Here is a 54,573-nt window from a genome sequence, read left to right on the forward strand (position 1 = left end):
CAGCCGGATGTCTGCGGCGGGTCGGGCCAGTTGGTAGCCCCCCTTGGGGCCACGGCTGCTGTTGAGCAGGCCCCCCTTGCGCAGGCTGGTCATCATCTGCTCGAGGTAGCGCTCGGGAATGCCCTGGCGCTGCGCGATGACCGAGACCTGTAGCCGTCCTCCTTGGGCCTGGATGCCAGCGAGTTCGATCAGGGCGAGCAGTCCGTAGCTGGTTTTGGCGTTGAAGGGCAACGGACGTGCTCGGGTTGATTCCACGGTAAAGCACTTGGGAATTGGTGTCGCCAAGTTCCCCCTTGGAACCTCAGCTCTGACTGAACTTTTCTCGCTGTGCTGTGATTCCCGATCCGTGTGCCGTGTTTTGCGAGCTGTAGGCTGAGGGCCTTGCCCGATCGCCCCTCCCTTGGCTGATCTTGTTGCTGCCGCTCTGCAGCCCGGAGCCCTGATCACGCTGGTGGTGTTGCTGGGCTCCGTGGTCCTCTTCATCTCCGGTTGGCTGGCGCCCGATCTCACGGGGTTGCTCGCCGCCGGCCTGCTGGTCAGCTTCCACGTGATCGAGCCGCGCGAAGCCCTGGAGGGTTTTGGCAGCCCTGCCCTGATCACCCTGGCTGGTCTGTTCGCCATCTCCGCTGGGCTGTTCCGCAGCGGGGGACTCGATCGTCTGCGCGCCTTGATCGGCTCCGACGCCATTCGCAGCCCGAAGCGAATGATTGCCTTGATGGTGGCGGTGGTGGGTCCCGTTTCGGCGGTCGTCCCCAATACCCCGATCGTCGCCAGCCTGCTTCCGGTGGTGGAGGGCTGGTGCAAACGCCGCCGGATCTCCCCGTCGAAGGTGCTGCTCCCGTTGTCCTTTGCCACGGTGCTCGGGGGGACGATCACCCTGCTGGGCAGCTCGGTGAACCTGCTGGCCAGCGAGGTCAGTAGCCGTCTGGGCTACGGCAGCTTTGGCTTATTCAGCTTTACCCCGATCGGTCTGGGGGTCTGGCTGCTGGGCGGTTCGCTGATGGTGCTGCTCGCCGATCGCTTTCTGCCGGATCGGGGCCGCGATGACGACGACCTGATCGCTGACCTCTCCAGCAGTGGATACCTGACCGAGGTCAAGATTCCATTGGGTTCTGAGCTCATTGGCCAGTCGCTCCACGCCACGCGGCTGCAACGGCGCTTTGACCTCGACGTTCTGGAGCTGCACCGCGGCACGGAGCGCTTTATGCCTCCCTTGGCCGACCGCACCTTGATGCTCGGGGATCGTCTGCTGCTGCGCTGCAGCCGCGAGGACCTGCTGCGCCTCCAGCAGGACCACACAGTGGTCTTGGCCCCCACGCCGGAGCAACCGCTCAGCCTGGAGCAGGACAACAGCCAGCGGATGGTGGAGGTGCTGTTGCCCTCCGGCTCCACCCTCGCCGGTGACTGCCTGCGCGATCTGCGTTTCCGGCAGCGCTACAACGCCACGGTGTTGGCCCTGCGGCGCGGCAATGCCGTGCTGCGGGAACGGCTCGGGCGCGCCCAACTCCGTGAGGGGGATGTGCTGCTGCTGCAGGGCCCCAAGGACGCCATCCGCGGCCTGGCGGCCAGTAATGACCTGGTGGTCCTGGAGCAGTTGGAGAAGGACCTGCCCACGGTCAGCCGCAAGCGCGTGGCGCTGCTCATTGCTGCCCTGGTGCTGCTGTTGCCCAGCTTTGAGGTCATCCCCCTGGTGGCGTCCGTGCTGCTGGGCACGGTGGCCATGGTGGTGACCGGTTGCCTGCGCGCCGGTGAACTGCAACGGGTGGTCCGCCTGGATGTACTGGTGCTCCTGGGCTCGCTGGCGAGCTTCAGCGTTGCCCTGGAAAAAACGGGTCTGGCCTCTGCCCTGGCCCAGGCCCTGTTGCTCGGCTTGAGCAGCTGGCCGGTCTATGGCGCCATGCTCGTGGTGTTCCTGTTCACCGTCGCGTTGACCGAAGTCATGAGCAACGCGGCGACGGTGGCGATGTTGATTCCCATCGCGGGTCAGTTGGCCCAGGGGCTTGGCCTACCGCCGATGGCCTTGATTTATGTGGTGCTCTTCGGCGCCAGCCAGAGCTTTCTCAGTCCGATTGGCTACCAAACCAACCTGATGGTCTATGGCCCGGGTCGCTATCGCTTCTTGGATGTCTCCCGCTATGGCTTCCCCTTGACGATTGCGATGGCCATCGCCGTTCCTTGGATGGTCTGCCGCTGGTTCGGCCTGTAGAACGTGAGCTCGCAAGGCCCGCGGGGTTGGATGAAGCGCCTCAAACAGTGGTTGCTCTGGCTGTGGCATCACGAGGCCAGCCGCGGCCAGAAAGCCCGGGGCTTGGCGGCTGGGGTGTTCATGGGCTGCTTCCCGATCTTCGGTCTGCAGACCTTGCTGGGCATCGCCCTGGCCAGCCTGGTGCGCGGGAACCACATCCTGGCTGCGGCGGGTACTTGGATTAGCAACCCCCTGACCTACATCCCCCTCTATTGGTTCAACTACAGCGTCGGTTGCTGGTTGCTGGGCCCTGGCCCTGCCTTGCCCACCCTTGAGGCAATCCAGCAGGGGGGCATCTGGGAGCTCGGGCTGGCGATCTCCAGCCGTCTGTTGCTGGGCTCCACCCTGGTGGGATCCCTCAGCGCAGCGCTGTTTGGTGGGATCTACTGGTGGTTGCTCAAGCGCAGCCAGCAGGGCCGCGCCCATACCTAGCCCTCGGGGACCCGCTTCCAACCGGCCAGCACCCCAAGGATGTCGGCGGCGCTGACCAGGCCGACGAAGGCCCCGAACTCGTCGACAACAACCCGCACGGAGCTGCGGTCGCCGCGCCGGAAGCTGGTGAGCAGCCGATCGGCACGGATCATCTCGGGGACGAATTGCGGCGCATCACAGAGCTGGCTGATCAGGCGGTAGCCCCCACCGCTGAGCAGCTCAGCCATGGCTCGCTCGCGGCTTTGAACCCCCAGCACCTCATCCACCTCTTCCCCCAGGACAACCCACCAGGCGTCATCGGCGGCCTCAAGGATCTCCTGGCGAACCGAGTCCAGGCTGGCGCCGCCTGAAAGGGACGGGGTCGCCACCCGTGAAACCATCAGATCCCTGGCGGTGAGGTCGTTGAGGGCAAAGACCTTGCCGATCATCGCGGCCTCGTCGGCTTCGATCTGGCCCTGCTGGGAGCCCAGGCGCGCCATCAGGTGGATCTCACGTTCGTTGGTGGTGAGTTCACTCGTGGCTGTGATGGCCGGCATCAGCTTCTCCAGCACCAGCAGCAGCGGCAGGGTCAGCCGCTCGAGCATCAGCAGAATGCGGGCCGAGACCAAGGAGATCGGCATGGCGAAGCTGTTGCCGATCGTTTTGGGCAGGATTTCAGCGAAGAGGATCACGGCCACCGTGAACCCGACGTTGAAGAGCAGCAGGGCCCAGCGGCCCCCGACGCTTTCGAACACCTGGTTGGCCTGGCTACCGAGCAGGATTGAACCGGAGATGTTGAACAGGTTGTTGATCACCACCAGCAGCACCAGGGCCCGCCCGGGCCTGGCCTTGATGCGCTCCAGTGCCCGTGATCCCGGCACCTTTTGCTGCTTGAGGGTGTGGACCTGAATCGGATTCACCGTCAGCATGGCGGCTTCCGTACTGGAGGCCAAAGCCGAGCCCACCAGGATCAGCACCGCCATCACCAGCAGCACAACGATCGGATTCATCGACTGGCGCAGGCTGCGAGATCGATCGGACCTTACCTACGGTTTGCGGGATGAACCCGTCTTCGAGCAATCCAGTCCGGGCGCTACAGCGTTGGCGCCATCAGCTCACGGTGCCGCAGTTCACCGTGGTGACGGGCCTGCTGGTGATCGTTTTGGCGACACTGCTGCTCTCGACGCCGCTCTGCTCCAACTCCAACGTTGGTTTGTGGCAGGCCCTGTTCACGGCTACCTCGGCGATCACTGTGACCGGTCTTTCGGTGATCGATATCGGAGAGGATCTGACCTTCGCAGGCCAGGTGGTGCTCGCGGGCTTGATCATCACCGGTGGTCTCGGACTGATGGCGATCACGACCTTCCTGCAGGGGTTTGTGCAGGGCCGATCCGGCTTGCGTAATCGTTTGGACAAGGGCCGTGCCCTTGATGAATTCGGGGTCGGCGGCATCGGACCCACCTTCCACAGCATCCTGCTGGTGGCCCTCTGTGTGATGGGCTTGGGCACGGTGGTGCTCTACAGCTTTGGTTTTACCGACATCGAGGACCCTGGCAGACGGCTTTGGGCTGCGATGTTCCATGCCATCAGCGCTTACAACAACGCCGGATTTGGCCTCTGGTCCAACAGCCTGGAGAGCTATCGCGATAACCCCGTGGTGACTGGGGTCATCGCCTTCATGATCGTCATCGGTGGCATTGGTTGGCGGGTGGCCAATGACATCTGGAACAACCGCTTTCGGTTGGGTCGCCTGCGTCGCCTGAGCCTGCACACCCGCCTGGTCATTCGCAGTACGGCGCTGTTGATCGTCATCGGCGCGGTGGGTCTGTTGATTACCGAGCACATCGGCTACGGCGCCTCGGCGATGGAGCCCTATGGCTGGCTTGAGGATCTGCAGATCGTGCTCTTTCAGTCGATCACCACCCGCACCGCCGGCTTCAACACGATTCCCCTCTCCGCCCACCAGATCACCGACGCCGGGCTGCTGCTGATCATCCTGTTGATGTTCATTGGCGCCAGCCCCGGCGGCACCGGTGGCGGGGTGAAAACAACCACCTTCGCCATCCTGATGGGGGCCACCCGCTCGACCCTCCAGGGCCGCAGCCATGTGCTGCTGCACCGCCGGCAGATTCCCGATGCCACGGTGCTGCGGGCCGTGGGGGTCACCTTGGCTTCGGCCCTGTTTGTGGTGCTGATGGCCTTGACCTTGGGCCTGGGGAATTCCCTTGGGCAGCAGCAGGTGCAGTCCTTCAGTTTCCTGGAGAAGCTCTTCACCTGCGTCTCCGCCTTTGGCACGGTCGGCCTGGACCTGGGGGTCACGGCCCATCTCAACCGCTGGGGCCAACTGGTCTTGATGGTGGGGATGTTCGTGGGGCGGGTTGGAATCCTGTTGCTGCTCTCGGCGCTCTATGGCACCCGGCCCCAGAGCCGGGTGGGTTATCCCAAGGAAGATTTGTATGTCTAGTGGCTTCAGCACTTAGAACAGGGGCGACGAGCACCGGGCTGTGAATCAGTGGCTGTGAATCAGTGGTGGCAGTGGAGCGCTGAAGCCGGGGTACGCCGCGGCAGTTTTGCCGTCATCGGGGTCGGACGTTTTGGCTCCTCGGTCTGCTCGGAGTTGCTTCAGTCCGGGGCGGAGGTGTTGGCCATTGATTCCAACCAGCGCGCCATCGATGAGCTGCGCCAGATCGATCCCGCCATCGAAGCGCGGGTGGTGGACTGCACCGATGAAGAGGCCCTGCGGGCGGCAGGGGTGCTGGACATGGAGACGGTGGTCGTGGCCATGAGTGAACCGCTGGAGGCCAGTGTCACCGCGACCTTGATCTGCAAGGACTCCGAAGGCAGTCGGGTGAAGCAGGTGATCGCCCGGGCCACGAGCGACATCCACATGAAGATGCTCAAGCGCGTCGGCGCGGACCGCGTGGTCTTCCCCTCAAAAATGATGGGTCAGCGGCTCGGGATGGAGCTGGTCCGCCCGAATCTGCTGGAGCAGTTGCGTTTGGACGACCGCAGCAGCATTGAAGAAATCAAGGTCCCCGCAGCTTTCATCGGCCATTCGCTGCGGGATCTCAACCTCCGCAAGCACTACAACGTCAATGTCCTGGCGGCAGGACCGGCGGGCGAGCTGCATGTGAACCCCCCGGCCTCCCATGTCCTGGCCGAGGGCGAGCTGCTGGTGGTGATGGGCTCTGAGGATTCCCTGCGGGCGTTGCCCGCCAGTTGAGGGATGGGCTTTGTGCGCTTTCCCTCACCCCGTTAATGACAGCTTGTGCCCAAAGCCCCCCTAACCCCCCAAGCCGGAGCTAGCCCGGGTCGATAGCGCTCACCAAAGGGGGCTGGCTGTGATGGTCAGTAGCTCAGTTGCTTCGACGGCTTTACCACCACCGCTGAAGGAAAGCGGTCAGCGGGAGGTGTTTTGCGGCCTGACCTCGATCGTCTGGTTGCATCGGCGCATGCCGGATGCCTTTTTCCTGGTGGTGGGCTCCCGCACCTGCGCCCACCTGATCCAGAGCGCCGCCGGGGTGATGATTTTTGCCGAACCCCGCTTCGGCACCGCGATCCTTGGCGAGCGCGATCTGGCCGGCTTGGCGGATGCCAACGAGGAGTTGGATCGACTCGTCGCGCAACTGCTGGAGCGCCGCCCCGAGATCCGCACCCTGTTCCTGGTGGGGAGTTGCCCCAGTGAGGTGATCAAGCTCGACCTGGCGAAGGCCTCGGAGCGGCTGAATCAGCAGCACGCCGGGCGCGTGACGGTGATCAACTACACCGGCAGTGGCATCGAGACCACCTTCACCCAGGGGGAGGACAGCGCCCTGCAGGCGCTGGTTCCCCTGATGCCTAAAACGGACCAGCCCCAGCTGTTGATCGCAGGGACCCTGGCGGATGCGGTCGAAGACCGTTTGGTCGGCCTGTTCCAGAAACTCGGCATTGAGCGGGTGGTGAGCCTGCCGCCACGGCGTTCCACTGAGCTTCCCCCGGTGGGCCCGGGGACCCAGCTGCTCCTGGCGCAGCCCTTCCTCTCCGGTACGGCTCGGGCCTTGGTGGACCGCGGAGCCACGTTGGTGCCTGCGCCCTATCCCTTTGGTGTTGAAGGCAGCCGGGACTGGATGGCCGCGGCGGCCAGGGCCTGTGGCATTGCGCAGGACCGTATTGATGCCGTGCTGGATCCCCTGGTGGAGCGCGGCCGGCGGGCCTTGGCTCCCCACCGGGAGGTGTTGGCGGGCAAACGTCTCTTTCTGCTTCCCGATTCCCAGCTGGAGCCGGCCCTGGCGCGCTTTCTCTCGCGGGAGTGCGGCATGGAGCTGGTGGAGGTGGGAACCCCCTACCTCGACCGTCAGTTGATGGCCGAAGAGCTGGCGCGCCTGCCCGAGGGCACGCAGCTCAGCGAGGGGCAACATGTCGAAAACCAGCTGCAGCGGGTGCGCGAGGGGCGTCCCGATCTGGTGGTTTGTGGTTTGGGCCTGGCCAATCCCCTGGAGGCAGAGGGGATGGCCACGAAGTGGTCCATCGAGTTGGTCTTTAGCCCCATCCATGGCATTGATCAGGCCGGAGATCTGGCTGAACTCTTTGCCCGTCCCCTGCGTCGCCGCGGCGCGCTGCAGTTCTCCTGATTTACCGCCGATGGAACTCACGCTCTGGACCTACGAAGGCCCCCCGCACGTTGGGGCCATGCGCATCGCCGCCTCCATGGAAGGGGTGCACTACGTCCTGCATGCACCGCAGGGCGACACCTACGCCGACCTTCTGTTCACGATGATTGAACGGCGGGACCGCCGCCCGCCTGTCACCTACACCACCTTTCAGGCCCGGGATCTGGGGGGTGACACCGCCGAACTGGTGAAGCGCTCCATCACCGATGCGGTCGAGCGCTTCAAGCCCGAGGCCCTGCTGGTGGGCGAGAGCTGCACGGCAGAGTTGATCCAGGACCAGCCAGGAGCCCTGGCGGCGGGCATGGATCTGGGCGGGATCCCGATGGTCAATCTGGAGCTGCCGGCCTATTCGAAAAAGGAAAACTGGGGGGCGGCTGAGACCTTCTACCAATTGGTCCGCAGCCTGCTGAAACCGCAGCTTCCGCCGCCCGGACAGCCGAAGCTCGATCCAACCCGCTGGCGCGCAGAAAACCGACGCCCGCGGGTGAACCTGCTGGGTCCGTCCCTCTTGGGTTTCCGCTGCCGCGATGACGTGCGGGAGCTCACCCAGCTGCTGGCGAGCTACGGCATCGATGTGGCTGTCGTTGCCCCCCTCGGTGCTCGGCCGGCTGACCTGCTGCGCATCCCGACGGCTGACGCGAACCTCAACCTCTACCCCGAGGTCTCCGGTTCGGTCTGCAGCTGGCTGGAGCGTCAGTTCGGCTTGCCCACGGTGAAAACGGTTCCGATCGGCATCGGAGCCACGGTGGAGTTCCTGCGGGAACTGCATGGCGTCCTTGGCCTGGAGCCGCCCCAGGATCTGCAGCCCGGCGCCGATGGCCTGTGTGCAGCGGAGCGTCGCTCGCGTCTGCCCTGGTACTCCCGCTCGGTGGATTCCACCTATCTGACGGGGAAGCGGGTTTTCGTGTTCGCCGATGGCACCCACGCCCTGGCCGCGGCGCGGATCGCCAGCCGCGAGCTGGGCTTTGAAGTGGTGGGCCTGGGCACCTACAGCCGTGAGATGGCCCGGGAGGTCCGGGCGCTGGCGGCGGAGTTAGGGCTGGAGGCCCTGATCAGCGACGACTACCTCGCCGTTGAGGCGGCCATGGCCGCCGCGGCTCCGGAGTTGGTGCTCGGCACCCAGATGGAGCGCCACAGCGCCAAGCGCCTGGGCATTCCCTGCGCCGTGATCAGCGCCCCCTTGCACGTTCAGGACGTCCCCGCCCGCTATGCCCCCCAGATGGGCTGGGAGGGGGCCAACGTCATCTTTGACAGCTGGGTGCACCCCTTGATGATGGGTCTGGAGGAGCACCTGATCGGCATGTTCCGCCATGACTTTGAGTTCGTGGATGGTCACCGCAGTCACCTGGGCGATGGCGCCCCGGCCTCGCCCGTGGCACCTGCCGAGGAGATCACGCTGCCCCCAGTGGATGGGTCGCAGTTGTCCTGGAGTGCCGACGGTGAGGCTGAACTGGCCAAGATTCCCTTCTTCGTGCGGGGCAAGGTGCGTAAAAACACCGAGGCCTATGCCCGCGATCAGGGTCTGGCGGTGATTGATAGCGAGGCCCTCTACGAAGCCAAGGCCCACTACAGCCGCTAAGCGCAGTAGTGGGCTGGGTATTACTACCTACAAATGTGTGTTTAAACCCTCAATTTTCTCCTTAACTGTTTCGCTTTGCATGGCCCCTCGGGTCAACGGGCACGGCCAGGTCTTGGATGGGAAAGAGCTTTAAAACCAGGGTTCCTGTGTTCCTGGTTTTCCTTGTTTTATGACCACCACGCTCAAGCGCCCCGATGGTGAGGGCAGCGTTCAGGTTCATCAGGATTCCTCGATGCAAATCGAGGAGGGAGCGTTGGTGATTGCCGTCTACGGCAAAGGTGGGATCGGTAAAAGCACCACCAGCTCAAACCTCTCTGCGGCCTTCTCCAAGCTCGGCAAACGGGTGCTCCAAATCGGCTGCGACCCTAAGCACGACAGCACCTTCACCCTGACCAAGCAAATGGTCCCGACGGTGATCGACATCCTCGAGGGGGTGGACTTTCACACCGAGGAGTTGCGCCCAGAGGACTTCGTCTTTGATGGCTTCAATGGGGTGCAATGCGTCGAGTCCGGTGGCCCTCCGGCGGGTACCGGCTGCGGCGGCTATGTCACCGGACAGACGGTCAAGTTACTCAAAGAGCACCATCTCTTGGAAGACACCGATGTGGTGATCTTTGATGTGCTCGGCGACGTGGTTTGTGGTGGATTTGCGGCCCCTCTGCAGCACGCCCACTACTGCCTGATTGTCACGGCGAATGACTTCGATTCGATCTTTGCGATGAATCGGATCATTGCGGCCATTCAAGCCAAGGCCAAGAACTACAAGGTGCGCCTCGGTGGGGTCGTGGCCAACCGCAGCCGCGACACCGACCAGATCGATCGCTTTAACGACCGGGTGGGCATGAAGACCATGGCCCACTTCCCCGATCTCGATGCGATCCGCCGCTCGCGCCTGAAGAAGTGCACGATTTTCGAGATGGAATCCACCCCCGAGGTGGAGGCCGTCCAGAACGAATATCTACGCCTCGCTCAGTCGATGTTGGAGAGCGTGAAGCCCCTGGAGGCTGAACCGCTCAAGGATCGCGAGATCTTTGACCTGCTCGGGTTCGACTGAACCCTTAGAGCCGAACCTTGGTGACTTCGGCTTTGATGCTTCCGCCGCGGGTTCCCACATCAATGGGGGCCCGCGTGAAGATCTCAACGCGAATTCCGCTTCTAGCAATCAGCCAGAGCGCCTGAGCTAGGAGCGCCACGCTGGCCAGGACCACAAGGGGCCAGAGCAGCGGTTGCAGGGACTGCTGGTTGAGGAGTTGTGCTGCGGCCAGTCCGCTGAGGAAACCCAGCAGCACGAGCAGGCAGGACTGGGCTGTGCGGTTCAAGAGCTCAGGCTGCTGCAGGCATCCAGCAGGAGTTGCTCCGCCGGAGTTCCAGCGCCGGGAACGCGCCAGTCCCCCCAGTTGGAACCAGCCCGCTTGCGGTTGAGGGTCAGATCACGGCAGTTCACCGCGAGTGCCCGATCGGGCACGTTGCTCTTGGGATTGCTCTCTGGCGTGGAGGGCCAGCTCAGGCCGCCAATGGCCGTGGGGCGGGTGACGGCGCGTCGCCAGGGGGTGACCCAGATGTAGGGGTGACTGTCGAACGGCTTCCAGCTGGTCCAATCCACCTCCACATCACCGAAACGACGCCAGCGTTCGTGCTCTTGCGCTTGCCGCTGCCGCAGGCGCTCCAGCAGTGCCTGTTGCTCCGCGCTGGGTGCTGTTTCGGCCCGTACTGCGGGGATACCGCCGCTGCCCATCAGGAGCATCAAGCTGCCCGAGAGCAAGGGGAGGAGGGGGACGCGTTGAGTCATGGCCGGCGCCTCAGGGGAGCGGGGGGAGCGGTAGCGGTGAAACGGCCTTGAGGGCGTCCTTGATCGTGACGGTGACATTGCCGCCGATCTGGTTCACCCCCACTTCGCCATTGACCAGCAGCGGTTCATCGCTGACGATCTCGACGGGTTCAACAATTTTCTCAACGGTCACCGGCTTGGCGATGCGGCCAACGTCAACCGGGAGTGAGTCGTTGGCCTTGACCGGAAGGGCTGCTTTGGCACTGACGGCAACCGGTAGGGCGCCGTTGGCTTGGACCTGGACTGGGGTCAGGATTTTCTCGACTTGGATGGGCCCCTTGAGGACCACGGGGAAGGGCTGTTGGCGCTTGACGGCAATCGGTATGGGTTGCCCCAAGATCTGGATTGCCGCCATGGCCGCCGACCAGGTGGCCAGCACAACCGCCAGGGGCCAACGGCAGGCCATCGCCAGCAGGAACCAGCGCGGCTGATCCTGAGGGTTCAGTGGAATCACAGGCCTTCCCATCGGCAACCCTGCAAGGCTTGCCGTAGGCATACATCAGGGATGAGGCCTTGTCATCCCTACTGCAGGTGAGCCGTTGGACTAGCGCAAGCCGACCAACTTGAGTGATTCATCCCAAACCCCTTGTGCCGTTTCGGGATTGCTGGCCTTATCGGAGAGCTCTTGGCTGAACTGCTGGCCGCCCTGCTTCTGGCGGTTACCCCAGCTCCAATGCACCCCGGATGTGCCAAAACCTGGATCGGCGACCACCTGGGCCACCCGCTCTCCGGCGAGGGCCTGGCTGACGTAGCCACCGGTGACGTTCTTTTGGAACCAGGGGAAGATCTTCTGGAAGGCCCGCGGGGTATTGCGGAAGAGGGGGGTATCCGCGACGCAGCCGGGGTACAGCGAGCTGAAGACGATCCCCGTGGAGTGGTGCAGGCGGCGATGCAGCTCCTGCGTGGTGATCATGTTGCAGAGCTTGCTGTCCTTGTAGGCCTTGCCAGGTTTGAAGGCCTTGCCGTTGGCCATGGCGATGGGTGCCTTGAAGCCCGCTTTGAAGCCGCTGAGGTCGCCCAGGTCCGCCGGAGCGGGGATGGGGATCTTGCCGCCCAGTTCTTTCGAGTTGGCTGTGACGGTGCCGAGGATGACGACGCGCTTGGAGGGATGCTGCGAGGCCTGCAGCTGCGGCAGCAGCAGTTGAATCAAGAGGAAGTGGCCCAGGTGGTTGGTGGCCATGGAGAGCTCATAGCCCTGGGGAGAGCGCTCGGGTTCTTTGAGCCTGGGTTTGTAGACCGCCGCATTGACGACCAGGGCATCGAGGCCAAAGCCCAGGGAGTCGACCAGGGTCTCAACGCCGACACGGACACTGTCCAGATCCCCGAGGTCCATGCGGATGTGGTGGAGCTTGTCGCTGGGGATGCCGAGGGAATCGGCGGCGGCTCCAGCGCGCACCGGATCCCGGTTTGCCGTGACCACCGTCCATCCCCGATCGGTCAGGGCCTTGACGGCATTCAGGCCAACCCCTGAGGTGGTGCCGGTCACCAGGACCGCTCCGGCGGGTCCGCCTGCGTTCGTGAGGTTGCTTGAAGCGGTCATGGACCCAAAAACTGCCCGCAACAACTTACGGAAAGACAGGCCTCAAGGGGTCTGGATTGCGTTGGACGGTTGCTGATTGGAATCCGGGCGCAGTTGCTTCCAGACCACCCGCAGGCGGTTCGGGGCGATCCACTGGTCCTGCTCCTGGATCAGCTTTTGCTCACCACCAACGTTGAACAGGCGATCAAAACGGGTCTGGGCTTTAAGCAGCTTTGCTTTTTGGATGTCCAGAACGGCGGTGATCTCGCCGTAGCGATCCAGGCGCTCCTGGTAGGCCCCCGCCAGTCGAACCAAGCTGACCACGGCCACCAGGGAGAGGCCGATCTTCAGGGAGAGACCGATGGAGCCGTAGAGCAACTCCTGGCTCGGACTTGAAGGCCTGATCTGCTGCGAGGGTGCCGGCTCAACAACGCTCAAGTTGGCGTCACTGCGGTGTTGGCGACGGCCTCGAGCGGGCTCCGCTTTGGGATCTTGAGCAGTCCGTTTCCGATTTGCGGATCGCCGCTGCGATAGCTGGGCAGATCGGGAGGGGCTCAAGGGTGAGGAGGAGTGGGGAGAGACGCACCGCTTCTAGCAGGTCGTCTCTCCCGTGCCAAGGGATCAGGCGCGGTAGAGGCTGGCGGCGAGACGCACTGCGAGCACGCCAGCGTGGGCGGCCACCACCAGGGCGATCAGAATTTCAGCCTGGGTGAGGGACATGACCGTTGAGAAAAACACCAATTCATTTTCACGCAGATGGTGGGGCTGGCTAGGGCCTGGGCCTGGGCCTGTCACAGCTCGACACCCCTAGGGGATGGGCTCGCTACGGTCGATCGACAGTTCTGCAGGGTTCTTTTGGTGTCTGGTCTGGCTCCTGATGGAACGGTGTCGATCTCAGCGCAACAGGTTCAAGACCAGAGCCTTGAGCCCCTGCAGCCTTGGTTCGCCTTGGACCCCAAGGACCTGCTGCAGGCCAGCGGCAGCCTGACGCTCCAGTTCGACTGGCCCCGTTCGGCGGAGGACCCGCGCGAGCTCTCGGAGATCACGGAGCTGCGCCTCTGGAGCCTGCGCGCCGATGCCCTCTGCCCGTGGCTACCGCTGCTGCTGGAGCGCAGCAGTGGCCAATTGACCCGCCACGTGGCCATGCTGCTTCCCCATCAGTTCAGCCGCAGCGAGGGGATTCGCTTCGCCCCAGACAGCCTTGAGCTCTGGATGACCCATCGCCTCTACCTGCTGGATCACTGGTCCAGGGGGTATGGCTTGAACTGTCGCGGCAATCTGGAGCAAATGGCGGCCGTGCTGGGCTTTGAGCTGGACGGCAGCTTCTGGAAAGACCACGAGCGCTAGAGCCAGAGCAGAACGGCCCGCCGTCCGACGTCCACGGCCAGCAGCACGCACAGCAGCCGGATCAGTCCCACCAGGCGCTGTTCCGGCACCTTCTGCAGGTGCCCGGCGGACCACTGGGCGGCTGAGGCGGCCGTCGCCCCCAGCACCAGGCCGATCAGCAGTTGGGCCCTGCCGTCTCCCCAAAAGGTGAAGGAGGCCACCAAGGACGAGGCGAAGACCGCCATCGTGCTCAGCCGGATCGCCTGGTAGACCCCAAGGCACAGCCCGCGAACCATCAGCGGCACCATCACCAGGCCGCCTCCGACACCCAGCAGGCCGCTGGAGAGGCCTGCCACCAGGCCAACGCCGATCAGTCCCAGCACCGGCACGGTTGAAGCGCTGTTGCCGCCCGTGCGGCGAGGCTCGATCACCAGGGCCAGCAGCCCGTACATCAGCGCCTGCAAGGCCAGCAGTTGCCAGCCCTCAAGGCTGTGGCCGAGCCGGCTGAACAGGCCCCCGCCAAAGGCGGCGCCAGCGCTGATCGCCAGGGCCGCTTGAGCGGGCACCTGACCGCTGCGCCAATGGGTCAAGCTGCCCGCCATGGTGGTCGGAACAATCGCCAGGGTGCTGGTGGCCAGGGCCTGATGGGGCGGCAGGCCAATCCAGAGCAGCAGGGGAGAGAAGACCAGGCCTCCACCAATTCCCAGCAGGCCTGAGAGCAAGCCGGCCAAGATGCCTAGAGGCAACAGAGGCAGCAGCTCCCAGCCCATGGCGCATGCCGCACGTCTCACCCGCATCCTGCCAGCTCCATGAGGTGGCGTTGGATCCCCCCACTCACGGCCGATGCCGGCCTGCAGATGGCGATCGACCGTTGGATGCTGCAGCAGCAGTGCGCCGGTCAGGGCGATCCGATGCTGCGGCTCTACCAGTGGAGTCGGCCGACCCTTTCATTGGGACGACACCAACGCCAGATCGATCCCCGCTGGATCGCCCTGGCTGAGCAGGGCCGTTTGCACCTGGTGCGGCGTCCCAGCGGCGGTCGGGCTGTTCTGCATGCCGGAGAACTCACCTATGCCCTGGCCTGCCGGCCGGCCACGACCCATCGCCTGACGGCCTATGCCGAGGCCTGTCAGTGGCTGCAGGTGGCCTTCGCCGCCCTGGGCGTTCCCCTGGAGTTCGGCTCGGTGAAGGCTGCGGAGGCGGCCCAGCGGGGCAACTGTTTTGCCAGCGGCACGGCTGCAGATCTCGTGCAGGCCAATGGCGCCAAACGGATCGGTAGTGCCCAGCTCTGGAGTGGGGCCTGCCTGCTGCAGCACGGCAGTGTCCTGCTCTCTCCACCCCAGGACCTCTGGCGGGAGGTCTTCAACTCTCCAGCGCCAAACCTGGAGCCTCTACCGCAAGCGGCCGTGATGGCGCAGCTCCAGCGGGCGGCTCAGGATCACCTGTGTGGCGGTGCCCTCCAGACCGTGGCCCTCAGCGCCAGGGAGTGGCAACAGATCCAGCTGTTGGAGGACCCGGCTCCCCTGGGCTGAACCCTTCAACCCTCAGGGTTGCTTTCGATGGTTCGTGCCATGGGCGCCAGCATCATCCCCAGGGGGTAGACCCCTTGGCGGCGGGCGGCCTCCAGGATCGTTAGAGGCAGCCGCACGCCGAGTTCCTTCAGGACCCGCTCCGCCAGTTCCGGTCGCTCCAAGGTGCCCGTGGGTAGGCCCGCTGGACCGAGCACCAGCAGCCGATTCACCTCCGGCTGGTCGAGCTGCAGGATCGCCTGCCAGAGCGGAGTCCCATCGCCAATGCTCGGGAGTTGATCGAGGGGTTGCAGGTGCTCGCCAACGCTGTCCTCATCCCAGCGCTGCACCGGCAGGCTCTGCAGGGGGGCATCGGTGATGAACCCCTTCCAGCGGCCCTGGTCACAGACCAGTAGCCAGTCCGCCAGACCCTTCTCGTCGCTGACCCGCAGGCGGCTGAGTTCCCGCAGTTTCGTGTTGGCCTCGAGCACGCGGTAGCGCCTCTGGGCCGCGTCCTTGACCTGCAGCCTGCGCAGCACGCCCTGCAGCGCCAGCATCTGCGATTGGTTGCGGGCGGCGCCCAGGCCAAACCAGCCCAGCAGCATCAACCAAATCCCCGCTACCCCGGCTCCTCGCAGCAGCAGAAAGGCCCCAAGGCCAATGGCGCTGAAGGCCAGCACCTTGCCGCTGGCGGTGGCCACCTGGATTCCCTTGCGCTGGCTTCCGGTGAACTGCCAGACCAGGGCCTTGAGAATCAGGCCGCCATCGAGCGGGAGTCCCGGCAGCAGGTTGAACAGGGCCAGGATCAGATTCAGCCCGCCCAGCTCACTGACCATGGCTCCGAGCAGGGGCGAGGCATGGCTGGCGCTGTGGCTGCCAAGCAGCAGCAGTGCGGAGAGCACCAGGCTCACCAGGGGGCCAGCGGCCGCCACCCAGAAGGAGCCCATGGCGGTTGGGCACTCCCGCTCCACGCTGGCCACCCCGCCCAGCAGGAACAGGGTGATGCTGCGGACCTTGACCCCCTGACTGAGGGCCACCAGGGAGTGCCCCAACTCATGCAGCAGCACTGAGAGGAACAGCAACAGGGCGGTGAGCAGGCCAATCAGCCAGAGCCAGGCCTCCTGGGTTTGCGCGGCGAATTGCTGGCTGTACTGCTGTTGGAAGGCCACCGTGGCCAGGGCCAAGATCAGAAACCAGCTGGGGTGAATGCGTAGGGGGATGCCCCGAATCCGCAGTAGCTGCCAGCCTTCCCCCACACGTCCTCATCCGTTGCCCCGATCCTAGAAAGGTTGGGCTTCCTGGGGCCACGGCATGACGGCGCGTCCAACTTCCCCCATTGGCCCCCAGCCATGGCTGAAGGTCTGTGGACTGCGCCATCCCGAGCAGGCCAGTGCCGTGGCCGCCCTGGGCGTCGATGCGATCGGGGTGATCGGTGTTGAGGCCTCCCCCCGCTGGTTGTCCCCTGGGGCCCGGCCGGCGCTGTTTGCGGCGATGCGCCAGGCCTCAAGCCGCTGTCTTGGCGTCCTCGTGGTGGCCGATCCCAGTGATGGGGAACTGTCCCAGTTGGGTTCGGCTGGCGGCCATCAGGTGCTGCAACTCCATGGCCAGGAAACGCCAGAGCGCTGCCGGCAACTGCGGGAGGCCCTCGGCCCGGATCTCTTGTTGTGGAAGGCGCTGAGAATTCGCCAGCCCGAGGATCTGCAGCGGGCGGCCGACTACGGCGCGGTCGTCGACGCTCTGCTGCTGGATGCCTGGGTGCCCGATCAGCTCGGCGGCACGGGCCACCGCATCCCGATCGATTGGCTCAGTGGTTTTTGCTCCCCTCTGCCCTGGTGGCTCGCTGGCGGCTTGAATCCCGATCGGGTCGCCCCGGCCCTACGGGCCCTGCAGCACCGGCCCCCCTCTGGATTGGATGTCTCCAGCGGGGTGGAGCGGGCTCCGGGCGATAAGGATCTCGCCAAAGTGCAGCAGCTGGTGGCCGCCTTGGCTCCCTTTCGCCAGGATTTGAGCAGCTAATCCTTGGCCATGGCTGCTCTGCGCTCTGCCCCTGTGCTCCTGGGCTTGGCCCTTGCGCTGTCCCCAGCCCTGCGCGCCCAGGACCTGGTCGGTTGCCGCCTGGTGGGCGCGAGCCTGCAGTGCATCCCCGGCGTCACGGAAAGTGCCCAGCAGCAGATCAGCACCTTCCGCGATCAGATCTCTGCGGATCTGGAGTTGGAGGGTGCGATCGAGCAGCAGATTGATGGCCTGCGTTCACTCGTGATTGCTGGTCAGGCCATTCAGGGTGGGCTGCTCCAGGCCACGGTCGAGGCCGACGCCAATGCCGCCCTGGCGAACGCCCAATACCACTGGTACCGGAAGGATCCCTCGGCGCGCACCTGGCTCTTGATTGAAACGGCCCAGGGCACCAGCTATGTCCCGGCACCGGTGGATGTCGGCCAGAACCTCATGGTGGTGGCGGTCGTCAACCAAAACGGTCAGGTCAAACGCATCGCCTCAGCCCCCGTCGGGCCGGTGCTGGCGCCTTAGCCCAGCATCGACTCCTGCTGCTTCACCAGTTCGAAGAACTCAGCCTTGAGGCTGGAGTCGTGGCGGAAGTCACCGCGGACAACGGAGTTCACCATGCTGGTTTGGGGCTCCTTCACCCCGCGCCACTTCATGCAGTAGTGCTGCGCTTTGACCAGGATGGCCAGGCCCTGGGGTTCGCAGAGACGCTCGATCTCATCGGCCAGGATCATCACCGCCTCTTCCTGGATGTGGGGACGGGAGAAGACCCAGTCGGCCACGCGCGAGAACTTGGAGAGACCAATCACCCGTTCGCCGGGCTTGATCCCAATCCAGCAGTTGCCCAGGATCGGCACCAGGTGGTGGGAGCAAGCCGAGCGCACCGTGATCGGGCCCACGGTGTAGATCTCGTCGAGCTTTTTGACGTTGGGGAAGCTCGCGATCTTCGGCTGGGGATGGAAGCGACCCTTGAAGACCTCATGGAGGTACATCCGGGCGACACGCTCGGCGGTCTCCTCGGTGTTGTGGTCGTTGTCGATATCGATCACCAAGCTGCGCAGCAGCTCGCGAACCTTTCCGGCAACCTCGATTTCCAGTTGATCGAGTTCGCCGTCCTTGAGGTGTTCGGCGATGTTGTCGTTCGCCAGGAAGGGCACGCCGGCGGACTCGAGGCGTTCACGGATGCGGCGGCTCACGGGAGCCAACTGGCCGGGAATGCTCGAGGACAGGGTTGAAGTCATGAACGGGTCCCGAGATGCGTTCAAAGAACGCCCGCTGCGGGCATAAGGGTTAGATCCTCCACAACATTGGAGGAAGGTTGCTGAGCCAAAGACAGCAGTGTCTCGGCCACGCGCTCTGGAGTGAGCATGGCACGGCGGTCGAAGGAACTGTGGACGGTCTCGCTGTCCCAGAGGGGGGTATTAACCGCACCCAAGGTGAGCGTCGATACACGGATTCCGTGCTGGCGCTCCTCTTCCGCTAAGCAGCGACTAAAGGAGGCCAAGGCGGCCTTGGTGGTGCAATAGGCCCCCCATTCCGGAAAGGCATTGCGGGCCGCATGGCTGCTGACGTTGATGATCAAACCCTGGGTCTGGCGCAGGGCCGGCAGGACCGCCTGGCAGGTTTGAACAACGCTGGTGAGGTTGAGCTGCAGCAACCATTGCCATTGCTCCAGGGGCATCTCCGCTAGGGCCCCCGTGTAGGCCGCTCCGGCGTTGTTGATCAGCACCGTTGGAACCAGTCCCCGGGAGAGCAGGTTCTCCAGGGCAGGGGCGATGGCTTGTGGATCGGAGAGATCCACAGCGATCGTTTCCACCCGGCAGCGCTCACTGCGCAGCTCCTGGGCCAGCTGCTCAAGATCGGCTTGGGAGCGGGCCAAGAGCAGCAGCTGATAGCCGGCTTGGGAAAAAGCCCTTGCTGCGGCTGCTCCGATCCCCCTGGAGGCACCAGTGATGAGGGCAACGGGCGCTGAAGCGGAGACAGGGGAACTCAACGGCGGGGGCGGGCCGCAAGGACCCCGATCAAACCAACGAAAACCTTACGAGCTCAGGCTTGCGTCCTGGGCGCCGGATTCCAGGAAGCGACCCATCCGGCGGAACTTGGCGTAGCGCTGATCCACCAGTTGCTCCTCGCTCAGGGCCAAGAGCACGGCCAGCTGTTGCATCAGGGCCGCCTTGAGGTTCTCCGCTGCCTGGCGCGGGGCCCAGTGGTTGCCGCCCGAAGGTTCGGCAATGATTTCGTCGATGATTCCGAGCTTCAGCAAATCGGGTGCGGTGATCTTTAGCGCCTCAGCGGCCACCGGAGCTTTACCCGCATCGCGCCAGAGGATGGAGGCGCAGGCCTCGGGGCTGGCCACCGTGTAGACGCTGTGCTGGAACATCAGCAGCCGGTCCGCCACGCCGATGCCCAGCGCACCACCTGAGCCCCCCTCACCGATCACCGTGGCCAGGATCGGAACGCGCAGCTTGAACATCTCGCGCAGGTTCACGGCGATGGCCTCGCCCTGGCCCTGCTCCTCCGCCAGCAGTCCGGCGTAGGCGCCGGGGGTGTCGATGAAGCTGAGGATCGGCAGGCGGAAGCGATCGGCGTGCTCCATCAGGCGCATCGCCTTGCGGTAGCCCCCAGGTGAGGCCATGCCGAAGTTGCGAGCCACGTTTTCCTTCGTGTCCCGTCCCTTCTGGTGGCCCAAGAGGACGACGCCTTGATCGCCAATGCGTCCGACGCCGCCCACGAGGGCTTGGTCATCGCTGCCGCGCCGGTCCCCGTGCAGTTCGATGAATTCATCGGTCAGCACCTGGATGTAATCGAAGGTGCTGGGGCGTTGGGGGTGGCGCGCAACCTGAATCTTTTGGGCGGGACTCAGGTTGCTGAAGATCTCTTCCCGCCTGCGGGCCGCCAGGGTCTCCAGTTGGAGCAACTGCTGGCTGACGTCGACTTCAGAGTCTTTGGCGAGCTGCCGGATTTGGTCGATCTGCTCCTCCAACTCCACCAGGGGCTTCTCGAAGTCGAGCAGGGGACGACGGGCCATGGCAGCGGGTGTAAGGGGCAGGGGGGCGAGCGTTGAACCGGGAGGCCTTAAGCAGCGGCCAGTTCAAGGTCGGGGTTGCCGGAGCTTGCGGGGGCTTGGTTCAGGCCGATGGCCCGGAAGCCGTGCCTCAGGGAGGCTTCACCAATGAGCTCCATGTTGGCGATGGAGATGCGGTTGCGGCCCCAGCTGAAGTTGGTGTGGATACCCTCGAATTCCAGCAGCATCGCCTCTGCAAAGCAAGCGAACAACTGGCGTTTGGGGTTTTCCATCTCCACAACTTCCATCATCTGCCAGCTGATGTCCTGCCAGAACTCGACGATGCCGCCCTTGAGGACATGGACCCCTTCACCGGCCACCTTGGCGTCGAGATTCTTGGGGTAGCCGCCGTCAATCATCAGGCAGGGCTTGCGCAGGCTGCCGTGGTCGATGGTCAGGGTCTGGGGAAGGCTGGCCACCCACACCACCACGTCGGCTTCGGGGAGCGCCTCCTCCAGGGTCAGGATCCGGCCACCGCCGAGGGACTCCTGCAGATCCAGCAGCCGCTGCTGCTGCCGAGCGACCAGGAGCAGTTCACCCACGCCTGTTTTTTGGCTGAGCCAGCGGCAGACCGCGCTGCCGATGTCACCGGTGGCGCCGACCACGGCGACTTTGGCCTGGCTCAGGTCGATGCCCAGCAGAGGGGCATTGGTCTCGACCTGTTGGCAGATCACCCAGGCCGTGTGGGTGTTGCCTGTTGTGAAACGCTCCCACTCGAGGGTGGTGTTGCGGATCTGCTGGAACTTCGAGAGGTCGTAGTTCTCGAAAATGATCGAGGTGAAACCGCCCAGGGCTGTGACGTTGATCCCGTTCTTCTGCGCCAATTCCATGGCGTTTTGAACCTTGCGGGTCGCGGTCTTGAAGCGGCTCAGCATCTCCGGCACGAAGCAGGAGTCGATGTAGGTCCCTTGGATGGTGGCCCCGGTTTTGCTGGTGACCTCGAAGGTCTCCAGCAGCTGAGGTGGAGCCGAGCACCAGGAGAGGAGGTCCGCTTCGGCCATCTCCTCTAGCCCCAGGTCGCGGGCCTTTTCCTGGGCCTGCGCAAAGCTGCTGGAGTGACCGATCAGACCAAACATTCGCGGGGGCTCTCCTGGTTACACACCGGCCGAGAAGACACCTGATTAAAGGGCAGCGTCGACTCGTTCAGGCTGATCGCTTCAGCCGATCAGAGCGGCGGCCGCCATGCGGGCGATTTCGCGGGTGGTGAAACCGATCTCGGTCAGAGCTTCCTGGTAGGCGATCAGGAAATCCTCGATCAGATCTTCCTTGTCCATCTGCAGAACAGCGGCGTCACCGGCCACCTGATCGAGCATGCGGCGGATCAGGGGGAGGTTCTCGCGGTTGGCCTCTTCGAGCTCCTCACGGCAGCTCTCCAGGTTGGCCTTGAGCCAGACCTCGCCGTAGTTGAGGTGGGTGTACTCGTCCTTCACCACGCCCTCGGTGATCTTGCGGGCGAAGGGATCGGCGACCGGGATATAGATGTGATACGCCGAGATCGCGAAGGCTTCGATCAGCAGGGCCTGGATCAGCAGGCAGGTCGGAACCTTGCCCTCTTTCAGGGCTTTTTGGAAGTTGCCGTGCAGGGGGGCGAAGAATTCCTTGGCGAACGCCATGTCGGCGGTCACACCCAGATTGTTGGCACAGGCGGTGAAGCCCTTCATGTGCTTCAGCTCCATGCGAGCCAACTTCGTCAGTTCGCCTGCCTGCTCGGGCAGCAGCGTGCCGATGGACATGTAGTTGTCGTGGGCTTCCTGCTCGCCCTCGATCACGATCGCGTTGATCCGGCTGTAGGCGTCCTTGTAGTTCGCGCAGGTGAAATCGGGAAGCGCAGTCGCGCCCGCCGTAGGCAGATCAGTGGCTTCGAGGGTCGCCATGGCTACCGAGAACACGTTGCAATGGGGTTGACTGTAACCATCTCCACAAGCCTCAGATGGGGTTTGGCAGCTTTTGCCAACTTCCCGTCGCCCGCGCACCCCGATTCCTCAGCGCTGGTCTGGCTTCGGTTTGGGCTCCCTGGGGGGCCAGTCGCTGCCCAGGAGACTGCCGAAGAGCTCGCTCCAGCCCTGGACCAACCGCTGCCGGAGCGCCTCGCCTTGGGCCCCATTGGCCTGGCTGGGATCGCCAATGACGCCACTGCTGCTGAGGTCCTGGGTCAGCCAGGCATTGGGCACGGCCCCCTCCAGGCTCCATCCCTGGGGCGGCTGCTGGGCCCCCAGGCCATCCGCGGCCCGCTTCGGCCCGACGAGCTCAGGATTGAGCTGCAACATCAAGCTCGTCTCGACCTGTCCGGCGTGGAGGCCTTCACTGCGCTCGGGCTCCTCGATCAGCTCTCCGATTCCCTTGGGGCCGCTCCAGAGGAAGCAGGGCAACACCCCAAGCGAGGGATGGGCGGCGCGCAGTTGTCGGGCGGCGACCTGGAGCAGGGCGATTTGACCGCCATGGCCGTTGAACAGCACCAGCCGCTCGAAGCCTGCCGCCGCCAGCTGGCCGCCAACGGTTTCGATGCTGCGGATCAGGAGCTCGGCCGGGAGGCTCAGGGTTCCTGGGAAGCCCAGGTGCTCCGGTGAAAAGCCGATGCTCTGCAGCGGCAGCCGCCAGATCGGCGCCTCCTGGGGGAGGCTCTCGAGCACCTGGTCAAGGATTTGCTCAGCGAAGAGTGCATCCGTTCCCAGGGGAAGGTGAGGACCGTGCTGCTCGAAGGCGCCAAAGGGCCAAACCACCGTGCTGCCGCAGGTCTGGGCGGCCGCCTGGAAGGCGGGCCAGGTCAGGCGCTCGAGGCGACGGGATCCCTGACAGGCGTATGCGTCGTCGCCCATGGGTCCGTCTTCGATCAAGGAGGGTCGTCCCTACAGTGTGGCGCTGTGCGTCTTTGCTTGGTCATGGCCGGTTCCGGCACTCCCCAGCCCCCCCAGCCCTTCTCCAAGCAGCAACCCACCTCGGCTCGTCCGGTGCCTCCGTCGCCTCAGCGTCCCGCCGCTGCGCCGCCGCCGGTTCGCAAGCCGCCCCAGGTTCTGCAGATCAATAAGAAGGAAGAGCAGCTGCGCCTGGAGCGTGAAGCCGCTGAGGCCCGTGCCGCCGCCGAAGCCGCTGCGCAGCGGGCAGCTGAATTGGAAGACGCCGCACGGGCGGCCCGAGGTGAGGCGCCGGTCGCGCCCCAGCGCCCGGCGGCTTCCCCGGCATCAGGCGACGACGACCTGTTCGATATGAGCGGCTTTGAGGGGCTGTCCATGGCGGACCTGCTGGGCCCCGACGACCGCAATAAGGGTCGGCGCTCCGGTGGCTCCCGCATGGCGCAGCCCCAGTCCAAGCCGGCGGCGGTTCCCACCCGTTCGGTCGATGACTTCGACTTTGACGAGGAGGCCTTCCTGGCGGCCCTCGATGAGCAGGATTTCGTCGGCACCACCGGTGAAGTCGTCACCGGCACGGTGATCGGCATGGAGAGCGATGGTGTCTATGTCGACATCGGCGGTAAGGCTCCTGGCTTCATGCCCAAAAAGGAGTGTGCTCTGGGGGTGATCACCAACCTCAAGGAACGCTTCCCGAAGGGATTGACCGTTGAAGTGCTCGTCACCCGCGAGCAGAACGCCGATGGCATGGTCACCATCAGCGCCCGTGCCCTGGCCCTGCGCCAGAGCTGGGAGAAGGTTCGTGCCCTCGAGAAGGAAGGCAAGGTGCTCCAGGTGAAGGTCAACGGTTTCAACCGTGGTGGCATCACCTGTGATGTCGAAGGTCTGCGCGGTTTTGTGCCCCGCTCCCAGCTGCAGGAGGGTGAAAACCACGAGGCGCTGGTGGGCAAAACCCTCGGTGTGGCCTTCCTGGAGGTCAATCCGGACACCCGCAAGCTGGTGCTCTCTGAGAAGAAGGCGGCCACGGCGGCCCTGTTCCAGAACCTCGAGGTCGGTCAGCTGGTTGAGGGACAGGTGGTGGCCATCAAGCCCTATGGCCTCTTCGTGGACCTGGGCGGCATCAGCGGACTCCTGCACCACTCCGTGATTACGGGTGGTCAGATGCGTGATCTGCGCGAGGTCTTCGGCCAGGGCGATCGCGTGAAAGCACTGATTACTGAATTGGATCCCGGTCGCGGTCGCATCGCCTTGAACACTGCTCTGCTGGAGGGGCAGCCGGGTGAGTTGTTGATTGAGCGCGACAAAGTGATGGCGGAGGCCGCCGATCGCGCCAATAGGGCTCGTAACGTGCTGCGTCAGCAGGAACAATCCGCCGGATGATTCAGGCCACCGAGCCCGCGAGTCCTGCCCGCCTGCAGGCGGATTGGGAGCTGGATTACTACTCCCGTCCAATCCTGGAAGAGGACGGAAAGAAGCGCTGGGAGCTGCTGATTTGCAGTTCCCCCAATGCGGAGAATCCCGGTCGCGCCTTCCAGTGGGTCCTGAAGTGCCCGGCCTCCAGCGTCAACTCCCAGTGGCTGAAGTCCGCGTTGGAGCAGGCCTTGGAGCAGGCGGACGCTGAGGGGTTTGATCCCCCACGCAAGATCCGCTGCTGGCGTTCCTCGATGCGCACGATGGTGCAGCGGGCCTCCGAGCAGCTGGGCCTGGAACTGGTGCCGAGCCGCCGTTGCTATGCCCTGGTCGAGTGGCTCCAGGAGCGCGAAGCCACGGTTTATCCCGAGGAGGAGGGCTACATGGCTGGCCCCCTGGCTCCGCCGCCCCAGCCGATTCAGCCCGTGGCTGTTCCGCTGCCTGAGGCGGCCCGCGGCGACAGCTGGTCTTGGGCCTCCCTGCCGATCGGTGCCCTGCGGGAGGCGATGACCTGGGACACCAGCTTTGCTGGTCTGGTTCCCTTGCCGGAGTCGCTCGATGACGAGCTGATGGTGAGCGGTCTGCGCCTGTTCAGCGCGAGCCGCTCCTTGGCGATCGCTGGCTGGGTGTCGGGATTGGAGCCGGTGCGCCTCGAGGTCTGCGGTCAGCAACTGGTGCTGGAGGCGGGCCAAGAAGACCGATGGTTGCTGGGACAGTTGGAGTCAGACGAAGCTGAGGCTGCGGCCGCGGCATTCCTGGCCTCCCGCGGTCAAGTCGGTGGTGTGCAATTCCTGGCGATTCAATCCAGCCCGGATCAACCCGGTTTTGATGGCTTCTGGATCCTGCGGGACCTCCCCGATGCCTAGACGGTTGTATGGCTGAGGCCGTTGAGGCCCCCTTTGACCGCCCAGATGCAGGGTTTAACGCCCTAGAGGGCTGGACCTGGATCGGTTGCTACGGGGGCTATTACCTCCAGTCGAATCTGCTGGAGGCCTTTGAACATGGCTTCTTCACCCGCCAGTGGCAGGGCCGAGGCCCTGATGTGTTGGCCGGTTATGTCAGCGCTGGCATCAGCGTTCACCGGCCCCAGCAGGTTCACAGCGCGTTGGTTTTGCCGGCGAGTGAGGCCGTAGCGGAGCCCTGGCCCCAGGCCGATGGCTTGGTGTGCGATGCCGGTGGTCAGAGTCTCTGGGTCTGCGGCGCCGATTGCACTCCAGTGCTGCTGGCGGATCCGGAATCCGGACAGGTGGCGGCCTGCCATGCCGGCTGGCGTGGTGTGGCCGGGGGCATCGTTCAAGAGGCGATCCGGCAGCTGGAGCAGCGCGGCTGCCGCCGCCATGACCTGCTGATTGCGTTGGGGCCAGCCATCAGCGGCCCCCAGTACCAGGTGGAGCCGGCCGTGCCGGAAGCGATCGCTGAGCAGTTGCTGCAGGTGGATGCGTCCCTCACGCTCGAGGGGGCCCTGGCGGCGATGGCGGAGTGCGGTGCTCTGCTCGCCGATCCAGATCCGCTGCGGCAGCGCCTCGATCTGCGGCTCGCCACCCGTTTGCTGCTGGAGCGCTTCGGTGTGTCCCCAGAGCAGATCAGTGTCTGCCCCCTGTGCACGGCATCAGAGCCGCTGCTGTTTCACTCCTGGCGCCGCGATCAGGTCAAGGCGGTGCAGTGGAGCGGCATCGTCTCCCAACAGTTGCCTAGTTGAACTCCAGGCTGAGCTGGCCGTTGTCGGTTTGGCTGCGCTTGGGTTTGCGTCTCTTCGGGGGGCTCTCCCCGGCTTCACCGGTCTCAGCCGAGCGCCTGAGGCTGAACCAGCTGAGCAGGGCCAGCCATTCCTCCCGGTCCAGTCGATCGAGGTCCACCGCCTCCGGGAAGAGCTCCGGTGCCCGGGGTTGCGCCCAGAGCACCTGGCTGCCGGCGATTTGATCACTGCCAAAGGGCGTGAGGTCATCGGGCAACCGTGCCAAGGCGGAGGGAATGTCTCCGATGCCGTGGCGTGTGTTGCTCAACGCCTCCATCCGCGCCTGGCGCGCTTCCTCGTAGTTGAGCACTGGGGCGGGGTAGCCCGCGAAGGCGGGGGGCTCTCCGAGCTGGTCATTGGTGAGGCGCTCGAGTTGCGGCAACCAGCGCCGGATGAAGAGGCCATGGGGGTCGCAGCGATTCACGGCCACCTGGCCGGGGTGATAGATCCGCGTCCAGGCTTTGCGGCCCCGATAGGTCGCCCCGGCCTGCATGGCCCATTGGTAGTGATCGATCGGGCAGTCCCCATCGATCAGGTGCCGCATGAAATGCAGGGCGCCGTAGCGCCAATCAATCCCGCAGAGGTTGCTGAGAAAGCTGGCGTAGATCGCTCGGCTGCGGAAGTTCAGCTCCAGCCATCCCCCGCCCCCCCGCAGGCAGTGGGCCGCGGCATCGACGATCGGGAAACCCGTGCGGCCCTCTTTCCAGGCTTCGTAGAGCTCAATCTGTTGGGCGGAGAGCGCGCTCTCTTGGTCGAAGGCGCTCCAGAGGGAGCGCAGCTCCAGCTGGGGCAGGTAGCGGAAGCGCTGGTGAATGGAGCAGCCCCAGCGCAGGCGGCTGAACAGTTGTTGGATGCTGCGCAGGCGGCTGCGATCGGCGTTTTCCTTTGCCCGTAGGCCGGCTGCGGTGAGTCGTTGCAGGCACTGCCTGGGGCTGACCACGCCGAACTTCAGGTAGGGGCTGAGGCCTGAGGTGACCTTGGCGGAGGGATAGCTCAGCTCCCAGTAGTAGGTCCGCGAATCGGATCCCTCGAGAAACCGATCCAACCGCCCTAGGGCGGCATCAGTACCTGCTTTGGGAATCGGTTTGCCATCGCTGATCAGCCCCAGCTCCTTGAGGCTGGGGACCGGTGCATCTGGGCACTGCTCAGGTACTACGACCCGCTGAGGTTCCGGCACCAGCGGCGCGGCCATGGCGCCATGCCACTGGCGGTTCCAATCGCTGTAGGGCTGAAGCTCGCCGCTGGCACCGGCTGGTTCGATCCAGTCCAGCTCGATGCCTTGCTCCTTCAGGTGGCGGTTGACGCGGGCATCACGGACCCGGCCGACCAGGCGCTCACTGTCGGTATGGGCGAGGACATGGCGCGCGCCGCTGCCTTGGGCGAGACGGGCGAGGACCACTTCGGGTTGGCCGCGCTGCACAAGTAATCGCCCCCCAAGCCACCGCAATCGGGCATCGAGGGCCTGCAAAGAGTGCAGTAAAAACTCAACACGAGCGACGGCAGTCTCAGGATGAAACAGCAACGCGTCATCCAGTACGAACACCGGAATGACCGGTCCTCTTAAGCAGGCCTTCGCCAGCGGTTCGTGATCCTGCGTGCGCAAATCGCGGCGATACCAGACCAGCGTGGGGGGCATTGATTGAAAAAAAAACTCCTGGGAAATCCCGGCTTTTTGAAAAAGTCAGCCTTGCTGAATTGACCGTCGGGTGTGATGATGCAGAAGTTGCATAACTATCAATCTCATGCTCACCGGAGCTGATCTTCTCGCCAAAGTCAAAGAAATGGGCGACGTGAGCAAATCCGACGTTGTACGTGCATGCGGATATGTCTCCAACAAGAAAGACGGCAGCGAGCGACTGAATTTCACGGCGTTCTACGAAGCGCTGCTCAATGCCAAGGGCGTTGATTTTGGCGGCTCGAGCGCCAAGGTTGGTAAAGGCGGCCGCAAGCTGAGCTTCACCACCAAGGTTCAGTTCAACGGCAACCTGATGGTGGGCAAGGCCTACACCGCCCTGCTGGACCTCAAGCCCGGCGATGAGTTCGAAATCAAGCTGGGTCGCAAGCAGATCCGTCTGGTGCCCCTGGGCGCTCCTGACGAAGAAGAGTGAGGCCAACGGCTTCCGCGACGCGGATGCCATCCATCGCAGCAGAGAGGATTCCGCCGGCGAAGCCGGCCCCCTCTCCCGCCGGATAAAGCCCTGGGGTGTTCACGCTCTCCAGGGCTTTTGTTCTGGGAATGCGCACGGGGGATGAGGTGCGGGTTTCAACGCCAGTCAGCAGCGCATCGTCCATGGCGTAGCCCGGGATGGACTGCTCGAACTGCGGCAGGGCCTCCCGCAGGGCTTCGATCACAAAGGCCGGTAAGGCCTGCCCCAGGTCTGCAGGGACCACACCGGGGCTGTAGGAGGGCTTGACCGTCCCCAGATCAGCGGGTGCCTGGCTGCCGCCGGCCAGGAAGTCCTTGAGCCGCTGACCGGGAGCGGCATAGCTCTTGCCACCGAGTTCAAAGGCTTTGGCCTCCCAGTGCCGCTGGAAGGCAATCCCCGCAAGGGGGTCGCCGGGGTAGGCGCCATAGCTTTCGACGTCGCCTGTCTCAATGTTCACGACGATGCCGCTGTTGGCGTTGCGCTCATTGCGCGAGTGCTGACTCATCCCGTTGGTGACGACCCGTCCCACCTCCGAGGTGGCCCCCACCACCAGGCCACCGGGGCACATGCAGAAGCTGTAGACGCAGCGCCCGTTGCTGACGTGTTTGACGAGCTTGTACTCCGCAGCCCCCAGGCGGGGATGGCCGGCGCAGTTTCCCCAACGGGCGGCATCGATCAGGGGTTGCGGGTGCTCGATGCGAAAGCCCACCGAGAAGGGTTTGCGCTCCAGCGTCACGCCCTCCTCCTGCAGCATCGCGAAGGTGTCGCGCGCGCTGTGGCCGACCGCGAGGACCACCTGCTGCGCCGGGATGATCTCTCCGCTGGCCAGGGCAACGCCGCTAAGGCGCCGCTCCCCATCGATCTGCTCAACGCAGAGCTGACTGACACGGCTTTCGAAGCGAATCTCTCCGCCGAGGGCCGTGATCTTGCTCCGGAGACCCCGAACCACCGTGGCCAACTTGAAGGTGCCGATGTGGGGGTGGTGCTTGACCAGGATCTCTGGATTGGCCCCCGCTGCGACCAGTTCCTCCAGGACCTTGCGCCCGAGGTGTTTGGGGTCTCTCACCTGGCTGTAGAGCTTCCCATCGGAGAAGGTGCCCGCACCCCCTTCCCCAAATTGCGCGTTGGATTCGGGGTTGAACGGCGCAGTGCCTTTCCAGAAGCCAAAGGTGTCCGCCGTGCGCTCCTTCACGGGTTTGCCGCGCTCGAGCAGCAGGGGTCTCAGCCCCATCTCCGCCAGGATCAGGGCACAGAAGTAGCCGCAGGGTCCGGCGCCCACAACCACCGGCCGCTGAGGCAGGGGATCCCCGGGGCTGGCCTGCGCCACGGGTTGGTAGTGGGTGTCGCTTGCGGGTTGCAGGTGGGGATCGCGCTTGAAGCGTTTCAGCAGTTGCTGCTCGAGCTGCGGCGGCAGTTCCAGCTCCAGGCTGTAGGCGATCTGGATGGCGGATTTCCGCCTGGCGTCGATGCTCTCTTTGATGACCCGATGCGCGAGCAGGGCCGCTGGATCGATCTTGAGGCGTTTGCAGATGGCTGGAGCGAGGTCCGCTTCCTCGTGATCCAGCGGCAGCTTCAACTCGCTCAGTCGCAGCACCACTTGTCCTGAGCCTCGTTCCTGTATTCCAGCACCGCGCTGCCTAGCCTCGCCGCCAGTTGCGTTGAAGCGGTGGAAGCGACCTATTTCGGGGCAAACGGCTGGTTACTGGACTGGTCGGGACTGCGGGTGCTGGTGGACCCCTGGTTCCGCGGTCCGTTGGTCTTTCCCCCCGGGCCCTGGTTTTTCCAGGGGCAGTTGTCCCGCTCCTTTGCGCTTCCTGCCGATCTCGATTTGCTGCTGCTCACCCAGGGACTGGATGACCACGCCCATCCCGAGACCCTGGCGCTGCTGCCCCGTTCCCTGCCCGTGGTGGGGTCCCTGACGGCGGCCAAGAAGGTGCAGCAGATGGGCTTTGAGCAGGTCACGGGCCTGCGCCCCGGTGAAACCACGGCCTTTGGCGAGCTTCGGATTGAAGCCACAGCAGGCGCACCGGTGCCCCAGGTTGAGAACGGCTACCTGCTGCGCCATCCCCAGGGGAGCCTTTACCTCGAGCCCCATGGCTACCTGCCCGCTGACCTCGCCCCGGAAGTACTTGATGCGGTGATCACGCCCGTGGTCGACTTGGGCTTGCCGGTCGCTGGCGCCTTTGTCCGCGGCCAGACCGTTTTGCCTGAGCTGTTGGAGCGCTTCTCTCCGCGCACGGTGCTGGCGAGTACGACCGGCGGGGATGTGGCCTTCAGCGGCTGGCTGAACCGCTGGCTCTGGCAAAAGGGGAACTTGGAGGAGGCCCAGCAGGCTGTGGCCTCAGCCGCTCGGCTGATTGATCCAGTCCCAGGAGAGCCCTACGCCCTGGGGGTCTTTCCTGGGTTCTGACTAGGGTTGACCTTTCTTGATCGGTCGCATGCTCTCGCGCTTTCCCGCTTGGTTGAAGCCGATGGGCCGTCAAGCGGCCTCGTTGCTGGCCCCGGTCGCCGTCCTGGGCGCCATGGCTGCGGCTCCCGCCTTGGCGATCCCTGAAGCCGAGGCGATCAAGAAACTGCAGGTGATTCCGGTCTTCGTGATCACCGATGCCAATGGCATTCCCCTGCCGATCCCCCGGGACGAGGCGTTGGTCCTGCCCCTCTATCTCGAGAGTGATCGGGCGAATACCGAGCTCAAGGCGCTGCTGAAGTCGAACCCGAGCCTCAAGGCCACCGTCACCCCCGTTCCACTGAATGTGATGAACGAGAAGGTGGTGGAGCTCAATAAGCAGCTGAAGGACAAGAGCAAGCCACTGGTGGCCCCGGTGGTGATGAACGACGCCGACATCAAGCAGGCCTACACCCTGCTGAAGAAAGAAGGTCTGAGCGACGAGGAGATCAAGAAAGGCCTGAACGTGGCGGTGTTCTTCACCCAGCCCTTCCTAACCCTCAACACCCCCGATGGCCCTCGGGGCGTGTTCTTCCTGAGCTACGACGAGTTGCAGAAGGCCCTTTCCAACGTGCCTGAGGCTGAGCGCAGCAAGCTGAAGCCCAGGGTTGCCGACCTCACCGCGGTGCTCTCTCAGATCAGCAAAGCCAAGGAGGACAGCTTTGTGATCTTCCCGACCAAGGAGTACTTCCGCCTGGTGGAAGAGGGCCGCACCAAAGCTCAATCCACCCCTCAGACCAAGCCGGCGAAGTAACGCTCAGGATTCGTCTTCGGACCTGGCCTCGGGAGCTGGCTCCGGCATCAGCTGGGCCAGCAAACCCGCTGCGATCAAGACTCCTCCGACCCCCAGGGCGAGGGACTTGTTGTCAGCGGCTGCCGCTGGTCCCCAGACCGCGGTGGCGATGAAGGCACTTCCCAACAGGAGTGTGGGCACCAGCACAATGCCCTTGGCTGCCCGATTGATGCTCAACGGCCGTTAGCAGGATCCTGAGGAGGACGCTAGGCCCGATGCAATCAGCTCCGCGCCCAGGTCGTGGTTGGCTTGCCCATCGAGGTGATTGATGCGGGCGATGAGGACCCCATCGGCACTGCCGGTCGGGCGCAGGTTCACCTTGCTGCGCCGGGGCAGTTGCTTACGAATCCAGTCCACGGCGGCAGCGTCATCGTCTGGGTCCACCACGACGCAGGCCAGTTGCACGCTGTAGGTGCGGTTGCGGTCACCGATCTGCAGCAGAGTGCCGCTCCGCACCTGCAGCACCTCGGCCGCCAAGACCTGTCCCGGCCAGAGCAGCAGGCAGGCAGCCGCTGCAGCACAGAGCCAGCGGCGGATCAGCCCCAGCCTCACAGCTTGGCGCCGCAGTTGGGGCAGTACAGGCTGGAGCTGGAGGTGCTGTGGTGGCAGCTGTGGCACTCGCGATTGGTGTCGATCGCCAGTTCCGGATGGGAGGGGAGGCCCACCATCTGGGCGTTGCTGGCACCGGGGGGCACCATCGGATAGCAGTTCTCGTTGCGGCGCACCTTCACCTCAATGAAGGCCGGACCGGGGTGGGCCAGGGCTTCGGCGAGTTTGGTGCGCAGTTCCTCCCGTCCTTGGATCTGAACACCTTTGACGCCGAAGGCTTCCGCCACAGCGGGGAAGTTCGGCATGCCGCCGGTCATCTCTGAGGCGCTGTAGCGCTCGCCGTAGAAGCTCTCCTGCCACTGGCGCACCATCCCCTGCCAGCCGTTGTTGAGCACCACCACCTTCACGGGGAGGTGGTACTGGCTGAGGGTGCCGAGCTCCTGGATGTTCATCAGGATGCTCGCGTCGCCGGCCACGCAGATCACCGGTTCTTCGGGGAAGGCGCACTGAACGCCCATGGCCGCCGGCATGCCGAAACCCATGGTCCCGAGGCCCGCGGAGCTGATCCAACGGCGGGGGAGGGTGTGCAGGAACTGCGCAGCCCACATCTGGTGCTGGCCCACGTCAGTGGTGAAGAAGGCTTTGGGGGAGAGCTCCTGCAGCATCGACACCACCTCCTGGGGCGCGATGTCTCCCTCGGGTGCTGGAACCACCAAGGGGTAGTGCTGTTTCCACTGGGCGATGCGCTCGAGCCAGGCCTCGGTGCGGCCTCGGGAGTCCTCCTGGCTGGAGGCGGCCAGCAGGGCCTCGACCGCTTGCTTGACGTCGGCGACGACGGCCACATCCGGCAGACGGGTTTTGCCCATCTCTGCCGCATCAATATCGATGTGGATGACCTGGGCCCGGGGGGCGAAGCCATCGAGGCGGCCGGTGACGCGGTCGTCAAAACGGGCACCGGCGGCGATCAGCAGGTCGCAATCGGTCACCGCGAAGTTGGCGTAGGCGGTCCCGTGCATGCCGAGCATCCCCACCGAGAGGGGGTGGAGCTCATCAAAGGCACCCTTCCCCATCAAGGTGGTGGTCACCGGAAGCCGGAAGCGCTCCGCCAGGGCATGGATTTCGGCGTGGGCGCCGCTGCTGATGGCCCCACCACCGACATAGAGGAGGGGACGGCGGGCATTGCGGATGAGCTCCAGCGCAGCGGAGATGGCGCTGGGGGCCGGCGCGGGGGGGAGTTTGAAACCAGGGGGAACGGCCGCGCCGGGTTCAACGGGGATGTAGTCGAACTCCTCGACTCCGACGTCCTTGGGCACGTCGATCAGAACGGGACCGGGTCGGCCGCTGGAGGCAATCAAGAAGGCCTCCGAGACGATGCGGGCAATGTCCCGGGGATCGCGCACCACCCAGGAGTGCTTCACGATCGGCAGGGTGATGCCAAAGATGTCCGTCTCCTGGAAGGCGTCCGTCCCGATGGCCGCCCGGGGGACTTGGCCGGTGATGACCACCATGGGCACGGAGTCCATGTGGGCCGTGGCGATGCCCGTCACCAGGTTGGTGGCCCCTGGACCGGAGGTGCCAAAACAGACCCCGACCTTGCCGGTCGCGCGGGCGTAGGCGTCGGCTGCGTGGGTGCCGCCCTGTTCGTGGCGCACGAGCACGTGCTTCAGCCAGCCCCTGGACTCGGCCTTGTGCAGCTCGTCGTAGATGGGAAGGATCGCGCCGCCGGGATAGCCAAAGATGGTCTCCACGCCATGGCGACGGAGGGCATCCATGAGGGCGTAACCGCCACTCACCCGGGTCGGGGTGGAGTGATCAGCGGCGGTGGCCGCTTGTGAAACGGACGTCACGGTCACGGCGGCGGCGGACAGCGTTTTCAGATCCAGTCACCCTAAGGTCTGGCCTGAGAAATGGGCGTTTCCACGCGCCTGGCGTCAGCCATTGCTCGCAGCAGCAGCACCGGGTCCAGCCAACGCTCGTTCAGCTTGACGCCCCAATGCAGGTGAGGTCCGCTGCTGCGGCCGCTCACCCCGATGGCGCCCAGGGGTTCCCCCGTCCGTAGCCAGGAGCCCTGGCGCAGGCTCGCGCCTCCGCTGCGCAGGGTGTCCTGTTCGATCGTTCCCTGCAGGTGGCAGTAGAGGTGCTCGTAGGGGCCGGAGCGGATCGCCACGCCGATGCCGCAGCTCCCGTCGTTGATCAGCCGCTCCACCCGCCCGGCCCACCAGCTGAGCACCGGGGAGCCCAGGGGAGCGGCGATGTCCAGGCCCCGGTGGAGGCTGGAGCCGCCGGATGCGCCGCTTCTGAGCCCGTAATGGCTGGTGTAGCCGCTGAACTGCGGAACAGGAAAACGGGCCTGTTGCCAGGGGTTGGCCAGGGCGGGCCCCAGCAGCAGGGAGGCTCCGAGAAGGGCCTTAGAGCAGGCCGATGGAATGCAGCGGGCCACGACCGCTCAGCAACTCCAGCAGGAAAGCGGAGAAGCCGAGCATTGCCAAGCGTCCGTTCCAGACCTCGGAGCTGTTGTTCCAGCCCCAGGCCCACTTGTCCTGGGGATAGAGCTTGACCTGGGTTGGCAGGGCCGCGGCTTGATCCAGGTTGACCTCCGGACCTTCCAAGGCGTGCTGGACCAGGTTGGCCAGGCCCTGAATAAAGGATGGGGTGGTGTCGAGGGCCGGAACGCGGCGGAAATTCGTGATGCCGGCTTCGGTGGCAATTTCCCGGTACTCGATATCGATCTCTTCGAGCGTTTCGATGTGCTCGCTGACGAAGCTGATGGGGACGACCACCAGGTCCTTCACCCCGGACTCCCCGAGTTCATTGAGGGCGTCATCGGTGTAGGGCTTGAGCCACTCCACCGGACCGACGCGGCTCTGGTAGGCAAGCGTGAAGGGGTTGGCGTGGCCGAGATCGGCGGCCAGCTTGTCCATGATCAGCTGGGCGCAGCCCTCGATCTCCTTTTGATAGGGGTCACCGGCTTCCTCGACGTAGCTCTTGGGGACGCCGTGGGCGGAGAAGAAGACGTGGGCCGTGGCCGGGTCGGGGCAGGCCTGGATTTCCTTACCGATCAACTCGGCCATGGCGCCGATGTAACCGGGGTCGTTGTAGTAGCTGCGAATGCAGCGGATCGGCAGCTTGGAGAAGGCGGGGTCGCCCTGGCGCAGGCGCTGCAGTTCCCGGAAGCTGGAGCCGCTGGTGCTGATCGAGAAGTGGGGGTAGAGAGGTAGGACCACCACCTCATCGATCCCATCGGCCTTGATGTCGGCTACGGCCGACTCGGTAAAGGGGTGCCAGTAGCGCATCGCCACGTAGCTGGTGGCCTCGATGCCGCGTTGACGCAGGGTGCTTTGCAGCTCGCGGGCCTGCTGCTCGGTGATGCGCCGGAGGGGGGAGCCCCCACCGATGGAGCGGTAGGCGGCTTGGGACTTGCCGGCGCGCAGGCTGCTGATCAGCCAGGCCAGGGGTTTTTGCAGCGCCGGATTGGGCAGCCGGATGATTTCCGGGTCCGCGAAGAGGTTGTAGAGGAAGGGACCGACGTCCTGAATGCGCTCAGGGCCGCCCAGGTTCAGCAACACCACGCCGACCTTGGCCATGCCCCGCTTCATCGGACAACAACAGCGGCGAGCGTAACGCTGCCGGCTGGGGGCTGGTCGCTCCCGTTCAGGCTCGATAAGGTCGGCCGGCTCGCTTTGGTCTCAAGATCAGCCTCGAACGCCTCGATCTGGCCCTTCGGGAACACAACGCGCTGCTGGCCGCCAGCGGTGTTTCGCTGCGGCTGGAGCGCCGGGGCTCCCGGCTCGGCCTGAGGGGACCCTTGCCCTGCCGCAGCGGTGGGTCGGCTCAGCGGGTGCAACGGATCAGCCTTGGCCTTGACGCTGACCCAGCCGGCCTCGAGCAGGCCCGCCACCAACTGAAGCTGGTCCTGCAGCAGCTTCAGCAGCAGCGCTTCTGCTGGGACGACTGGCTTCAAACCAAGGACGCTCCCACGGGGCCATTGCCCCCAGCGACGGCCTCTTCGCTTGCGGCACGGCTGCAGCGCTTTGAGCAGGGGTTTTTCCAAGATCCGCGCCGCCGCCGCAATCCCTCCGGAGCCCGGACGACCTGGAGCAGCGCCTATCTGCCCTATGTCCGCCGCCTCGAGCGCTTGGCTGGGGACCAGGGGATGGCCTGGGGCCTGCCGCTTCTGGAGGCCGTTCTGGAGAGTTATCCCCTGGCCTCGCGGGGGCGACAGCAGTGCGGCACCACCCTCGCGGCCCTGGCTCGAGCCGAAGGGTTGGCGTTGCCCCCTGACTGGGGTGAGCGGGCGGGGGGCTATGGCCTGCATGCCGCCCAATTTCGCCAGCTCCCAAGCGACCTTCAGATCCTGGAGTGGCTTGAGCGCATTCCTAACCCCGGATGGCGCTTGGCCTACGGCCTGATGGCGACCTATGGCCTACGCAACCATGAGGTCTTCTTCACCGACCTCTCCGCCTTGGCACCCGGGGGCGATCGGGTGATCCGTGTGTTGCCCACGAGCAAGACCGGAGAGCACCAGGTTTGGCCCTTTCAACCGGAGTGGGTGGAGCGCTTCGGCTTGGAGCAACTAGGGGCTCAGCGTCAGCTTCTGCCGGCGGTCTGTACCGATCTCCGCCGCACCACCCTGCAGCAGGTCGGCCGCCGTGTTGCCGAGCAGTTCCGTCGCTACGACCTGCCCCTCACCCCCTATGACCTGCGCCATGCCTGGGCGGTTCGCACGATCCACATCGGTCTGCCCGACACGGTGGCGGCTCGGATGATGGGCCACTCCGTGGCGATCCACACCAGGACTTATCACCACTGGATCACCCGCCGGGATCAGCAGCAGGCTGTGGATACGGCCCTGGCCCGGCACCAGGCGAGCGCGGCTTAACCGCGCCAGATTGGAGGCACCCCTGACCTCAAGCTGTGGCCGATCCCAACGCCCTGGACCAGACAGCATCGGAGTTGGGGATGGGCGGAGACCTGGCCCCTGAGGCCACAGCCGATGCCTACCAGCGGCGCATGGCTCGCCGCAAGGAAGTGCAGCAGCAGCGGGTTGGGGAGCGCTCCCTGGAGAAGGGACTGGTGCTGGTCTTCACCGGTGATGGCAAGGGCAAGACCACGGCAGCCCTGGGGTTGGTGCTGCGGACCTTGGGCCACGGGGAGCAGGTGGCCGTTGTGCAGTTCATTAAGGGGGGCTGGCAACCCGGCGAGGCCAAGGCGCTGGAGCTGTTTGGCGAAGCGCTGCACTGGCATGCCCTTGGGGAGGGCTTTACCTGGGAAACCCAGGACCGCGAGCGTGACCGTGCCTTGGTGCAGCAGGCCTGGAAGCGCTCCTGCGAGTACCTCGCTGATCCCCAGCGCAAGTTGGTGGTCCTCGATGAGGTGAATGTGGCCCTCAAGTTGGGCTACCTCGATCTGGAGGATCTGTTGGAGGGATTGAAGCTGCGGCCGCCCTTGACCCATGTGGCGCTCACCGGCCGCGGCGCTCCGGCGGCGTTAGTGGAGCGTGCTGATCTGGTGACGGAGATGAAGCTTGTGCGCCATCCCTTCCGGGAACAGGGGGTAAAAGCCCAGGCGGGTATTGAGTTCTAAGGACTGGTCTGGGTTTGCACCGTGGCCAGGGCGCTCATCAGCACCGAGAGCCCGCTGATCAACAGCGCCCGATGCACGACCGGTTCAGCCCAGGCGCGGGGGTCTTCGGTCAGTTGTTCCACGGCCGAGAGGGTGAGCCGTGCCATGAGGCCGCTGCGGCTGGAGCCGACCGGTGGAATGGGTTGGTCCTGATGCCTGTCCATCCAGCACTCCCATCTGCTGGCATCGAAGCGCTCCTGGCCAGCGTCGGCAAGGGATCTCACGCTTGCTACTGTTCGGCCAACGAAGCTGCAGCACGAAGGGATGGCCTATCAGCGCGTGTTGCTGAAGCTCAGCGGCGAAGCCCTGATGGGCGAGCAGGGCTACGGCATCGATCCTGCGGTGGTGGATGCCATCGCTAAGGATGTCGCCGCTGTGGTCGCCGACGGCAGCCAGCTGGCGATCGTGGTGGGCGGCGGCAACATCTTCCGCGGTCTTAAGGGGTCCGCCGCCGGCATGGACCGGGCCACCGCTGACTACGTCGGCATGTTGGCGACGGTGATGAATGCCATCACGCTCCAGGACGGATTGGAGCGGGCCGGCATTCCCACCCGCGTCCAGAGCGCCATCTCGATGCAGGAGGTTGCGGAGCCTTACATCCGTCGCAAGGCCATCCGCCACATGGAGAAGGGGCGCGTGGTGATCTTTGCCGCCGGTACGGGTAATCCCTTCTTCACCACGGACACCACCGCTGCGTTGCGGGCCGCTGAGATCGGAGCCGACGTGGTGTTCAAGGCCACCAAGGTCGACGGGGTCTACGACAAGGACCCCAACAAGCACGCCGACGCGGTGCGTTACGAGAGCCTCTCGTTCATGGATGTCCTCAGCAAAGAGCTAGAGGTCATGGACAGCACGGCCATCGCCCTCTGCAAGGACAACGCCATCCCAATCGTGGTGTTTGATCTGTTCGGTTCCGGCAACATTGGTCGGGCTGTGCGCGGTGAGCCCATCGGCACCAGCATCCTTCCTTCGGCCTGACGGGTCGGCCCCTTTCTTTCTTCAGCGACGCCCTTTTTCTCGCCATGGATCTCGAAGCCAGCATGCGCAAGTCGGTGGATTCCACCCAGCGCACCTTCAACACGATTCGCACCGGCCGGGCGAATGCGTCGCTGCTCGACAAGATCCAGGTGGAGTACTACGGCGCGGATACGCCGCTGAAGTCCCTGGCGACCATCAGCACCCCGGACTCCTCGACGATCCAACTGCAGCCCTTCGATGGCAGCTCCTTGGGGCTGATCGAGAAGGCCATTTCGATGAGTGACCTGGGGCTGACTTGCAACAACGACGGCAAGTTGATCCGTATCAACATCCCGCCCCTGACGGAGGACCGCCGCAAGGAGCTCTGCAAGTTGGCGGCGAAGTATGCCGAGGAGGGCAAGGTGGCCCTGCGCAACGTTCGCCGCGATGCGATCGACAAGGTGAAAAAGCAGGAGAAGGAGGGCGAGTTCTCCGAGGATCAAAGCCGCGATGAGCAGGACAAGGTCCAAAAGCTCACCGACAAGTTCATTGCTGAGATCGAGAAACTGCTGGCTGAGAAGGAAGCAGACATCCTCAAGGTGTGAGCGAACCGCACTGTTTTGATGTCGCCGTTGTCGGCGCCGGTGCTGCCGGCGGCGCAGCGGCCTTCCACCTGGCTGCGCGGGGACGTCGTGTTCTGCTGCTTGAGGCGCAGTCCCTTCCCAGGCCCAAACCCTGTGGCGGTGGCATGGCGGCCTCCGTGCAGCGTTGGTTTCCCTTTGATCTGCAGCCGGCCGTTGATCGGGTGATCACCCAGGTGAAATTCACCTGGTGCCTGGAGGATCCGGTGGTGGCGGTCCTTCCTGGCGACTCTCCGTTTTGGATCGTGCAGCGCTCCAAGCTGGACCACTATCTGGTTGAGCGGGCCGTTGCGGAGGGTGCGGAACTGCTGGATGGCTCCGAAGTGTCGTCAATCCAGCGGGATGGCGATCAATGGATGTTGGAAGCCGGTGGCCATGGCTACCGCGCACGAGCCGTGGTGATTGCCGATGGCTCCAACTCTCGTTTTGCCGCCCCCTTGGGCCTCGGTCCCAGTCAGCCGCGCTTTGCAGAAGCCCTGGCGGCTGAGGTTGATGCCGAGGTGTTGGAGGGGGACACGGCCCGATTCGAATTCGGTCTCGTGCGCCATGGCTTCTGCTGGGCCTTCCCCAGGCAAGGGGGCTACAGCATTGGAGTGGGCACCTTCATTGGCCGCGAAGCGGCGGATGCGGATGCGGTGTTAGCCGAATTGCTTCCCTCCTTGGGCCTCGCGCCGGATGCCGGCCTGCGGCGCCGTTCTCCCCTCAGGGTTTGGGATGGTCACTACCCACTGCATGTCCCTGGCGCCGTGGTGGTCGGTGACGCGGCCTCCCTCTGTGATCCCTTTTTGGCGGAGGGGTTACGCCCAGCACTGATGAGTGGCGTGCGGGCCGCTGACGCGGTGGATCGCTACCTGGGCAGCTCCGCTGCCGATGAGCAACAGCAGGCCCTCGCTCAATACAGCGCCCAGATGCGCCAACACTGGGGCGACTCCATGGCCTGGGGCCGGCGCATTGCACAGGTGTTCTACCGGGTCCCGAAAGTGGGCTACCAGCTGGGGATCAAGCGACCGACAGCGCCGCAACGGATCGCCCAAATTCTTTCGGGCGAGATGGGTTACGGCGATATCGCCCAACGCGTGATTAAACGCCTGCTGTTCCAGCGGGGCTGAGCGCTCAGCCGACCTTGGTGCAGTCCTTGAGTTGCCTCAGGCGGTGATCGATTGAGCCCAGCAGCTCGATGGCGAACATGGGGGATTCCTGAACGGCGAAGAGGAACTTCTCGCGGTTCATCTTCAGCAGCTTGCAGTCGCTGACGGCTTTGGCATTGCCGTAGCGGCGATGCTCCGCCGTCACCAGGGCACCGGCCCCAAAGACGTCGCCGGCCTGAATGACCTCATGACCGACCTCGTCGTTCCAGGTGAGCTCAACGGTTCCTTCCAGAACCCCGAACATGCAGTCTCCGGTCTCCCCGGAGGAGAAGATCGCATCACCTGCCGTTGCCTGAATCACCTCTCCCTGGCTGGCCAGGGCACGCATGGTTTCGAGGGCGTTCACGCAACAGCCAACCAACTGGGCCAGAGCCTAAGTCAGTTGTTAATGGCGAGGGCCGCACCGAGTCCGCCACGGATGTCATTGGGCAAAAGACGTCCGTCGTGATCGGTGTCCAGGGCATCGAACACAGCATCGGTCCCCAGCCATTCCTCGCGGGTGATGCAGCCATCGCCATCGAGGTCGTTCAGCAGGAAGATTTCCTGGGCGGCATGTTGGAAGGCACTGGCTCCCTCCAGTTCGCCCAAACGGTGGGCCAATTGGGCTTCCAAGGTCTCGATTGCCTTGGTGAATCCCCGGATACCCTCATCCAGTTTTTCAGTGGCCATCTGATCCTCGGCCATCATCGCCTTGAAGCCTTGGGCATCTAGGTGGATCTGTTGCTCCGTCGTCGCTGGATCAAAGGGGTTCAGTTTCCGTTGCAGATCCCCCTGGGTGTTGCGCAGTTGATCCAGGAGTTTGGGCGAGATGGTGAGTAGGTCACATCCCGCCAATTCGACGATCTCGTCGATATTGCGGAAGCTCGCTCCCATGACCTCGGTTTTGTAGCCGAAGGTCTTGAAGTAGTTGAAGATCTTGGTGACCGAGAGCACGCCCGGATCCTCATGGCCGGGATAGCTCTCGCGGCCGGTGCTCTTTATGAACCAGTCGAGGATGCGGCCGACAAAGGGGGAGATCAAGGTGACGCCAGCCTCAGCGGCGGCCACGGCCTGAGCGAAGCTGAAGAGGAGGGTGAGGTTGCAGTGGATGCCCTCTTTTTCGAGCACCTCCGCGGCCTTGATGCCTTCCCAGGTGGAGGCAATCTTGATCAGCACGCGATCACGGCTGATGCCCGCTTGGCGATAAAGGCCAATCAGCTTGCGGGCCTTGGTGATCGTCGCTTCGGTGTTGAAGCTCAGGCGCGCATCCACTTCGGTGGAGACCCGGCCGGGGACGATCTTGAGAATTTCCTTGCCGAAGGTGACGCAGATCTCGTCGAGGGCTTCGCGCACCACCTCTTCAGCCGGTGCCGAGGGGCCGCAGACCTCGCGGGACTCCCGCAGGGAGGTATCGATCAGGTTTTGGTAGGTCGGGATCTGGGCCGCCGCCAGGATCAATGAAGGGTTGGTGGTGGCATCCCGGGGGGTGAACTGCTGAATCGCATCGATGTCACCGGTATCGGCGACAACAACGGTCATCGCGGCCAGTTGGTCGAGGAGATTGGCCATGCCGGGCACCAAACGTATTTTCAAGCTAGCGATGCCAATCGGGGCGTGACTCCCGTTGTCATCAAGCGGTCACGCAGTGCGATCTACTGACGGGCCGTTGTGGGAACCGTGCGGCTGGGCGGGATTTTCTCAATCACCAATAAGGCCTCAATGATTTGCTTGGCGACGGGAACCGCCACCGTTGATCCGTAGGCGTTTTCGCCCTTCGGCTCATCGACAACGACCAACACGACATAGCGCGGTTGGTTGATCGGCAAATGGGCGATGAAGCTCGTGATCTTGGCTCCGGCCACGTAGACACCATTGCGTGCCTTTTGCGCCGTCCCTGTTTTGCCGCCAATCCGGTGGCCTGGGATTTGTACGCCACGGCCACTGCCTTTCTCCACCACCGTCTCCATCCAATTGAGGACGGTTTGGGCGATGGCGGGCCGGATCAGTTGCACCCCTGAGGCCGGCGGGGCGCTGGCCAGGTCATCACCGGAGCGCAGGCCGCGGGTGATGTGGGGACTGACCAGCCTGCCGCCGTTCGCCAACATCGCGTGCAGCTGGATCAATTTCAGGGGCGTCAGGTTGAAGCCTTGACCGAAGGCGGCCGTTGCGGGCTCGATTGGTTGGGTTTTGAAGGTCTCGAGGGATTTGAGCTGACCGGCTACGGCGCCGGGCAGGTCGGTATCCGGGGTGTTGTCGATTCCCAGGGTGTGGAGCCAATGCCAGAAGCGTGCCGGTTGAACCCGCCGCATCGCCTCCACCATCGCCACGTTGCTGGAGACCTGCAGGACCGTTGGGAAGTCGATCAACCCATTGCCTTTGCGGTCGTGGTTAAAGATCGGCCAGCCGCCAATGGTGAGTTGGCCGGAGTCATTCACCTTTCCTGACGGGTCAATGGCGTTTTCCTGAAGGGCGATCGCCAGGTTGATCGGCTTGAAGGTTGACCCCGGTTCATAGAGATCTTGGACGGACCACTCACGGAACAATCCCGGCTGGAACTTCCAGAACTGGTTGGGGTTGTAGGTCGGGGTGGAGGCCAGGGTCAGCAGCTCACCGTTGCGGACATCCATGACCAACGCGGCCCCGCGCTTGGCCTTCCATTGCTTGACCTGTTTGGCCAGTGCCATCTGGGCGACTTGCTGCAGGCGGGCATCGAGGGTGAGCTGCAGCTTGAGGTCGTCGCCGTAGAGCACCCCTGGTTTGAGCCCATCGGGCAGGGGCGTGCCATCGGCTCCACGCCGGAGACTTTTGGAGGCCTCTTGGCGACGCAGGTCGCGGTCACGGCTCTGCTCGAGACCCGCCTGGGGGACCCGCTCGAGGTTGAGGAAGCCAACGACATTGGCGAAAAGTCCCCCTTGGGGATAAACGCGCTGGGGATAGGCCTCAAGGTCGACACCGCTGATGCCCAGCTCGCGCACCCGTTGTGCGGTTTCTGGGTCGAGCTCGCTGGCCAGCTTCACCCCTGACTTACGGCCATCCATGGCCTTGAGCAACTCGCCCATGGGTTTGGCCAGGACGGGGGAGAGTTTGCGCGCCACATCCAGGGGGCTGCGCAGCCTTCCGATGTCGTCTCCAGGGAAGGAGAAGTAGCGGGGGTGGGCCCAGAGGGTGAAGCGCTCTTCATCCAGGGCAACCAGGCGACCTTGGCGATCAACGATCGTCCGCCTGCGGCCAAGGGGCGTGATCGTTTGGGTCTGAATCGCTCGGGCACGGTTCAACAATTCGTTGCCCTGGATCACCTGAACCCAGGCCAGCCGCAGCGCTAAACCACTGAGTCCCGCCGCCAGAAGGCCGTAGACGAGCCAAAGCCGGCGCGGGGGCACCGGCTGCAAATCCACGACCCGGTTGCGTCTTGGACCACGTCCTTCCCGTGGTGCAGGGGCGCGGCGACCCTGCAGCCCCTGCTGCGCCATCAGTAGCCCGGAAGAATTTGACCGGGATTGACTTGGGCCAAGAGGGCTTCAAAGTCTGGCCCTGCTGAGACGGCCGGCGGAGCGACGTACACGAGCTTTTCACTGCTGGTGGGCTCCAGCAGGGCCGGCTTGCGGGTCATCGAGAGGTGATGCTGCTCGAGCACCGCCGCTGATTCCTGCAGGCGGTGCTCCAGCCGCTGGGTCGCTTCAAGGGATTGGAAGCTGCTGGTCCAGCGGCCCTGCCAGTGGAGCGTCAGGGCGCTGAGACCGACAACGGCAACTCCCAGGCCGACGAGACTTCCATCGGCAATGCGATGCAGGTTGCCAAGCCACGGCGCTTGGCGATCCAGCTTGCGGGCAAGCAGCGTGCCTTGAATCAGCTCGAGGGAACGGCTGGAGCGGCTGCCCGGCGCTCTATTGCTCTTCTGGAGCGGAACGGCAACCACAAACATCAACGCGTGCTGCGCAAGTCAACCACGCGAGAGCGCTTCCAGCAAGGGGGTTTTCACCAACCCAGAACAACCAGATTGGCGAAGGTCAGGCTGTTCCAGAGGGCGTGCATCAGCACGCAGCTGCCGAGCCGTCCACTGCGCCAGCGCAGCCAGCCCAAGCCGAGCCCCAGCACCATCAGCGGTGGAAATTCTCCGAGGCTGGAATGGGCCACGGCGAAGACAGCGGCGCTGACCACAATTCCCCAGCCCGATCCCCAGTAGCGGGCGGCAACGGGCAGCAGCGCACCGCGAAAGATCGTCTCCTCAAACAGGGGGGCAAGGACGATGGCGGTGATTCCAAAACAAGCCAGAGCGGGAATGTTGTGTCCGTTGAGGACCAATTCCAGGAGGGGATTGCTGCCGCCCGGATCGCCAAAGAGTTGTCCCTGAAGCCAGCCCACCAGGCTCACCAGGGGCAGCACCATCAAGAAGCCTTTGAGGGCTTGGCCAAAGCAAAGCGGCAGGGGGGACCAGCGGAATTGCAACCAGCCCCCCTGGGGCCCTGGGCCGAGGGGCTTCAGCAGCAGCCGCAGGATCAGCAGTGGCCCTGTCATCAAGGCGCCGTAGAGGACCACGACACTGATCCCCTGTTTGAGCACAGCCTCGATCGGCCAGTCCTGCAGCAGCCGCGTCAGCAGCGGTGCCACCAGCAGGGGAGTGATGAGCTCACCGACGACCACAAAACCGCCGGCCACCAGCAGAACCGTGTCAATGCCGGAGAGGGCTGGGCCGAGCCATGGGGGCGCCGCTGGAGTCTTTCCGCGCCAGCGCCTCCAGAGCTCGCGAATCAGCAGAGCGATGCCGCCGAGCAGTCCCAGGCCGGGCACCAGGGTGACCGCCAGCAGCTGCACGCTGGCCTGCCTGGCGACCTGATCCCCCTGGCAGGCCTCAGCGCCCAGCAGTGCTTCGCAGCTCCACTGGCGTACAAGCGTTGATCCCTTGAGCTCGGAAAGAAGTTGCTCGCGCGACTGGCGGCCGTGCTGTTCGGGGTTCAGCAGCACGGTGGCGATCGCCTGCTGGGCTCCCCCTTCTTGGCTGAGTTGCTTCAGCAGGGTCTGGGCCTGGCTCGGGTCCCCTGTGCGTTGCAGCAGCAGGGCTTGCTCAAGCAGCAGTCCTGGGGGTGGATTGCGGCCCTCCTCCTGGCTGTCGTTGATCGCGTTCTGGAGGCTCTCCTGGAGGGTTTGCAGGGGATCACCCGAGCTCAGCAACGGACGGATGGGCTCGCTCAAGTTCCCCTGGGCCAGCACGCTCAGCTCCAGCTGGCGTCGGCTGAGGTCATCGCCAACGGAGGGGCGTTGCAGGCTGCTGACGAGTCCGTTGAGCCAGAGCAACAGGCTGAGGGCCAGGCTGACCAGCGCCAGGGCCGATTTCCAGTTGGGTGTGTCTGACCTGCGTGGACTGTTGGACTCCTTTTCCGTGCTCACCCCACCGCCCCGTGCATCTCACTGGGCTGCATTCTGCGGCCCAGTGAGGGGCCATAGAGCCCTCAAATACGATGCCGTTTCGTTAAGGAAGTGCCCGTGTCCCTCCGGATCCTGCTGGTTCGCCACGGCCTGAGCAGCTTCAACCTCGAGCACCGGATCCAGGGCCGAGATGACCTCTCGAGCTTGACCGATGTGGGCGCCAAGCAGGCGCTGGCCACCGGTGAAGCCCTGCGGGGTCTGACGATTGATGCGGCTTACAGCTCTCCGCTGCGGCGCGCCCACGACACGGCCAAGGCCCTGCTGGCGGCGCAGGGATCCAGCGTGGATCTGCAGTTGAGCGATGACCTGCTCGAGGTGGACCTGGCCCCTTGGAGTGGCCTGCTGAGCAGTGAGGTCCAGACGCAGTTCCCACAGGACTACGCCACATGGAAACGAAGCCCTGAGCAGCTCCAGCTACGGCGCGCCGATGGATCCGAGTACGCCCCGATCCCAGAGTTGATGGCGCAGGCCCAGCGCTTTCTCGATGGTCTGCTGGCGGCCCATGACCCGGGGGGAAGCCCCAAGACCGTTCTGGTGGTCGGTCACAACGCGATCCTGCGTTGCCTCGTGCTGGCCCTCCTTGGCTTGGAGGCTTCCGGCTTCCGTCGCCTTCGCTTAGAGAACGCCTCCTTGTCGGTGTTCAACGTCAGTCCTGCGCCAGCCGGTTCGGCCTCCAAGCCCGTCGCGGTTCAAATCGAATCGCTGAACGGCACGACCCACCTGCAGCCCGAGGTTTGCGGAAGCAGCCTGCCCAGCAAAGGTCCAGGCCCCCGGATGCTGCTGGTGCGCCATGGCGAAACCGACTGGAACCGCCAAGGGCGCTTCCAGGGTCAAATCGATATCCCCCTGAACGAGAACGGCCGAGCCCAAGCCGCCGCCGCCGGCGAGTTCCTGCGCAAGGTGAGCTTCGATCGGGCCTATTCCAGTTCCATGTCTCGCCCCCGTCAGACGGCGGAGGGGATCTTGAAGCACCACGCGGGGGTGCCCCTCACCAGCGTCTCTGATCTGGTGGAAATCGGCCACGGTGAATGGGAGGGCCGCCTGGAGGAGGAGATCTCTGCGGGCTGGGCGGAGCTCCTGGCCGACTGGAAACGGGCCCCCGAAACCGTGCAGATGCCTGGTGGGGAGACCATTCACGACGTCTGGGATCGCTCCTTGCGGGGCTGGAACACCATTGCGGCGAGCTTGTCCGCTGAGGAGACCGCCCTGGTGGTCGCCCACGATGCGGTGAATAAGACGATCCTCTGCGCGTTGCTGGGCCTGACCCCGGCAGACATCTGGGCCGTCAAGCAGGGCAACGGCGGCGTCACCGTGATCGACTACCCCAACGGAGCCGATCAGGCTCCAGTGGTGGTGTGTTTGAACCAAACGGCGCATCTTGGGGGGGTGATCGATCGAACCGCTGCCGGTGCGCTCTGATCGCCCCAGTCCCCCGCGTTGACCATGTCCATGTCTCTCCCCCAAGCCCTGGTGCTGCGCCAGGTTCAGCTGTTGGAGGGACCAGGCCAGGCGCTTCGCCGCACCGACGTGCGTCTGGAGCAGGGCCGGATCGTCTCCTGGGGTGAGGGTTGCCTGGATCAAAGCACCCCAGAGATGGAGGCCTCGGGGCTCCTGTTGGCCCCTGCCCTGGTCGATCCCCATTCCTGCCTGGACGATCCCCAGAACGGGGTGGCTGAAACCAGGGTCTCCCTGGAGCGTTCCGCGATTGCGGCGGGCTATGGCACCGTCGCTGTTCTGCCGGACTCCTGCCAGTGGCGCGACTCCCCTGAGCGGCTTCAGGCACTGGGTCCGGTGTCCTCAGGGGGCTTCGAGCTTCTGCGCTGGGGCAGCTTCAGCCTGGCGGGGGATGGCCAGGAGCTGGCCCCCCACGGCGATCAATTGGCCAGTGGAGCCCTGGGGCTGGCGGATGGCGCCCAACTCCCCTCTCTGCCGCTGCTTGAGCGTGGCCTCAGCCTGGCGGAAATGGACAACGCTCCCGTCCTCCTCTCGCCCCGTGATCGCCGCCTGGCTCAAGAGGGGTTTGTCCGAGAGGGGGTCGCGGCCCTGCGGGCGGGATGGCCCATGGATCCCTCCACCAGTGAAAGCCTGCCCCTGCGCAGCCTGTTGGCGCTGGCCGAGCGCTATCCCTCGCGCCGCCTGCAGCTGATGAATCTCTCCACCGCCGAGGCGGTGAACCTGCTTGAGGCCGTCGCCCCAGACCAGCGCCCGCCCGCCACGGTCTGTTGGTGGCATCTGCTGGTGGACTCCGCCAGCTTGGATCCGATCGCGGAGGGGTGGCGTGTGGAGCCGCCCCTGGGATCCGCCCTGGATCGCCAGCGGCTGAAGCATGGGCTGCGCCAGGGGCTGATCAGCGCCGTGGCGGTTCACCATCAAGCGCTGGATCCTGAAGAGCAGTTGCTTCCGGTGGATCAGCGCCGCCCTGGTGTCGCCGGCCATCGCTTCGTTCTGCCGGCCCTCTGGCAGGAGCTGGTGCAGACGGATGGCTGGAGTGCCGAGGAGCTCTGGCAGGTGCTCTGTTTTGGCCCCGCCTCACTGCTTGGTCTCGCTCCTCCCCAGCTGTCTCTCGGCACGGATCGCTGGTTGCTCTTTGACCCCCAGCAGGTCTGGTCGGCCCAGCAGGATTCCTACGCTCCGCTGGCTGCCAACCAGCCCCTGGCGAAGGCAACCCTCAAGGGGCAGGTGCTGGCGACGGGGCTTAACCCCCAGCTTTGGCGCCGGAGTCCTTAAGCGGATCGCTGCTCGCTAACGCACCGGATGTGGGGAGGGGCCAGAAGCGCCAGAAGGCCCGTCCAATGATTTCCTGCTCAGGAAGGAAGGCGCCACCGGGCCAGAAACGACCATCCCAGCTGTTCGCCCGGTTGTCCCCCAGCACCAGGACATGGCCCGGAGGGACAACGGCATTCAGGGTCCGGCATTGCCCCATGCCCAGGGCATCGACGGGGCAGTAGTTCTGCACGTAGGGCTCCTTGAGCCAGGTGCCGTTGATGTTGACCTGCCCTCGCGGGTTGACGACGACCCGATCACCGGAGACGGCGACGACGCGTTTGATGTAGGCATCACAGGCCGGATCGGCGACCCCTGGAATGCTGTTCAGAATGGGCAGCTGGGCCAGGACGCAACTGAAGGGTCCGACCTTGCGATCAGCGCTCAGAACGGGATCGAAGTGGTGGGGTGCATGGAAGACCACGATCTCCCCTCGTTTGGGTGAGCGGCTGCGCAGGGAGAGTTTCTCCACCAGCAGCCGGTCCTGCAGCTGTAGTCCAGGCAGCATCGAACCCGAGGGGATGTAGCGGGCCTCCAGGACGTAATGGCGCACGCCCAGGGCCACTCCGAGGGTGATCAGCACCCCCCTCCAGAACACCCAGGGACTCTCCTGGGGGGGCTGTTGAGGGTTGCGTTCGGGGTCTGAACCTCCGCTGTTGCTGCTGGCGGCTTGTGTTGGATCGTGCGAGGACAAGGACGGGGCTGCCAGCTGGGGGTTCGGCTAGGGAAGATTAGGTCCGTCCCCTCGCTTGATCGATGGTTCGTCCGCGTTGGTTGTCCGTTCAGCGAACCGGCGCGGCGCGCAGCTGGTTGATCTGGGATCGGACCATTGCCCTTTGGGCCACGGTCAATTTGGTCTGGGTGGTCTTTGACATCACCTATGTCCCCTTCCGCACCTTCTGGTTGCAACGGAATCTGACCCCGATTCCCCAGGTGCCGCTGGTGGTTCCGCTGACGGTTCTGCCCAACATCACCCCGCTCTACGACCCGGTGAAGGGCATTGAGCCCCATCGGGAGACCCAGGGCTATCTGCAGCAGTTCGACCAATTGGATGGGGCCCTGCTCAAACCCGCTCCCTTGAGCAGTTCGGTTCAGTTGCGCCGTCAACAGGTGGCACTGACCGAGGCGATGATCAACGAGAACCCCTTTGCCGCCTCAGGCAACAGCGGCACCCTCGAGAAAATCAAGAACCGCCTGCGTCAGCGCGCTGGCTTGGACTCCGCCAAGCAGTCCGCCCAGCGCCTGCTCTCGGACGGCTGGCTACAGCAACACTCCTGGGAGGAGGAGCGGCGTTTCTGGCAGCAGCAGATCCTGCCGCTGGTGGCCACGAGCTATTGGCGCTCCATTGATGAGAACGGCCGCCCCAGCGATCACTTCTGGCGCTACGACCTTCTGCTCTTTCAAAGCGTCTTTGCCTTCGACATCCTGCTGCGGATGCTGCGTTTGCGGCGGCGCTTCCCAGGCCTGAGTTGGCGGGATGCCCTGCTGCGGCGTTGGATCGATCTGCCGCTGTTGCTGCCCTTTTGGCGCTGGATGCGCCTGGCGCCGGTGGTGGAGCGCTTGAGTCAGACGGGGATGATCAATGTCGAGCCGCTGCGGGCCGTGATTAGTCGCGGTGTCGTCTCGCTCTTGGCGTTGGAGCTCTTTGAGGTTTTGGCTCTGCAATTGGTGGATGGCACCCAATCGCTGATTCGATCTCCCCAGTGGCCGCGCATGATTCGGAGCCTGCGCAGCCACCAGAGTGTCAGCGCGCTACCCCCCCAGCTCGAGCAGCCCCTCCTGGGTTTGCTGCAGTTGTGGGGACCGATGGTGCTCGGCCAGGTCACCCCCAGGCTGACCCCAGAGCTGCAGTCCCTGCTCAGCCATGCCCTCGAGCAAAGTCTGCGGGAGGTGCCTGGGGGGGCGGTGGTTCCCTCTGCCCTGGCCCGTCAGCTCACCGCCAGCATGGTGGAGACCGTCGTTGAGCTCTCCCGGACAACTGCGGATCGCTTGGCACAGAGCGATGACCGGCAGGCGGAACTGCTGCAGCGCTTCGGTGATCGCTTCTGGGAGGAGTTGGCGGCGGCTCTGGAGCGCGGGGACACCCTGGAGCGCAGTCAGGAGCTGCTCTGCGGCTTGCTCCAGCAGGTGAAGTTGAACTACTTGGCCCAGGTCAACCGCGCCGGCATCGGCGCCTTGATGGAGGAACTCGATGAACTGACAGCGCCTGTGCCGCTTAGCCCAGAGCCGCCTGCCACTCCTCAGGCTTGAATCCCACCAGGGCCGTGCCGGCTTCGGTGATCGCGAAGGGACGCTTGATCAGCTTCCCGTCGGCAGCCAAGGCAGCAAGGGCCTCGTCATCGCTGAGTGCAGCCACGGCTGCGGCACCAAGGGCGCGATAGCTCTGGCCACTGGTGTTGAACAGCCGCTTGCGCCCCAGGCTGTTGAAGGCCAGGCGCAGGTCGTCCAGGCCCGGGGGCTTGAGGGTGATATCGATCAGCTCGAGATTCCCATTCCCAACAGAAAAGCCCTGCTGGTCAAGCCATTGCAGGGCTTTGCGGCAGGTGCCGCACTTGGGATAACTGAAGAGCCGAAGACGGCTGCTGCTCACTTGCCCAGCAGGCTCTTGATGGCGCCCACGAGGCTGTTGGAGCCGCTGCCGGTGCCGCCTTGGGGGCGGGTGCGAACGGTCACATCACCGTTGACGCTGGTGCGGCAGCTCAGGCGGTAGTTAGCGGGACGGTCAGCCAGGTAGACCTGCTCGACGTCGCTACGGGGGGAGAGGTTCTGCATGCCCTCAACCACCTCGACGACGCAGGTGCCGCACTGGCCGACACCACCACAGTTATTGAGGTTGTTCAGACCGCCGTAGGGATTGACGCCTGCATCCACGGCAGCCTTGCGAAGGTTGGCCCCTTCAATGCATCCGACCTGCTGGCCTTCCTGTTCAAAACGGATGGTGGGCACGGTCGGGCGGGGATCTTCGGCGCCGACAAACCTACCTGGCCGCAGACGTTCTTTGACGTTGTTTGCTGCGGCTGACACCAAATGCAGCGTCCTGCCGTGTCGCATTGGGCTGCTTAGCATTGGCCTTTCTTTGGCCGAAACGGTGCATCCAGCGGGTTACGACCGTCTCCAGAGCCAAGTCATTCCCGGCTACGGCAGTCTGGCTCGCCTGGCCGTGGCCCTGCTCAGCAGTTCACCCCAGGCTCAGATCGAGGGATCATCCGTCCTGGTGGCGGGCTGCGGCACCGGCGCGGAGCTTCTGGAAGCGGTTGCGCAGCGTCCGGATTGGCGGCTGACGGCCTTGGATCCCAGCGACGAGATGCTCCAGGCCTCGCGCGATCGCCTGGGTGAAGGGGTTCCCATTCGTTGGCATCAAGACACGGTCGAGGGGTTTGTCGCCGCTGACGCCGAAGCCGGTGGCTACGCCGGCGCCCTTTCGGTGCTGGTGCTTCAGTCCCTTCCTGATGACGGCAGCAAACTGGCCTATCTGAGCGCCCTAGCCCAGTGCCTGCAGCCCGGGGCTCAGCTGGTCTTGGTTGACTTGATGCGCAGCTCCCTGACGTCGTTGGAGCCCCAGCTCGATGCGGCCTGGGATCGCTTCCAGCGCGCCAGTGGCCTCGATCTCACCCGCGATCAGTTGGCCTCGGAGGGTTTGCATCCCATCGGTCTGGCCCGTCTCACCAGCCTGGTCAACGCCGCTGGTTTTGGTGATCCGGCCCGGGTGTTTCAGGCCCTGGGTTTTGAAGGCTTCTTGCTGCAGAAGCGGGGTTAAGGCTGTTGCGCTGCGGCGCTGCAGGCTTCGATCAGCGCAGGGACGGCGTCCGCATCGAGCCACCCCAGGATGTCGACGACCCGGCCCTCCATGCTCTTGTAGGTCCGGAAGAATTCGGCCACCTCTTCCAGCTGCACCGGAGCGATCTGTCGAATGCTGTTGATGCCCCGTTGGTTGGGATCGGCCGCAGGAACGCAGAGGAGCTTGCCGTCATGGGCCCCCTCGTCGAGCATGTCGAGGATGCCGATGGGACGGGCCTGGATCAGGCATCCGGCAAAGGTGGGTTCGTGCATGATCACCATCGCGTCCAGAGGAGCGCCGTCCTCTGCGAGGGTGTTGGGGATAAAGCCGTAGTCGAAGGGATAGCGCACGGAGGAGTGCAGCACCCGATCGAGGGCCATCACTCCAGCCTCTTGGTTGAACTCGTATTTATTGCGGCTTCCAGCTGGAATCTCCACCACCAGGTTCACTAGCCCTGGCCGCGGGGAGGCCTGCAGACTGCGCAAATCCATGGCTGGGTTGCTCGATCACGCCAGAGGGGGGAGCCGCTACCTGAGCGGGACCCGATCGACTGCCCAGCACGCTGGCGATGGGAATCACCATGGTGCAGACGGCAACGACAAAGCCCAGAAGGGGAGCGGCGGAGTCGTAAATCGGGCTGGAACTAAAGGGTTCCTCGCTCGATTCGCTCAACACGGGGGTGGATCTGCTGCTTGCGGCTTGCGTGGTGGCCGGAGCCTGAGCCGCAGGAGCGGATCCGCTGGTTCGGGGAGGGGGGTCTGAGTCCATCGAGGGGGTTAATGAAAACCCTCAGTACAGATTAGATATGTGCATCCTGACATCCGGCGATGGGACTGTCAGGTGCAGCGTCTATGCCGCGGGGCGTTCTTGCTCGTGCTGATCCCGCCGGCTATCGAGGGTGGTGGGGCTGAGATTGCTGGAGTCCAGAAGCTCTCGAATCGTGCGCAGTTCTTCGAGGATCGAACCCAGGAGTTGCTGGGTTGCCGTTGAAGGGGAGTTCAGTACCTCAACGGTCACTTCCTTGATGCGCAGGACGTCCCGGGCGAAGCGAGCCACCTCATTGGGGTGGAACATCAAGGGTTCTTTCTGATCGCTGCGGTACTCGGGGTTGAGTTTGCGGGGATTGAAAGGCGGGTTGAGGTTGCGCGGATCGGTGTTGGTGTAGCGGTAGACCGAGGCCCGTGAGCGGTTCAACGAACGCTGAACTTCGTCGATGCCAATCAGGTTCTCGGATTGTTCGGAGCTATTGGCTGCGCCTTCTGCACTGGCTTCAATCGCAGCGGCTGCACTGGCCATCCCTTGCCCCATTCCTGAAGTGAACGAATGGGGGTTCATGAGACGTGCGTGCGACGGGTTGGAATCCAGCGGAAACTAGCAGGCTTTCCTCTCTGCAACTGAAATTTCGTCTTGATTTCCGCTTCACTTGTGGCGCTTTTTTAAGCGGGTGGGACGGAACGGTTCGTGGGGCTGCAAATGCTGGCTCCAGGGCTGCTCGAGCAGGTGATAGCTTCCGGCCTCTTTCCTTGCTCGGATCCCATGCGCGTCTCCCGCCTGATGCTGGTGACGCTGCGGGATGACCCCGCCGAGGCTGAGATTGCCTCCCACAAGCTGCTGCTGCGAGCCGGCTATATCCGCAGGATTGGCAGCGGCATCTACGCCTATCTCCCCCTCCTCTGGCGCGTCCTTCAGAAGGTCTCAGCCGTTGTCCGCGAGGAACTCAACGCGGCGGGTGCCCTGGAGACGCTCCTGCCCCAGCTCCAGCCGTCTGAGCTCTGGCAGCGCAGCGGGCGCTGGGCCGGGTACACCGACGGTGAGGGGATCATGTTTCACCTTGAGGACCGTCAAGGTCGCGAGCTCGGTCTCGGCCCGACCCACGAGGAGGTGATCACGGCACTCGCCGCTGATCTGCTTCGTTCCTACCGGCAACTCCCGGTCAACCTGTATCAGGTGCAGACCAAGTTTCGCGATGAGATTCGTCCCCGCTTCGGTCTGATGCGTGGGCGCGAATTCATCATGAAGGACGCCTATTCGTTCCACGCCAACGAGGACTGCCTGAAGCAGACCTACGGCCTGATGGACCAGGCCTACCGCAGGATCTTTCAGCGTTGTGGCCTGCGGGCCGTCGCCGTCGAGGCCGACAGTGGTGCCATCGGCGGTTCGGCCAGCCAGGAATTCATGGTCACGGCTGAATCCGGTGAGGATTTG

At 64.5% G+C, this 54,573-nt stretch carries 61 protein-coding genes (1 of these 61 only partly in view); 27 read left to right on the forward strand and 34 right to left on the reverse strand.

Annotation, left to right across the window (positions count from 1 at the left end; genetic code table 11):
* A partial coding sequence (locus QZ186_RS03820) for an Rrf2 family transcriptional regulator (protein WP_296415884.1) occupies positions 1-231 on the reverse strand: 231 nt, incomplete at its 3' end.
* 169 nt (positions 232-400) lie between these two features.
* Between QZ186_RS03820 and QZ186_RS03825 the strand changes: the two genes are divergently transcribed.
* Together QZ186_RS03825 and QZ186_RS03830 are read left to right on the forward strand one after the other, a co-directional pair.
* On the forward strand, positions 401-2,206 hold the full coding sequence (locus QZ186_RS03825; RefSeq protein WP_296415886.1) for an SLC13 family permease: 1,806 nt from the start codon (positions 401-403) through the stop codon (positions 2,204-2,206).
* A 30-nt stretch (positions 2,207-2,236) separates the two neighbouring features.
* Complete coding sequence (locus QZ186_RS03830) at positions 2,237-2,677, forward strand: DUF2062 domain-containing protein (protein WP_010316569.1); 441 nt, start codon at positions 2,237-2,239, stop codon at positions 2,675-2,677.
* On the opposite strand, the gene QZ186_RS03835 is transcribed toward QZ186_RS03830, so the two are convergent.
* Positions 2,674-3,666 (reverse strand): CNNM domain-containing protein, encoded by a 993-nt coding sequence (locus tag QZ186_RS03835; RefSeq protein WP_247477824.1) that lies wholly within the window; start codon positions 3,664-3,666, stop codon positions 2,674-2,676. The genes QZ186_RS03830 and QZ186_RS03835 overlap by 4 nt on opposite strands.
* A gap of 50 nt (positions 3,667-3,716) precedes the next feature.
* On the opposite strand from QZ186_RS03835, the gene QZ186_RS03840 reads away from it, so the two are divergent.
* The 5 genes from QZ186_RS03840 to bchL all read left to right on the forward strand — a co-directional run bounded on the left by QZ186_RS03840 (position 3,717) and on the right by bchL (position 9,938).
* Positions 3,717-5,120 carry a TrkH family potassium uptake protein gene (locus QZ186_RS03840; RefSeq protein WP_029626252.1) on the forward strand — a complete coding sequence of 468 codons (1,404 nt, stop codon included), beginning with the start codon at positions 3,717-3,719 and terminating at the stop codon, positions 5,118-5,120.
* Positions 5,121-5,174: 54 nt separating this feature from the next.
* On the forward strand, positions 5,175-5,879 hold the full coding sequence (locus QZ186_RS03845) for a TrkA family potassium uptake protein (protein ID WP_010316572.1): 705 nt from the start codon (positions 5,175-5,177) through the stop codon (positions 5,877-5,879).
* A gap of 121 nt (positions 5,880-6,000) precedes the next feature.
* Positions 6,001-7,266, forward strand: coding sequence for a ferredoxin:protochlorophyllide reductase (ATP-dependent) subunit N (locus QZ186_RS03850; protein WP_247477842.1), 1,266 nt, complete (start codon positions 6,001-6,003; stop codon positions 7,264-7,266).
* A 10-nt stretch (positions 7,267-7,276) separates the two neighbouring features.
* Positions 7,277-8,884, forward strand: a complete 1,608-nt coding sequence (locus QZ186_RS03855) for a ferredoxin:protochlorophyllide reductase (ATP-dependent) subunit B (RefSeq protein WP_296415958.1) — start codon at positions 7,277-7,279, stop codon at positions 8,882-8,884.
* A 169-nt stretch (positions 8,885-9,053) separates the two neighbouring features.
* On the forward strand, positions 9,054-9,938 hold the full coding sequence (gene bchL, locus QZ186_RS03860; RefSeq protein ID WP_010316575.1) for a ferredoxin:protochlorophyllide reductase (ATP-dependent) iron-sulfur ATP-binding protein: 885 nt from the start codon (positions 9,054-9,056) through the stop codon (positions 9,936-9,938).
* Positions 9,939-9,942: 4 nt separating this feature from the next.
* Here the strand turns inward: bchL and QZ186_RS03865 are convergent, their stop codons facing one another.
* The 6 genes from QZ186_RS03865 to psaM all read right to left on the reverse strand — a co-directional run bounded on the left by QZ186_RS03865 (position 9,943) and on the right by psaM (position 12,951).
* Positions 9,943-10,203: a hypothetical protein gene (locus QZ186_RS03865; RefSeq protein WP_296415888.1), complete on the reverse strand. Its 261-nt coding sequence runs from the start codon at positions 10,201-10,203 to the stop codon at positions 9,943-9,945.
* Entirely contained in the window at positions 10,200-10,673 is a 474-nt protein-coding gene (locus QZ186_RS03870; protein WP_296415889.1) for a hypothetical protein, read from the reverse strand. The genes QZ186_RS03865 and QZ186_RS03870 overlap by 4 nt, the downstream gene beginning before the upstream one ends.
* Before the next feature lie 10 nt (positions 10,674-10,683).
* Positions 10,684-11,178, reverse strand: coding sequence for a hypothetical protein (locus tag QZ186_RS03875; protein ID WP_296415890.1), 495 nt, complete (start codon positions 11,176-11,178; stop codon positions 10,684-10,686).
* Positions 11,179-11,256: 78 nt separating this feature from the next.
* Entirely contained in the window at positions 11,257-12,252 is a 996-nt protein-coding gene (locus tag QZ186_RS03880) for a protochlorophyllide reductase (protein ID WP_247477856.1), read from the reverse strand.
* Positions 12,253-12,294: 42 nt separating this feature from the next.
* Positions 12,295-12,609, reverse strand: a complete 315-nt coding sequence (locus QZ186_RS03885; protein WP_296415892.1) for a hypothetical protein — start codon at positions 12,607-12,609, stop codon at positions 12,295-12,297.
* 243 nt (positions 12,610-12,852) lie between these two features.
* Positions 12,853-12,951, reverse strand: a complete 99-nt coding sequence (psaM, locus tag QZ186_RS03890; RefSeq protein ID WP_010316586.1) for a photosystem I reaction center subunit XII — start codon at positions 12,949-12,951, stop codon at positions 12,853-12,855.
* 135 nt (positions 12,952-13,086) lie between these two features.
* Here psaM and QZ186_RS03895 point away from each other — a divergent pair, with 135 nt between their 5' ends.
* Positions 13,087-13,578 (forward strand): CRR6 family NdhI maturation factor, encoded by a 492-nt coding sequence (locus QZ186_RS03895; RefSeq protein ID WP_247477860.1) that lies wholly within the window; start codon positions 13,087-13,089, stop codon positions 13,576-13,578.
* Here QZ186_RS03895 and QZ186_RS03900 read toward each other — a convergent pair.
* The gene (locus QZ186_RS03900; RefSeq protein WP_296415960.1) at positions 13,575-14,327 is read right to left on the reverse strand and encodes a sulfite exporter TauE/SafE family protein; all 753 of its coding nucleotides are present in this window, start codon (positions 14,325-14,327) and stop codon (positions 13,575-13,577) included. The two genes, QZ186_RS03895 and QZ186_RS03900, sit on opposite strands and share 4 nt — an antisense overlap.
* Before the next feature lie 39 nt (positions 14,328-14,366).
* Between QZ186_RS03900 and QZ186_RS03905 the strand changes: the two genes are divergently transcribed.
* Complete coding sequence (locus tag QZ186_RS03905; RefSeq protein WP_296415893.1) at positions 14,367-15,089, forward strand: lipoate--protein ligase family protein; 723 nt, start codon at positions 14,367-14,369, stop codon at positions 15,087-15,089.
* Between the two features lie 5 nt (positions 15,090-15,094).
* Here the strand turns inward: QZ186_RS03905 and QZ186_RS03910 are convergent, their stop codons facing one another.
* Positions 15,095-16,321 carry a site-2 protease family protein gene (locus QZ186_RS03910; RefSeq protein WP_296415894.1) on the reverse strand — a complete coding sequence of 409 codons (1,227 nt, stop codon included), beginning with the start codon at positions 16,319-16,321 and terminating at the stop codon, positions 15,095-15,097.
* 55 nt (positions 16,322-16,376) lie between these two features.
* Between QZ186_RS03910 and QZ186_RS03915 the strand changes: the two genes are divergently transcribed.
* Entirely contained in the window at positions 16,377-17,081 is a 705-nt protein-coding gene (locus QZ186_RS03915) for a phosphoribosylanthranilate isomerase (protein WP_296415895.1), read from the forward strand.
* A gap of 9 nt (positions 17,082-17,090) precedes the next feature.
* Positions 17,091-17,591, forward strand: a complete 501-nt coding sequence (locus QZ186_RS03920; protein ID WP_296415896.1) for a hypothetical protein — start codon at positions 17,091-17,093, stop codon at positions 17,589-17,591.
* Here QZ186_RS03920 and folE read toward each other — a convergent pair.
* The 6 genes from folE to QZ186_RS03950 all read right to left on the reverse strand — a co-directional run bounded on the left by folE (position 17,588) and on the right by QZ186_RS03950 (position 22,946).
* Positions 17,588-18,307: a GTP cyclohydrolase I gene (gene folE / locus QZ186_RS03925; RefSeq protein ID WP_010316599.1), complete on the reverse strand. Its 720-nt coding sequence runs from the start codon at positions 18,305-18,307 to the stop codon at positions 17,588-17,590. The two genes, QZ186_RS03920 and folE, sit on opposite strands and share 4 nt — an antisense overlap.
* Positions 18,308-18,327: 20 nt before the next feature.
* Positions 18,328-19,059: an SDR family oxidoreductase gene (locus QZ186_RS03930; RefSeq protein ID WP_050778463.1), complete on the reverse strand. Its 732-nt coding sequence runs from the start codon at positions 19,057-19,059 to the stop codon at positions 18,328-18,330.
* A 45-nt stretch (positions 19,060-19,104) separates the two neighbouring features.
* Entirely contained in the window at positions 19,105-20,094 is a 990-nt protein-coding gene (locus tag QZ186_RS03935; RefSeq protein ID WP_296415897.1) for an acetyl-CoA carboxylase carboxyltransferase subunit alpha, read from the reverse strand.
* Positions 20,095-20,141: 47 nt separating this feature from the next.
* Positions 20,142-21,206 carry a long-chain acyl-[acyl-carrier-protein] reductase gene (locus QZ186_RS03940; protein WP_247477873.1) on the reverse strand — a complete coding sequence of 355 codons (1,065 nt, stop codon included), beginning with the start codon at positions 21,204-21,206 and terminating at the stop codon, positions 20,142-20,144.
* 81 nt (positions 21,207-21,287) lie between these two features.
* Positions 21,288-22,004: an aldehyde oxygenase (deformylating) gene (locus tag QZ186_RS03945; protein ID WP_010316607.1), complete on the reverse strand. Its 717-nt coding sequence runs from the start codon at positions 22,002-22,004 to the stop codon at positions 21,288-21,290.
* 108 nt (positions 22,005-22,112) lie between these two features.
* Positions 22,113-22,946, reverse strand: coding sequence for a creatininase family protein (locus tag QZ186_RS03950; protein WP_296415898.1), 834 nt, complete (start codon positions 22,944-22,946; stop codon positions 22,113-22,115).
* 63 nt (positions 22,947-23,009) lie between these two features.
* Here QZ186_RS03950 and QZ186_RS03955 point away from each other — a divergent pair, with 63 nt between their 5' ends.
* From QZ186_RS03955 to pgeF, 3 genes are read left to right on the forward strand one after another with little or no spacing between them, the layout of a single operon-like run.
* On the forward strand, positions 23,010-24,356 hold the full coding sequence (locus tag QZ186_RS03955; protein WP_296415899.1) for a S1 RNA-binding domain-containing protein: 1,347 nt from the start codon (positions 23,010-23,012) through the stop codon (positions 24,354-24,356).
* On the forward strand, positions 24,353-25,252 hold the full coding sequence (locus QZ186_RS03960; protein ID WP_296415900.1) for a Tab2/Atab2 family RNA-binding protein: 900 nt from the start codon (positions 24,353-24,355) through the stop codon (positions 25,250-25,252). Before QZ186_RS03955 ends, QZ186_RS03960 begins: the two co-directional genes overlap by 4 nt.
* Positions 25,253-25,260: 8 nt before the next feature.
* Positions 25,261-26,085, forward strand: coding sequence for a peptidoglycan editing factor PgeF (pgeF, locus tag QZ186_RS03965; protein ID WP_296415901.1), 825 nt, complete (start codon positions 25,261-25,263; stop codon positions 26,083-26,085).
* On the opposite strand, the gene QZ186_RS03970 is transcribed toward pgeF, so the two are convergent.
* Positions 26,078-27,757 carry an FAD-binding domain-containing protein gene (locus QZ186_RS03970; protein ID WP_296415903.1) on the reverse strand — a complete coding sequence of 560 codons (1,680 nt, stop codon included), beginning with the start codon at positions 27,755-27,757 and terminating at the stop codon, positions 26,078-26,080. The two genes, pgeF and QZ186_RS03970, sit on opposite strands and share 8 nt — an antisense overlap.
* Positions 27,758-27,863: 106 nt before the next feature.
* Here QZ186_RS03970 and QZ186_RS03975 point away from each other — a divergent pair, with 106 nt between their 5' ends.
* Positions 27,864-28,229: an AbrB family transcriptional regulator gene (locus QZ186_RS03975; RefSeq protein WP_010316617.1), complete on the forward strand. Its 366-nt coding sequence runs from the start codon at positions 27,864-27,866 to the stop codon at positions 28,227-28,229.
* Here the strand turns inward: QZ186_RS03975 and QZ186_RS03980 are convergent.
* Positions 28,168-29,862, reverse strand: a complete 1,695-nt coding sequence (locus QZ186_RS03980) for an NAD(P)/FAD-dependent oxidoreductase (RefSeq protein WP_296415904.1) — start codon at positions 29,860-29,862, stop codon at positions 28,168-28,170. The two genes, QZ186_RS03975 and QZ186_RS03980, sit on opposite strands and share 62 nt — an antisense overlap.
* 72 nt (positions 29,863-29,934) lie before the next feature.
* Between QZ186_RS03980 and QZ186_RS03985 the strand changes: the two genes are divergently transcribed.
* Together QZ186_RS03985 and QZ186_RS03990 are read left to right on the forward strand one after the other, a co-directional pair.
* Complete coding sequence (locus tag QZ186_RS03985; RefSeq protein WP_296415905.1) at positions 29,935-30,678, forward strand: MBL fold metallo-hydrolase; 744 nt, start codon at positions 29,935-29,937, stop codon at positions 30,676-30,678.
* A 28-nt stretch (positions 30,679-30,706) separates the two neighbouring features.
* Entirely contained in the window at positions 30,707-31,468 is a 762-nt protein-coding gene (locus QZ186_RS03990) for a Tic22 family protein (protein WP_010316620.1), read from the forward strand.
* A gap of 3 nt (positions 31,469-31,471) precedes the next feature.
* Here the strand turns inward: QZ186_RS03990 and QZ186_RS03995 are convergent, their stop codons facing one another.
* The 5 genes from QZ186_RS03995 to hemH all read right to left on the reverse strand — a co-directional run bounded on the left by QZ186_RS03995 (position 31,472) and on the right by hemH (position 35,640).
* On the reverse strand, positions 31,472-31,684 hold the full coding sequence (locus tag QZ186_RS03995; protein WP_010316621.1) for a GIVxVP protein: 213 nt from the start codon (positions 31,682-31,684) through the stop codon (positions 31,472-31,474).
* A gap of 6 nt (positions 31,685-31,690) precedes the next feature.
* Complete coding sequence (locus tag QZ186_RS04000) at positions 31,691-32,059, reverse strand: hypothetical protein (protein ID WP_010316623.1); 369 nt, start codon at positions 32,057-32,059, stop codon at positions 31,691-31,693.
* A complete protein-coding gene (gene ilvB / locus QZ186_RS04005; protein WP_296415962.1) occupies positions 32,056-33,849 on the reverse strand; it encodes a biosynthetic-type acetolactate synthase large subunit in 1,794 nt (597 codons plus the stop codon). Before ilvB ends, QZ186_RS04000 begins: the two co-directional genes overlap by 4 nt.
* A gap of 95 nt (positions 33,850-33,944) precedes the next feature.
* A complete protein-coding gene (locus QZ186_RS04010; protein ID WP_296415906.1) occupies positions 33,945-34,496 on the reverse strand; it encodes a M23 family metallopeptidase in 552 nt (183 codons plus the stop codon).
* Positions 34,465-35,640, reverse strand: a complete 1,176-nt coding sequence (gene hemH / locus QZ186_RS04015) for a ferrochelatase (RefSeq protein WP_247479932.1) — start codon at positions 35,638-35,640, stop codon at positions 34,465-34,467. The genes QZ186_RS04010 and hemH overlap by 32 nt, the downstream gene beginning before the upstream one ends.
* Positions 35,641-35,768: 128 nt before the next feature.
* Between hemH and QZ186_RS04020 the strand changes: the two genes are divergently transcribed.
* Positions 35,769-36,935 (forward strand): site-specific integrase, encoded by a 1,167-nt coding sequence (locus tag QZ186_RS04020; RefSeq protein WP_296415963.1) that lies wholly within the window; start codon positions 35,769-35,771, stop codon positions 36,933-36,935.
* 80 nt (positions 36,936-37,015) lie between these two features.
* Positions 37,016-37,639 (forward strand): cob(I)yrinic acid a,c-diamide adenosyltransferase, encoded by a 624-nt coding sequence (gene cobO / locus QZ186_RS04025; RefSeq protein ID WP_083797931.1) that lies wholly within the window; start codon positions 37,016-37,018, stop codon positions 37,637-37,639.
* Here cobO and QZ186_RS04030 read toward each other — a convergent pair.
* Positions 37,636-37,842 (reverse strand): hypothetical protein, encoded by a 207-nt coding sequence (locus QZ186_RS04030; RefSeq protein WP_010316644.1) that lies wholly within the window; start codon positions 37,840-37,842, stop codon positions 37,636-37,638. The genes cobO and QZ186_RS04030 overlap by 4 nt on opposite strands.
* Before the next feature lie 100 nt (positions 37,843-37,942).
* Here QZ186_RS04030 and pyrH point away from each other — a divergent pair, with 100 nt between their 5' ends.
* From pyrH to QZ186_RS04045, 3 genes are read left to right on the forward strand one after another with little or no spacing between them, the layout of a single operon-like run.
* Entirely contained in the window at positions 37,943-38,656 is a 714-nt protein-coding gene (pyrH, locus tag QZ186_RS04035; RefSeq protein ID WP_010316646.1) for a UMP kinase, read from the forward strand.
* 44 nt (positions 38,657-38,700) lie between these two features.
* The gene (gene frr, locus QZ186_RS04040; RefSeq protein WP_010316649.1) at positions 38,701-39,240 is read left to right on the forward strand and encodes a ribosome recycling factor; all 540 of its coding nucleotides are present in this window, start codon (positions 38,701-38,703) and stop codon (positions 39,238-39,240) included.
* Positions 39,237-40,385: a geranylgeranyl reductase family protein gene (locus QZ186_RS04045; RefSeq protein ID WP_296415907.1), complete on the forward strand. Its 1,149-nt coding sequence runs from the start codon at positions 39,237-39,239 to the stop codon at positions 40,383-40,385. The genes frr and QZ186_RS04045 overlap by 4 nt, the downstream gene beginning before the upstream one ends.
* Before the next feature lie 4 nt (positions 40,386-40,389).
* Here QZ186_RS04045 and QZ186_RS04050 read toward each other — a convergent pair whose 3' ends face one another.
* From QZ186_RS04050 to QZ186_RS04070, 5 genes are all read right to left on the reverse strand, one after another.
* Entirely contained in the window at positions 40,390-40,770 is a 381-nt protein-coding gene (locus QZ186_RS04050; RefSeq protein ID WP_247477913.1) for a Crp/Fnr family transcriptional regulator, read from the reverse strand.
* Positions 40,771-40,802: 32 nt separating this feature from the next.
* Entirely contained in the window at positions 40,803-41,972 is a 1,170-nt protein-coding gene (locus QZ186_RS04055; RefSeq protein WP_247477915.1) for a transaldolase, read from the reverse strand.
* An 83-nt stretch (positions 41,973-42,055) separates the two neighbouring features.
* Entirely contained in the window at positions 42,056-43,873 is a 1,818-nt protein-coding gene (locus QZ186_RS04060; protein ID WP_296415908.1) for a penicillin-binding protein 2, read from the reverse strand.
* Positions 43,873-44,325, reverse strand: a complete 453-nt coding sequence (locus tag QZ186_RS04065) for a hypothetical protein (protein ID WP_010316655.1) — start codon at positions 44,323-44,325, stop codon at positions 43,873-43,875. Before QZ186_RS04065 ends, QZ186_RS04060 begins: the two co-directional genes overlap by 1 nt.
* Before the next feature lie 53 nt (positions 44,326-44,378).
* Entirely contained in the window at positions 44,379-45,788 is a 1,410-nt protein-coding gene (locus QZ186_RS04070) for a CPBP family intramembrane glutamic endopeptidase (RefSeq protein ID WP_296415910.1), read from the reverse strand.
* Positions 45,789-45,884: 96 nt separating this feature from the next.
* Between QZ186_RS04070 and QZ186_RS04075 the strand changes: the two genes are divergently transcribed.
* The gene (locus tag QZ186_RS04075) at positions 45,885-47,246 is read left to right on the forward strand and encodes a histidine phosphatase family protein (RefSeq protein ID WP_296415911.1); all 1,362 of its coding nucleotides are present in this window, start codon (positions 45,885-45,887) and stop codon (positions 47,244-47,246) included.
* A 30-nt stretch (positions 47,247-47,276) separates the two neighbouring features.
* Positions 47,277-48,554 carry a dihydroorotase gene (locus tag QZ186_RS04080; RefSeq protein WP_296415913.1) on the forward strand — a complete coding sequence of 426 codons (1,278 nt, stop codon included), beginning with the start codon at positions 47,277-47,279 and terminating at the stop codon, positions 48,552-48,554.
* On the opposite strand, the gene lepB is transcribed toward QZ186_RS04080, so the two are convergent.
* Positions 48,523-49,284, reverse strand: coding sequence for a signal peptidase I (lepB, locus tag QZ186_RS04085; protein WP_296415914.1), 762 nt, complete (start codon positions 49,282-49,284; stop codon positions 48,523-48,525). The genes QZ186_RS04080 and lepB overlap by 32 nt on opposite strands.
* Before the next feature lie 62 nt (positions 49,285-49,346).
* On the opposite strand from lepB, the gene QZ186_RS04090 reads away from it, so the two are divergent.
* Entirely contained in the window at positions 49,347-50,840 is a 1,494-nt protein-coding gene (locus QZ186_RS04090) for a hypothetical protein (RefSeq protein WP_296415915.1), read from the forward strand.
* Here QZ186_RS04090 and QZ186_RS04095 read toward each other — a convergent pair.
* Positions 50,806-51,180, reverse strand: a complete 375-nt coding sequence (locus tag QZ186_RS04095; RefSeq protein WP_296415916.1) for an ArsC/Spx/MgsR family protein — start codon at positions 51,178-51,180, stop codon at positions 50,806-50,808. The genes QZ186_RS04090 and QZ186_RS04095 overlap by 35 nt on opposite strands.
* Positions 51,177-51,536: a 2Fe-2S iron-sulfur cluster-binding protein gene (locus QZ186_RS04100; protein ID WP_247479943.1), complete on the reverse strand. Its 360-nt coding sequence runs from the start codon at positions 51,534-51,536 to the stop codon at positions 51,177-51,179. The genes QZ186_RS04095 and QZ186_RS04100 overlap by 4 nt, the downstream gene beginning before the upstream one ends.
* A 142-nt stretch (positions 51,537-51,678) precedes the next feature.
* Here QZ186_RS04100 and QZ186_RS04105 point away from each other — a divergent pair, with 142 nt between their 5' ends.
* The gene (locus QZ186_RS04105) at positions 51,679-52,347 is read left to right on the forward strand and encodes a class I SAM-dependent methyltransferase (protein WP_232197283.1); all 669 of its coding nucleotides are present in this window, start codon (positions 51,679-51,681) and stop codon (positions 52,345-52,347) included.
* Here the strand turns inward: QZ186_RS04105 and QZ186_RS04110 are convergent.
* Together QZ186_RS04110 and QZ186_RS04115 are read right to left on the reverse strand one after the other, a co-directional pair.
* The gene (locus QZ186_RS04110; protein WP_247477932.1) at positions 52,344-52,859 is read right to left on the reverse strand and encodes an inorganic diphosphatase; all 516 of its coding nucleotides are present in this window, start codon (positions 52,857-52,859) and stop codon (positions 52,344-52,346) included. The two genes, QZ186_RS04105 and QZ186_RS04110, sit on opposite strands and share 4 nt — an antisense overlap.
* A gap of 358 nt (positions 52,860-53,217) precedes the next feature.
* On the reverse strand, positions 53,218-53,664 hold the full coding sequence (locus QZ186_RS04115; RefSeq protein WP_010316672.1) for a hypothetical protein: 447 nt from the start codon (positions 53,662-53,664) through the stop codon (positions 53,218-53,220).
* A gap of 240 nt (positions 53,665-53,904) precedes the next feature.
* Here QZ186_RS04115 and QZ186_RS04120 point away from each other — a divergent pair, with 240 nt between their 5' ends.
* A protein-coding gene (locus tag QZ186_RS04120; protein WP_296415919.1) for a proline--tRNA ligase crosses the window boundary here: on the forward strand, positions 53,905-54,573 show its 5' end (the start). It continues 1,158 nt past the right edge of the window; 669 of the gene's 1,827 nt are visible here — the first part of the coding sequence; the start codon lies at positions 53,905-53,907; its stop codon lies off the right edge, out of view.

The organism is Vulcanococcus sp. DEBay_Sum29NL08_54, assembly GCF_017859255.1.
Classification (GTDB): Bacteria; Cyanobacteriota; Cyanobacteriia; order PCC-6307; family Cyanobiaceae; genus Vulcanococcus.

Coding starts and splice junctions, on each gene's coding strand:
- QZ186_RS03830 (WP_010316569.1), top strand. CDS start 2,237: ATGAAGCGCCTCAAACAGTGGTTGCTCTGGCTGTGGCATCACGAGGCC.
- QZ186_RS03835 (WP_247477824.1), bottom strand. CDS start 3,666: ATGAATCCGATCGTTGTGCTGCTGGTGATGGCGGTGCTGATCCTGGTG.
- QZ186_RS03840 (WP_029626252.1), top strand. CDS start 3,717: ATGAACCCGTCTTCGAGCAATCCAGTCCGGGCGCTACAGCGTTGGCGC.
- QZ186_RS03850 (WP_247477842.1), top strand. CDS start 6,001: ATGGTCAGTAGCTCAGTTGCTTCGACGGCTTTACCACCACCGCTGAAG.
- QZ186_RS03855 (WP_296415958.1), top strand. CDS start 7,277: ATGGAACTCACGCTCTGGACCTACGAAGGCCCCCCGCACGTTGGGGCC.
- bchL (WP_010316575.1), top strand. CDS start 9,054: ATGACCACCACGCTCAAGCGCCCCGATGGTGAGGGCAGCGTTCAGGTT.
- QZ186_RS03870 (WP_296415889.1), bottom strand. CDS start 10,673: ATGACTCAACGCGTCCCCCTCCTCCCCTTGCTCTCGGGCAGCTTGATG.
- QZ186_RS03875 (WP_296415890.1), bottom strand. CDS start 11,178: ATGGGAAGGCCTGTGATTCCACTGAACCCTCAGGATCAGCCGCGCTGG.
- QZ186_RS03880 (WP_247477856.1), bottom strand. CDS start 12,252: ATGACCGCTTCAAGCAACCTCACGAACGCAGGCGGACCCGCCGGAGCG.
- psaM (WP_010316586.1), bottom strand. CDS start 12,951: ATGTCCCTCACCCAGGCTGAAATTCTGATCGCCCTGGTGGTGGCCGCC.
- QZ186_RS03900 (WP_296415960.1), bottom strand. CDS start 14,327: ATGGGCTGGGAGCTGCTGCCTCTGTTGCCTCTAGGCATCTTGGCCGGC.
- QZ186_RS03905 (WP_296415893.1), top strand. CDS start 14,367: ATGAGGTGGCGTTGGATCCCCCCACTCACGGCCGATGCCGGCCTGCAG.
- QZ186_RS03915 (WP_296415895.1), top strand. CDS start 16,377: ATGACGGCGCGTCCAACTTCCCCCATTGGCCCCCAGCCATGGCTGAAG.
- QZ186_RS03920 (WP_296415896.1), top strand. CDS start 17,091: ATGGCTGCTCTGCGCTCTGCCCCTGTGCTCCTGGGCTTGGCCCTTGCG.
- folE (WP_010316599.1), bottom strand. CDS start 18,307: ATGACTTCAACCCTGTCCTCGAGCATTCCCGGCCAGTTGGCTCCCGTG.
- QZ186_RS03935 (WP_296415897.1), bottom strand. CDS start 20,094: ATGGCCCGTCGTCCCCTGCTCGACTTCGAGAAGCCCCTGGTGGAGTTG.
- QZ186_RS03940 (WP_247477873.1), bottom strand. CDS start 21,206: ATGTTTGGTCTGATCGGTCACTCCAGCAGCTTTGCGCAGGCCCAGGAA.
- QZ186_RS03945 (WP_010316607.1), bottom strand. CDS start 22,004: ATGGCGACCCTCGAAGCCACTGATCTGCCTACGGCGGGCGCGACTGCG.
- QZ186_RS03950 (WP_296415898.1), bottom strand. CDS start 22,946: ATGGGCGACGACGCATACGCCTGTCAGGGATCCCGTCGCCTCGAGCGC.
- QZ186_RS03955 (WP_296415899.1), top strand. CDS start 23,010: ATGGCCGGTTCCGGCACTCCCCAGCCCCCCCAGCCCTTCTCCAAGCAG.
- QZ186_RS03960 (WP_296415900.1), top strand. CDS start 24,353: ATGATTCAGGCCACCGAGCCCGCGAGTCCTGCCCGCCTGCAGGCGGAT.
- pgeF (WP_296415901.1), top strand. CDS start 25,261: ATGGCTGAGGCCGTTGAGGCCCCCTTTGACCGCCCAGATGCAGGGTTT.
- QZ186_RS03970 (WP_296415903.1), bottom strand. CDS start 27,757: ATGCCCCCCACGCTGGTCTGGTATCGCCGCGATTTGCGCACGCAGGAT.
- QZ186_RS03975 (WP_010316617.1), top strand. CDS start 27,864: ATGCTCACCGGAGCTGATCTTCTCGCCAAAGTCAAAGAAATGGGCGAC.
- QZ186_RS03990 (WP_010316620.1), top strand. CDS start 30,707: ATGCTCTCGCGCTTTCCCGCTTGGTTGAAGCCGATGGGCCGTCAAGCG.
- hemH (WP_247479932.1), bottom strand. CDS start 35,640: ATGGCCAAGGTCGGCGTGGTGTTGCTGAACCTGGGCGGCCCTGAGCGC.
- cobO (WP_083797931.1), top strand. CDS start 37,016: ATGGGCGGAGACCTGGCCCCTGAGGCCACAGCCGATGCCTACCAGCGG.
- QZ186_RS04030 (WP_010316644.1), bottom strand. CDS start 37,842: ATGGACAGGCATCAGGACCAACCCATTCCACCGGTCGGCTCCAGCCGC.
- pyrH (WP_010316646.1), top strand. CDS start 37,943: ATGGCCTATCAGCGCGTGTTGCTGAAGCTCAGCGGCGAAGCCCTGATG.
- frr (WP_010316649.1), top strand. CDS start 38,701: ATGGATCTCGAAGCCAGCATGCGCAAGTCGGTGGATTCCACCCAGCGC.
- QZ186_RS04055 (WP_247477915.1), bottom strand. CDS start 41,972: ATGGCCAATCTCCTCGACCAACTGGCCGCGATGACCGTTGTTGTCGCC.
- QZ186_RS04060 (WP_296415908.1), bottom strand. CDS start 43,873: ATGGCGCAGCAGGGGCTGCAGGGTCGCCGCGCCCCTGCACCACGGGAA.
- QZ186_RS04065 (WP_010316655.1), bottom strand. CDS start 44,325: ATGTTTGTGGTTGCCGTTCCGCTCCAGAAGAGCAATAGAGCGCCGGGC.
- QZ186_RS04080 (WP_296415913.1), top strand. CDS start 47,277: ATGTCTCTCCCCCAAGCCCTGGTGCTGCGCCAGGTTCAGCTGTTGGAG.
- QZ186_RS04090 (WP_296415915.1), top strand. CDS start 49,347: ATGGTTCGTCCGCGTTGGTTGTCCGTTCAGCGAACCGGCGCGGCGCGC.
- QZ186_RS04110 (WP_247477932.1), bottom strand. CDS start 52,859: ATGGATTTGCGCAGTCTGCAGGCCTCCCCGCGGCCAGGGCTAGTGAAC.
- QZ186_RS04115 (WP_010316672.1), bottom strand. CDS start 53,664: ATGGCCAGTGCAGCCGCTGCGATTGAAGCCAGTGCAGAAGGCGCAGCC.